Source organism: uncultured Aliiroseovarius sp. (assembly GCF_947492455.1).
Classification (GTDB): Bacteria; Pseudomonadota; Alphaproteobacteria; order Rhodobacterales; family Rhodobacteraceae; genus Aliiroseovarius.
In genome coordinates this window covers 567579-623348 of record NZ_CANLNB010000004.1, presented here as the reverse complement: position 1 = coordinate 623348, position 55770 = coordinate 567579, and the positions used below count along the sequence as shown (strand labels likewise).

55 protein-coding genes and 1 tRNA gene (2 of these 56 running past the window's edge) are annotated in these 55770 nt (G+C 60.8%); 34 read left to right on the top strand and 22 right to left on the bottom strand.

Annotation, left to right across the window (positions count from 1 at the left end; all coding sequences use genetic code 11):
* The 3 genes in view from hisA to Q0677_RS12885 are tightly spaced (at most 3 nt apart) and all read left to right on the top strand, a layout consistent with a single transcriptional unit that may run on beyond the window.
* Nucleotides 1-164: the 3' portion of a 1-(5-phosphoribosyl)-5-[(5-phosphoribosylamino)methylideneamino]imidazole-4-carboxamide isomerase gene (hisA, locus tag Q0677_RS12895; RefSeq protein ID WP_298910433.1), read on the top strand. 559 nt of this gene lie to the left of the window's left edge; only the last 164 of its 723 coding nucleotides appear in the window; the start codon falls outside the window, past its left edge; the stop codon is at nt 162-164.
* Between the two features lie 3 nt (nt 165-167).
* On the top strand, nt 168-965 hold the full coding sequence (gene hisF / locus Q0677_RS12890; protein WP_298910431.1) for an imidazole glycerol phosphate synthase subunit HisF: 798 nt from the start codon (nt 168-170) through the stop codon (nt 963-965).
* Nucleotides 962-1276, top strand: a complete 315-nt coding sequence (locus Q0677_RS12885; RefSeq protein WP_298910428.1) for a phosphoribosyl-ATP diphosphatase — start codon at nt 962-964, stop codon at nt 1274-1276. Before hisF ends, Q0677_RS12885 begins: the two co-directional genes overlap by 4 nt.
* Before the next feature lie 64 nt (nt 1277-1340).
* Here Q0677_RS12885 and Q0677_RS12880 read toward each other — a convergent pair whose 3' ends face one another.
* From Q0677_RS12880 to rlmB, 3 genes are all read right to left on the bottom strand, one after another.
* On the bottom strand, nt 1341-1793 hold the full coding sequence (locus Q0677_RS12880; protein ID WP_298910426.1) for a CoA-binding protein: 453 nt from the start codon (nt 1791-1793) through the stop codon (nt 1341-1343).
* Between the two features lie 207 nt (nt 1794-2000).
* The gene (locus tag Q0677_RS12875) at nt 2001-2474 is read right to left on the bottom strand and encodes a YHS domain-containing (seleno)protein (RefSeq protein ID WP_298910423.1); all 474 of its coding nucleotides are present in this window, start codon (nt 2472-2474) and stop codon (nt 2001-2003) included.
* A gap of 74 nt (nt 2475-2548) precedes the next feature.
* Entirely contained in the window at nt 2549-3331 is a 783-nt protein-coding gene (gene rlmB, locus Q0677_RS12870) for a 23S rRNA (guanosine(2251)-2'-O)-methyltransferase RlmB (RefSeq protein WP_298910420.1), read from the bottom strand.
* 149 nt (nt 3332-3480) lie between these two features.
* On the opposite strand from rlmB, the gene Q0677_RS12865 reads away from it, so the two are divergent.
* A tRNA-Tyr gene (locus Q0677_RS12865) sits at nt 3481-3564 on the top strand.
* Nucleotides 3565-3654: 90 nt separating this feature from the next.
* Here Q0677_RS12865 and Q0677_RS12860 read toward each other — a convergent pair.
* Both Q0677_RS12860 and hpaR read right to left on the bottom strand, forming a co-directional pair.
* Nucleotides 3655-4770: an aminodeoxychorismate synthase component I gene (locus Q0677_RS12860; RefSeq protein WP_298910417.1), complete on the bottom strand. Its 1116-nt coding sequence runs from the start codon at nt 4768-4770 to the stop codon at nt 3655-3657.
* Nucleotides 4771-4874: 104 nt separating this feature from the next.
* Nucleotides 4875-5327 (bottom strand): homoprotocatechuate degradation operon regulator HpaR, encoded by a 453-nt coding sequence (gene hpaR, locus Q0677_RS12855; protein ID WP_298910414.1) that lies wholly within the window; start codon nt 5325-5327, stop codon nt 4875-4877.
* Between the two features lie 104 nt (nt 5328-5431).
* On the opposite strand from hpaR, the gene hpaE reads away from it, so the two are divergent.
* The 7 genes from hpaE to modC are packed head-to-tail and all read left to right on the top strand — an operon-like array spanning nt 5432 to nt 12103.
* Complete coding sequence (gene hpaE, locus Q0677_RS12850; protein ID WP_298910412.1) at nt 5432-6940, top strand: 5-carboxymethyl-2-hydroxymuconate semialdehyde dehydrogenase; 1509 nt, start codon at nt 5432-5434, stop codon at nt 6938-6940.
* A 13-nt stretch (nt 6941-6953) separates the two neighbouring features.
* Nucleotides 6954-7805 carry a 3,4-dihydroxyphenylacetate 2,3-dioxygenase gene (hpaD, locus tag Q0677_RS12845; RefSeq protein ID WP_298910409.1) on the top strand — a complete coding sequence of 284 codons (852 nt, stop codon included), beginning with the start codon at nt 6954-6956 and terminating at the stop codon, nt 7803-7805.
* Nucleotides 7806-7820: 15 nt separating this feature from the next.
* On the top strand, nt 7821-8678 hold the full coding sequence (locus Q0677_RS12840) for a fumarylacetoacetate hydrolase family protein (RefSeq protein WP_298910406.1): 858 nt from the start codon (nt 7821-7823) through the stop codon (nt 8676-8678).
* Entirely contained in the window at nt 8675-9475 is an 801-nt protein-coding gene (hpaH, locus tag Q0677_RS12835) for a 2-oxo-hept-4-ene-1,7-dioate hydratase (RefSeq protein ID WP_298910404.1), read from the top strand. The genes Q0677_RS12840 and hpaH overlap by 4 nt, the downstream gene beginning before the upstream one ends.
* A gap of 59 nt (nt 9476-9534) precedes the next feature.
* Nucleotides 9535-10317, top strand: coding sequence for a molybdate ABC transporter substrate-binding protein (gene modA, locus Q0677_RS12830; RefSeq protein WP_298910401.1), 783 nt, complete (start codon nt 9535-9537; stop codon nt 10315-10317).
* Complete coding sequence (modB, locus tag Q0677_RS12825) at nt 10314-11006, top strand: molybdate ABC transporter permease subunit (protein ID WP_298910398.1); 693 nt, start codon at nt 10314-10316, stop codon at nt 11004-11006. The genes modA and modB overlap by 4 nt, the downstream gene beginning before the upstream one ends.
* On the top strand, nt 11003-12103 hold the full coding sequence (gene modC / locus Q0677_RS12820; RefSeq protein ID WP_298910395.1) for a molybdenum ABC transporter ATP-binding protein: 1101 nt from the start codon (nt 11003-11005) through the stop codon (nt 12101-12103). Before modB ends, modC begins: the two co-directional genes overlap by 4 nt.
* 63 nt (nt 12104-12166) lie before the next feature.
* Here the strand turns inward: modC and Q0677_RS12815 are convergent, their stop codons facing one another.
* The 3 genes from Q0677_RS12815 to Q0677_RS12805 form a co-directional block, all read right to left on the bottom strand.
* Complete coding sequence (locus tag Q0677_RS12815) at nt 12167-13468, bottom strand: FAD-binding oxidoreductase (RefSeq protein ID WP_298910393.1); 1302 nt, start codon at nt 13466-13468, stop codon at nt 12167-12169.
* Between the two features lie 69 nt (nt 13469-13537).
* The gene (locus tag Q0677_RS12810; RefSeq protein WP_298910390.1) at nt 13538-14932 is read right to left on the bottom strand and encodes an aspartate aminotransferase family protein; all 1395 of its coding nucleotides are present in this window, start codon (nt 14930-14932) and stop codon (nt 13538-13540) included.
* Between the two features lie 138 nt (nt 14933-15070).
* Complete coding sequence (locus tag Q0677_RS12805; RefSeq protein ID WP_298910388.1) at nt 15071-15724, bottom strand: GntR family transcriptional regulator; 654 nt, start codon at nt 15722-15724, stop codon at nt 15071-15073.
* Between the two features lie 161 nt (nt 15725-15885).
* Here Q0677_RS12805 and Q0677_RS12800 point away from each other — a divergent pair, with 161 nt between their 5' ends.
* The 6 genes from Q0677_RS12800 (at nt 15886) to Q0677_RS12775 (ending at nt 22553) form a co-directional block, all read left to right on the top strand.
* Nucleotides 15886-16971 carry a polyamine ABC transporter substrate-binding protein gene (locus Q0677_RS12800; protein ID WP_298910386.1) on the top strand — a complete coding sequence of 362 codons (1086 nt, stop codon included), beginning with the start codon at nt 15886-15888 and terminating at the stop codon, nt 16969-16971.
* Between the two features lie 69 nt (nt 16972-17040).
* Nucleotides 17041-18189, top strand: a complete 1149-nt coding sequence (locus Q0677_RS12795) for an ABC transporter ATP-binding protein (protein WP_298910384.1) — start codon at nt 17041-17043, stop codon at nt 18187-18189.
* Entirely contained in the window at nt 18186-19076 is an 891-nt protein-coding gene (locus Q0677_RS12790; protein ID WP_298910382.1) for an ABC transporter permease subunit, read from the top strand. The genes Q0677_RS12795 and Q0677_RS12790 overlap by 4 nt, the downstream gene beginning before the upstream one ends.
* The gene (locus Q0677_RS12785; RefSeq protein ID WP_298910379.1) at nt 19073-19882 is read left to right on the top strand and encodes an ABC transporter permease; all 810 of its coding nucleotides are present in this window, start codon (nt 19073-19075) and stop codon (nt 19880-19882) included. Before Q0677_RS12790 ends, Q0677_RS12785 begins: the two co-directional genes overlap by 4 nt.
* Nucleotides 19882-21228: a glutamine synthetase family protein gene (locus tag Q0677_RS12780; RefSeq protein ID WP_298910377.1), complete on the top strand. Its 1347-nt coding sequence runs from the start codon at nt 19882-19884 to the stop codon at nt 21226-21228. Before Q0677_RS12785 ends, Q0677_RS12780 begins: the two co-directional genes overlap by 1 nt.
* Nucleotides 21228-22553: an FAD-binding oxidoreductase gene (locus tag Q0677_RS12775; RefSeq protein WP_298910375.1), complete on the top strand. Its 1326-nt coding sequence runs from the start codon at nt 21228-21230 to the stop codon at nt 22551-22553. The genes Q0677_RS12780 and Q0677_RS12775 overlap by 1 nt, the downstream gene beginning before the upstream one ends.
* Nucleotides 22554-22661: 108 nt before the next feature.
* Here Q0677_RS12775 and Q0677_RS12770 read toward each other — a convergent pair whose 3' ends face one another.
* Nucleotides 22662-24188, bottom strand: a complete 1527-nt coding sequence (locus tag Q0677_RS12770) for a malonyl-CoA synthase (RefSeq protein WP_298910372.1) — start codon at nt 24186-24188, stop codon at nt 22662-22664.
* Between the two features lie 27 nt (nt 24189-24215).
* A complete protein-coding gene (locus Q0677_RS12765) occupies nt 24216-25643 on the bottom strand; it encodes an amidase (RefSeq protein WP_298910369.1) in 1428 nt (475 codons plus the stop codon).
* Nucleotides 25644-25741: 98 nt separating this feature from the next.
* On the opposite strand from Q0677_RS12765, the gene Q0677_RS12760 reads away from it, so the two are divergent.
* The gene (locus Q0677_RS12760) at nt 25742-26293 is read left to right on the top strand and encodes a flavodoxin family protein (protein WP_298910367.1); all 552 of its coding nucleotides are present in this window, start codon (nt 25742-25744) and stop codon (nt 26291-26293) included.
* Between the two features lie 62 nt (nt 26294-26355).
* Here Q0677_RS12760 and Q0677_RS12755 read toward each other — a convergent pair whose 3' ends face one another.
* Together Q0677_RS12755 and Q0677_RS12750 are read right to left on the bottom strand one after the other, a co-directional pair.
* Nucleotides 26356-26658, bottom strand: a complete 303-nt coding sequence (locus Q0677_RS12755; RefSeq protein ID WP_298910365.1) for a DUF1992 domain-containing protein — start codon at nt 26656-26658, stop codon at nt 26356-26358.
* Between the two features lie 83 nt (nt 26659-26741).
* Entirely contained in the window at nt 26742-28298 is a 1557-nt protein-coding gene (locus Q0677_RS12750) for a bifunctional metallophosphatase/5'-nucleotidase (protein WP_298910361.1), read from the bottom strand.
* A 185-nt stretch (nt 28299-28483) separates the two neighbouring features.
* On the opposite strand from Q0677_RS12750, the gene Q0677_RS12745 reads away from it, so the two are divergent.
* From Q0677_RS12745 to arsC, 3 genes are read left to right on the top strand one after another with little or no spacing between them, the layout of a single operon-like run.
* Complete coding sequence (locus Q0677_RS12745) at nt 28484-28822, top strand: DUF952 domain-containing protein (protein WP_133486025.1); 339 nt, start codon at nt 28484-28486, stop codon at nt 28820-28822.
* A complete protein-coding gene (locus Q0677_RS12740; RefSeq protein WP_298910359.1) occupies nt 28819-29883 on the top strand; it encodes a quinone-dependent dihydroorotate dehydrogenase in 1065 nt (354 codons plus the stop codon). The genes Q0677_RS12745 and Q0677_RS12740 overlap by 4 nt, the downstream gene beginning before the upstream one ends.
* On the top strand, nt 29880-30221 hold the full coding sequence (gene arsC, locus Q0677_RS12735) for an arsenate reductase (glutaredoxin) (protein WP_298910357.1): 342 nt from the start codon (nt 29880-29882) through the stop codon (nt 30219-30221). Before Q0677_RS12740 ends, arsC begins: the two co-directional genes overlap by 4 nt.
* A gap of 4 nt (nt 30222-30225) precedes the next feature.
* Here the strand turns inward: arsC and Q0677_RS12730 are convergent, their stop codons facing one another.
* Genes Q0677_RS12730 through Q0677_RS12720 form a run of 3 tightly spaced genes read right to left on the bottom strand, consistent with a single transcriptional unit; the run spans nt 30226 to nt 32548 of the window.
* Nucleotides 30226-31536, bottom strand: a complete 1311-nt coding sequence (locus Q0677_RS12730; RefSeq protein WP_298910355.1) for an MATE family efflux transporter — start codon at nt 31534-31536, stop codon at nt 30226-30228.
* Nucleotides 31533-32048, bottom strand: coding sequence for a PaaI family thioesterase (locus tag Q0677_RS12725; RefSeq protein ID WP_282181384.1), 516 nt, complete (start codon nt 32046-32048; stop codon nt 31533-31535). Before Q0677_RS12725 ends, Q0677_RS12730 begins: the two co-directional genes overlap by 4 nt.
* On the bottom strand, nt 32045-32548 hold the full coding sequence (locus Q0677_RS12720) for a PaaI family thioesterase (protein ID WP_282181385.1): 504 nt from the start codon (nt 32546-32548) through the stop codon (nt 32045-32047). Before Q0677_RS12720 ends, Q0677_RS12725 begins: the two co-directional genes overlap by 4 nt.
* 103 nt (nt 32549-32651) lie before the next feature.
* Between Q0677_RS12720 and Q0677_RS12715 the strand changes: the two genes are divergently transcribed.
* From Q0677_RS12715 to Q0677_RS12685, 7 genes are all read left to right on the top strand, one after another.
* Complete coding sequence (locus tag Q0677_RS12715) at nt 32652-33776, top strand: putative manganese transporter (protein ID WP_298910348.1); 1125 nt, start codon at nt 32652-32654, stop codon at nt 33774-33776.
* A gap of 101 nt (nt 33777-33877) precedes the next feature.
* Nucleotides 33878-34246 carry a MerR family DNA-binding transcriptional regulator gene (locus tag Q0677_RS12710; protein WP_298910345.1) on the top strand — a complete coding sequence of 123 codons (369 nt, stop codon included), beginning with the start codon at nt 33878-33880 and terminating at the stop codon, nt 34244-34246.
* Nucleotides 34247-34512: 266 nt separating this feature from the next.
* Entirely contained in the window at nt 34513-34902 is a 390-nt protein-coding gene (locus Q0677_RS12705) for a MerR family DNA-binding transcriptional regulator (RefSeq protein ID WP_133486011.1), read from the top strand.
* A 19-nt stretch (nt 34903-34921) separates the two neighbouring features.
* On the top strand, nt 34922-36697 hold the full coding sequence (locus tag Q0677_RS12700) for an acyl-CoA dehydrogenase C-terminal domain-containing protein (protein ID WP_298910335.1): 1776 nt from the start codon (nt 34922-34924) through the stop codon (nt 36695-36697).
* Between the two features lie 88 nt (nt 36698-36785).
* Entirely contained in the window at nt 36786-37421 is a 636-nt protein-coding gene (locus tag Q0677_RS12695; protein ID WP_298910333.1) for a glutathione S-transferase family protein, read from the top strand.
* 17 nt (nt 37422-37438) lie between these two features.
* Nucleotides 37439-38644 (top strand): acetyl-CoA C-acetyltransferase, encoded by a 1206-nt coding sequence (locus Q0677_RS12690; protein WP_298910330.1) that lies wholly within the window; start codon nt 37439-37441, stop codon nt 38642-38644.
* Nucleotides 38645-38656: 12 nt separating this feature from the next.
* On the top strand, nt 38657-40861 hold the full coding sequence (locus Q0677_RS12685) for a 3-hydroxyacyl-CoA dehydrogenase NAD-binding domain-containing protein (protein WP_298910327.1): 2205 nt from the start codon (nt 38657-38659) through the stop codon (nt 40859-40861).
* 65 nt (nt 40862-40926) lie between these two features.
* Here the strand turns inward: Q0677_RS12685 and Q0677_RS12680 are convergent, their stop codons facing one another.
* On the bottom strand, nt 40927-41832 hold the full coding sequence (locus Q0677_RS12680) for a DMT family transporter (RefSeq protein WP_298910326.1): 906 nt from the start codon (nt 41830-41832) through the stop codon (nt 40927-40929).
* Between the two features lie 114 nt (nt 41833-41946).
* Between Q0677_RS12680 and Q0677_RS12675 the strand changes: the two genes are divergently transcribed.
* Together Q0677_RS12675 and Q0677_RS12670 are read left to right on the top strand one after the other, a co-directional pair.
* Entirely contained in the window at nt 41947-43587 is a 1641-nt protein-coding gene (locus Q0677_RS12675) for a long-chain-fatty-acid--CoA ligase (protein ID WP_298910323.1), read from the top strand.
* Between the two features lie 78 nt (nt 43588-43665).
* On the top strand, nt 43666-44682 hold the full coding sequence (locus Q0677_RS12670; RefSeq protein WP_298910320.1) for a hypothetical protein: 1017 nt from the start codon (nt 43666-43668) through the stop codon (nt 44680-44682).
* A gap of 55 nt (nt 44683-44737) precedes the next feature.
* Here Q0677_RS12670 and upp read toward each other — a convergent pair whose 3' ends face one another.
* Genes upp through Q0677_RS12650 form a run of 4 tightly spaced genes read right to left on the bottom strand, consistent with a single transcriptional unit; the run spans nt 44738 to nt 47955 of the window.
* Nucleotides 44738-45370, bottom strand: a complete 633-nt coding sequence (gene upp / locus Q0677_RS12665) for a uracil phosphoribosyltransferase (RefSeq protein WP_133485996.1) — start codon at nt 45368-45370, stop codon at nt 44738-44740.
* Nucleotides 45363-46355, bottom strand: coding sequence for an adenosine deaminase (locus tag Q0677_RS12660; RefSeq protein WP_298910316.1), 993 nt, complete (start codon nt 46353-46355; stop codon nt 45363-45365). The genes upp and Q0677_RS12660 overlap by 8 nt, the downstream gene beginning before the upstream one ends.
* The gene (locus Q0677_RS12655; RefSeq protein ID WP_298910313.1) at nt 46352-47566 is read right to left on the bottom strand and encodes a phosphopentomutase; all 1215 of its coding nucleotides are present in this window, start codon (nt 47564-47566) and stop codon (nt 46352-46354) included. The genes Q0677_RS12660 and Q0677_RS12655 overlap by 4 nt, the downstream gene beginning before the upstream one ends.
* Entirely contained in the window at nt 47563-47955 is a 393-nt protein-coding gene (locus Q0677_RS12650) for a cytidine deaminase (protein WP_142853621.1), read from the bottom strand. Before Q0677_RS12650 ends, Q0677_RS12655 begins: the two co-directional genes overlap by 4 nt.
* A 214-nt stretch (nt 47956-48169) precedes the next feature.
* Between Q0677_RS12650 and Q0677_RS12645 the strand changes: the two genes are divergently transcribed.
* Both Q0677_RS12645 and Q0677_RS12640 read left to right on the top strand, forming a co-directional pair.
* Complete coding sequence (locus Q0677_RS12645) at nt 48170-50443, top strand: NADP-dependent malic enzyme (protein WP_298910311.1); 2274 nt, start codon at nt 48170-48172, stop codon at nt 50441-50443.
* Nucleotides 50444-50669: 226 nt separating this feature from the next.
* Nucleotides 50670-52553 carry a propionyl-CoA synthetase gene (locus Q0677_RS12640; RefSeq protein ID WP_298910310.1) on the top strand — a complete coding sequence of 628 codons (1884 nt, stop codon included), beginning with the start codon at nt 50670-50672 and terminating at the stop codon, nt 52551-52553.
* Nucleotides 52554-52600: 47 nt separating this feature from the next.
* Here the strand turns inward: Q0677_RS12640 and Q0677_RS12635 are convergent, their stop codons facing one another.
* Nucleotides 52601-53362, bottom strand: coding sequence for an NAD kinase (locus tag Q0677_RS12635; RefSeq protein WP_298910308.1), 762 nt, complete (start codon nt 53360-53362; stop codon nt 52601-52603).
* Between the two features lie 166 nt (nt 53363-53528).
* Here Q0677_RS12635 and glyA point away from each other — a divergent pair, with 166 nt between their 5' ends.
* Nucleotides 53529-54821, top strand: a complete 1293-nt coding sequence (glyA, locus tag Q0677_RS12630; protein ID WP_298910306.1) for a serine hydroxymethyltransferase — start codon at nt 53529-53531, stop codon at nt 54819-54821.
* 66 nt (nt 54822-54887) lie between these two features.
* Here glyA and Q0677_RS12625 read toward each other — a convergent pair whose 3' ends face one another.
* Nucleotides 54888-55250 carry a hypothetical protein gene (locus Q0677_RS12625; protein ID WP_282181400.1) on the bottom strand — a complete coding sequence of 121 codons (363 nt, stop codon included), beginning with the start codon at nt 55248-55250 and terminating at the stop codon, nt 54888-54890.
* Nucleotides 55251-55378: 128 nt separating this feature from the next.
* On the opposite strand from Q0677_RS12625, the gene Q0677_RS12620 reads away from it, so the two are divergent.
* Nucleotides 55379-55770: the 5' portion of an alpha/beta fold hydrolase gene (locus Q0677_RS12620; protein WP_298910300.1), read on the top strand. 367 nt of this gene lie beyond the right edge of the window; only the first 392 of its 759 coding nucleotides appear in the window; it begins with the start codon at nt 55379-55381; the stop codon falls past the right edge of the window.

The window sequence follows — 55770 nt, the reverse complement described above, 5'->3', positions numbered from 1 at the left end:
GCGCGGTCTCGATCCCCGTCATCGCATCGGGCGGCGTTAGCTCGCTAGACGACCTGCGCGCACTAAAGTCCTGCGGCGCGTCCCTGAACGGCGCCATCTCAGGTCGTGCGCTTTATGACGGCGCGATTGATTTGAAAGAGGCGTTGGACGTCCTGAAAGGCTGATACATGCTGAAAACTCGCATCATCCCCTGTCTCGACGTGGCCGAGGGCCGCACGGTGAAAGGCGTCAACTTCGTCGACCTGATCGACGCGGGCGACCCGGTGGAACAGGCGCGCGCCTATGACGCTGCCGGTGCCGACGAACTCTGCTTTCTCGATATCAAGGCGACCCACGAAAACCGCGGCACCATGTATGATCTCGCCACCCGCACGGCCGAACAGTGCTTCATGCCGCTGACCATCGGTGGGGGTGTGCGCAGCCCGGAAGACGTGCGCGACCTGCTGCTGGCGGGCGCCGATAAGGTCAGCTTCAATTCGGCCGCTGTGGCCGACCCGGACGTGATCGCCCGCTCTGCTGACCGTTTCGGCAGCCAGTGCATCGTTGTTGCCATCGATGCCAAGACCATCGGCCATGACGCGGACGGCAATCCCAACAAATGGGGCATCTTCACCCATGGCGGCCGCAAGCCGGCACTCGACAAAGACGGCAACCCCATTGATGCGGTCGAGTTTGCCAAACTGATGGAACAAAAAGGCGCGGGCGAGATCCTGTTGACCTCGATGGACCGCGACGGCACCCGCGCGGGCTTTAACCTGCCGCTGACCCGCGCCATTTCGGACGCCGTGCATGTGCCCGTGATCGCCTCGGGTGGTGTAGGCAATCTGGACCACCTTGTCGAAGGCGTGACCGAAGGCGGGGCAAGTGCCGTGCTGGCCGCATCCATCTTCCACTTTGGCGACTACACCATCCGCGAGGCCAAGGAACACATGGCCGCCGCTGGCATTCCGATGAGGTTGACATGAGCATCCTGACCCAACTCGCCGCTACGATCGAGGCGCGCAAGTCCGCAGACCCCGACAGCAGCTGGACGGCCAAACTGCTGGCCAAAGGTCCGGAGAAATGCGCCGAGAAATTCGGGGAAGAGGCGATCGAAGCCATCATCGCCGCCGCCAAGAACGACCGCGAGAATCTGACCGCCGAGGCCGCCGACGTGCTCTATCACCTGCTCGTCATGCTCGCCGCGCGCGACGTGGCGCTGGAGGACGTGCTGGCCGAGCTTGAACGCCGCGAAGGCACCTCGGGCATCGCAGAAAAAGCGGCCCGTCAGCCGTAAGCTCTTATTTTCTTGCCAAAAATATCCTGGGATGAATGCGCGTAGCGCAGAGGGGCAACGCCCCTTACCCCACCAACTCCGTCAGCGCGTCCGTCCCGATCAGGCGCGGATACTCGATGGCCGGACAACGATCCTCGACCACCTCGATCCCGCGCGCTTCCGCCTTGGCCCGTGCGGCAGCGTTGAAAATCTCCAACTGCATCCAAACCGTGCGCAGGTTCGGCAGATGCGCCAGCGCTTCGTCCACAAGAGGTTCAATTGTCTCGGACCGGCGGAAAAGGTCGATCATGTCGGTCTCTTCCGGCAGTTCGGCAATCGACCCGACAACCGTTTCACCAAACATCTCTTGCCCTGCCAAGCCGGGGTTCACGCCGATTACGCGATAGCCTTTCTCGGACAGAAAGCGGGCTACGCGGTAAGAGGCACGCTCGGGCTTGTGCGACAGGCCCACAAGGCCGATCACGCGGGTCGAGGTCAGGATAGTGCGAATGCGGGTGTCTATATCAGTCTGCGTCATATGCCCCAACTAAGCACCGCGCAGTTCTATTCCAAGCCCGTAAAAGAAAAAGCGCCCGAGGGGAGTATTTCCTCGGGCGCAGTTGGTGGAACGAGGGACAGTGAATGAGGTTTCAGGCGTTCCACAGCCTGGCCTCTGTTAGTCAGATATGATGGCGGGACGGAATTGGAAGGGTTGGTAAAACACTTGTGATCCACCCGTCAGACATCAGCCCTCAAGAATACCCGGCCAGTTCGCATTCCCTTTCGCGATATTGCCCGGAATGTCCTGCGACCACAGCTCGCGCGCACGCAGACTGAAATTCAGGTAAAGCTTGTCGTCATAGACGGTCCAGGCCTCAGGCACGGTGGGGGCGATATAGCCCTTGCTGGCCGCATAGGCGCAGTAGCCACCGAATTGCGGGGCGTATTTGGCGGGATCGGACGCGAACATGTCGCGGGTCTCGGCGCTGGAAAACAACACCGTGGCACCTTCATAGTCCAACGAGAATTCGGCCACGCCCGGCGTCGGAGCGCCCTTGGTGAAAAACGCCACAGGGTCATGCCCGTCCCACGCGATGCCATCTTCGGCATAGACGGGCGGGTTGGCGGCAAAGGCCGGGCGGGTCAGAAGCGTCGCCCCAACGGGGACAGCGATCAGACCGGACAGTACGTGACGGCGGGACAGGGACAGTTTCGACATTGGGACCTCCTTTTCGGTTGTCCCTAATCTGCGCTGCCCAGGCGGATATTACAGCCCCACCCACAACAAGGTGATCACCGCGTGAGGCGGGTGGCATAAAGTGCGACCGCCGCAGCGTTCGACACATTGAGCGAGCCAAAATCGCGTGCGAATGGGATCTTCACCAGCGCATCACAGGTCGCCTTGGTCTTTTCGCGCAGCCCCGGCCCTTCGGCCCCCATGACCAGCGCAACCGGGCGATCTGGGCGGGCGGCCAATGCCTCTTCAATGGTCTCGTCGGCTTCGCCATCCATGCCAAGGACGACGAATCCCATATCGCGCAGTTCTTCCATCGCCTCGGCCAGATTGCGCACGCGCAAGTAAGGCTGACGTTCCAGCGCGCCCGAAGCCGTCTTGGCCAGCGCGCCCGTCTCCGGGGCTGCCCCATGTTTCGTGCCAACGACAGCACTGGCGCCGAACACCTCGGCCGAGCGCAGGATCGCGCCGACATTGTGCGGGTCGGTCACACGGTCGAGCATGACCACGACGGGCATCTTACCTTCGCCGCCAATAACACGGCTGGCGAAATCACCCCAATTCAAGGGTTTCACTTCAAGCGCTGCGCCCTGGTGAACCGAATTGGGATCAATCGGGGCTGGAAACTTGCGCGGGTCCGCCATCTCGGGCGTCATGCCAGACGCCTCGATCGCATCCGCCAGCTTGTCCGCCGCGTTCTTCGTCACGATCAACCGCAGCCGCTCGCGGTCCGGGTTCATCAGCGCATCACGCACCGCATGCAGCCCGAAAAGCCACACGGTTTCAGCCGCAGCCTGACGCTTGTCTTTTTCCTTTTTGACGACCCATTTTGGCTTTTTCATCACGCGATCCGCTGGAAGTTTTTCAAGGCCCGGACAATGCGCCAAGCCTTTCTGAGAGACAAGTGCATTTGGGTGATTTTTCGTATTGACGCGGCCCGCTGCCCGCGATACCTAGCCCCACGTTCAGCGCAGATAGCGCAGGAAAAAGTGGGCGACAGGCCGCAAGGTGTGGCAGGGGACTGTAACTCCCTCGAGGCGACTCACGCTTGGTTCGATTCCAAGGTCGCCCACCATTTTCCAAACCTCCCGAAAAACAGATGACGTGAAGTTTGGCTTCGGAACGAAGGGCTTAGGCCCTCGAGACGTCTGCTTTTGACGTACGTTTAGTGCTCCAATCGCGACGCAAACCGCGCCTTCCACAGCGCCTCTTCGTATTCCGAGGCTGCAGTGCTGTCGTAGACCAGCCCACCCCCAACATTGAGTGTCGCGTCCTGTCCATCCAGCAAAAGCGTGCGGATGGCGACGTTGAATTCCGAGCGCCCATCGGGGGCCATCCAGCCGATCGAGCCGCAATAGATGTCGCGCGGGTTGGGTTCCAGCTCGGCGATGATTTCCATCGCGCGCAGTTTGGGGGCACCGGTGATCGACCCGCAGGGGAAGAGTGCGCTCAGGATGTCGGACAAGCGCGTGCCCGCCTCCATCTGGCCGCGTATCAGCGACACCATTTGGTGCACGGTCTCGTAGCTTTCGACTGTGAACAGCTCGGGCACGTGGACGCTGCCCGCCTCGCAAATACGCGAGATGTCATTGCGCAGAAGGTCCACGATCATCAGGTTCTCGGCCTGATTTTTCTCATCCGTTTTCAGAAACACCGCGCGGGCGGCGTCCTCGACAGGGTCGGAACTGCGGGGTTGGGTGCCTTTCATCGGGCGGGTCTCGATCATCCCGTCGGCATCCGTGCGGAAGAACAGTTCGGGCGAGCGGGACAGGATGGCGGGCAAGCCTTCTGCCTGCACCAGCGCACCATATTGCACCGGCTGCAACCGGGTCAGCGCGTGATAGAGCGCCTGCGCGTCGCCCTGCGCCTCACCCCGGATCGGGAAGGTCAGGTTCACCTGATAGGTGTCACCTGCGCAGATATAATCATGCACGGCCTGAAACCCGCGCGCGTAGGTTTCGGCATCCCAATCGGGCGTCAGATCGGACAGCGCAGCATCGCCGGGCTCTAGCGCAGGTGCGGGGCTGGGACCATCATAGAGACCAAACATCAGAAGCGGCAGGCGGCGGTTTGGTTTCAGCAGAGCCTCAAGACGCGGTTCCAGCGCGTAGCCCAATTCGTAACTGGCAAATCCTGCCAACCACGCCCCGCTTTTCTGCGCCTGATCCAGACGGTCCAGCGCGGCCGGCACATCTTCCAATGACCACGCCACGATCTGATCCTGCGGGGCCGTGAACAGCCCAGCATCCCCATCCGGTCCATGATCAAATCTGATGTCCACCTGCAAAGCCTCCGCTTTGAAACCGTGTTAGCGCGCTACCCGCCTGATCTGCGGGCGAAAGGCGGCGTTTGCAAGCCCTTATGCGCCAGAACAGCGCGCGCGCGTTACAGCTTTGCAGATTGCAGCTTTTCCAGAAGATCCAGAAGCTGTTTGACCTCGTCCTCGCCCATATGCGTCTCGATCCGGGCGGCGATGTCATTGGCCAGATGCAGGTTGTCGCGCACGATGGCGCGCCCCTTTTCAGTGATCGTGACCAGCGTGCGGCGCTTGTCCTTAGCGTCAGATTGACGCGAGATCAGGCCGTCCGCCTCCATCCCCCGTAAGATCCGCGTCAGGCTGGGCAAAAGCAGGCAGGCCTCTTTTGCGATGGTGCTTTGCTCGATCTCGCCCAGTTCGTCCAGTGTACGCAGGATGCGCCATTTCTGTTCGGTCAGGCCAAGTTCACCCAGCATGTCGCGAATCGGCTGCATCACGACCTCGCGCGCCCGAAGAAGCGAGATGGGCAGCGAGCGCGAGGTGCTGGGAAAGCCGGAACGGGTCGAATTATTCTTGGTCATGAGGGCTTTATAGCAAGGGGCAGGAAATGAACAAAGCAACTATTTGACAGCGCCCACCTCATTAGTTAACATCGCAATTAATAATTGGACTGAATGAGGGCGACATGTCGGATCTGGACAGCAATCTTACGAAACTCTCGGGCTATCTTGAACGGTTCCGTGCGGGTGGAATCAAGAACCGCATCGCGGGCGAGGATCGGGACGGCGCGGCTGGCGTGTTCCAATCGACCAGCCCAGTCGACAAGTCGGTGATCTGCGATGTGGCCCACGGCACGGCGGATGACATCGACGCCGCCGCCAATGCGGCTCATGACGCCTTTGCAGCCTGGCGCGACATGCCCGCGACCGAGCGTCGCCGCATCCTTCTGAACGTCGCCGACGCCATCGAGGCCCGTGCCGAAGAGATTTCGCTGTGCGAATGCTGGGACACCGGCCAGACATTGCGCTTCATGTCAAAAGCCGCCCTGCGTGGGGCCGAGAACTTCCGCTATTTCGCGGATCAGGTCGTTCAGGCCCGTGACGGCCAACACCTGAAGTCACCCACCCTAATGAACGTCACCAGCCGGACGCCGATTGGCCCGGTGGGCGTCATCACCCCGTGGAACACGCCTTTCATGCTGTCCACGTGGAAGATCGCCCCCGCGTTGGCCGCAGGCTGCACCGTGGTGCACAAACCCGCCGAAGACAGCCCCCTGACCGCCCGTCTGCTGGTCGAAATCGCCGAAGAAGCCGGCCTGCCCAAGGGTGTGTTGAACACCGTGAACGGCTTTGGCCCTGACGCTGGCAAAGCACTGTGCGAGCACCCGAAAATCAAGGCGATTGCCTTTGTCGGTGAAAGCCGCACAGGCAGCATGATCGTCAAGCAGGGCGCGGACACCCACAAACGTAACCACTTGGAACTGGGCGGGAAAAACCCGGTGATCGTCTTTGACGATGCCGATCTGAACCGCGCTCTGGATGCAGTGATCTTCATGATCTACTCGATCAATGGTGAACGCTGCACGTCGTCCTCGCGCCTGTTGGTGCAGGACACCATCAAGGAAGAATTCGAAGCCAAGCTGGTCGAGCGTGTGAACAACATCAAGGTCGGCCACCCGCTGGACCCCGCGACCGAGATCGGTCCGCTGGTGACCGAGACGCACTATAACAAAGTGACCTCGTATTTCGACATCGCCAAGGAAGATGGCGCGACTGTTGCCGCTGGTGGCGTGAAGGTCGGTGACGAGGGATACTTCGTGCGCCCGACGCTCTTCACCAACGCCACCAACGACATGCGCATCGCGCGCGAGGAAATCTTCGGCCCGGTCCTGACCTCGATCCCCTTCTCGACCGAGGACGAGGCGCTGTCGATTGCCAATGACACGGACTATGGCCTGACGGGCTATGTCTGGACCAACGACCTGACCCGCGCGCTACGCTTCACAGACAAGCTGGAAGCGGGCATGATCTGGGTGAACTCGGAAAACGTTCGCCATCTGCCGACCCCGTTTGGTGGGGTGAAGGCCTCGGGCATCGGGCGTGACGGCGGCGACTGGTCGTTCGAATTCTACATGGAGCAAAAACACGTCGGTTTCGCCACGGGCCAACATAAAATCATGCGCCTGGGCGCGTAAGGGAGGAATACAAATGGGAGAGATCGTACTCGCCGCAAAGATGACCCACGTGCCGACGCTGTTGATGTCGGAACAGGAAGGCCCGATCAAAGGCAAGCGCCAGCCAGCCATCGACGGTCACCGCGAAATCGCACGCCGCGCCAAGGAGCTGGGCGTTACCACCGTCATCATCTGCGACACACACTGGGTGATCAACGCGGGCTTCCACATCAACGCGAATGCCAAGTTCGAGGGCCTCTTCACCTCGAACGAATTCCCACAGTTCATTCAGGATCTGCCCTACTCCTACGAAGGCAATCCCGAGATGGGCGACGCCATCGCCAAGATCGCGACGGACAAGGGCGCTTATACCCTTTGCCATCATCTGGACAGCCTTGAGCTGGAATACGGCACTCTGGTTCCGATGCGGTTCATGAGCCGCGAGCATGACATGAAGGTGGTCTCGGTCGCCGCATGGGCCACAGTGCACGACCACGACGAAAGCCGCATCATCGGCGAGGCGATCCGCGAAGCGGTGGAAGCCTCGGACGAAAAGGTTCTGTTGGTCGCATCTGGCTCGCTCAGCCACAAAATTTGGGCCAACAAAGACTATGCCGCCAATAATGGCACCTTTACCATCAGCTCGGAATTCAACCGTCAGATGGATTTGCACGTCCTGGAAATGTGGAAGAACGGCGATCACGCCACCTTCCTGAAGATGCTGGGAGAATACGCAGAGTTCTGCTGTGGCGAAGGCTCAATGCACGATACGGCAATGCTGTATGGCGCGCTCGGTTGGGACAAGTACGACGCAAAATGCGAGGTCGTGACCGAGTACTTCCCGTCCTCCGGCACGGGCCAGACAAACGTCATCTTCCCGGTCTGATCAAAGGACTATTCGATGAAACTCGCTACGTTCTCTGCCGAAGGCGAAACCTTCTTCGGCGCGATCACTGATGCCGGTGACGCTATCGCCCTGAATGCGGAATTTCCGCACTACGCCACGCTGTACGAGGCGATTGCGGATGGGGCTATGACGGACCTGTTGGCAGCGGCCGAGGGCCGCGCTGCCACGCATTCGACCTTCGACTACGAGATGGTAATGCCAGATGCCCGCCGCATCCTCTGCGTGGGCGTGAACTTCCCGGATCGCAATGCAGAATACAAAGACGGCAGCGCGCAGCCGAAATACATGTCGCTGTTCCCGCGCTTTGCCAGCGGGTTTACCGGCCACGGCCGCCCGCTGATCCGCCCGCCAGAGAACCACACGCTGGACTATGAAGGCGAGGTGGTGATCGTGATCGGCAAGGAAGGACGTCGGATTAGTCAGGACGATGCCTATGACCACATTGCCGCGCTGACCCTGTGCAACGAAGGCACGATCCGCGACTGGGTGCGTCACGCGAAATTCAACGTGACGCAAGGCAAGAACTGGGACCGTTCGGGCGCGATTGGCCCGTGGCTGGTGCCCTTCACCGACGCCGCCCAGTTGGATGACGCGCGCATCCAGACCCACGTGAACGGAGAGCTACGCCAAGACGACACCCTGAACCGCATGATGTTCCCGATCCGCGAGGAGATCGCCTATATCTCGACCTTCATGACGCTGCAGCCCGGCGACGTGATCGTCACCGGCACCCCCACCGGCGCAGGCGCGCGGTTCGATCCGCCAAAATACCTTGTGCCCGGCGACGTGGTCGAGGTCTCGGTCGAGGGGATCGGCACGCTGACGAACACGGTCGAGGACGAAGTGGTATGACGCCCGAAGATCACGCCCGTGCCGCCGCCGATTTGTTGCAGGCCGAAAAGACCCGCGACCAGATCGGGCTGTTGACCAAGCGCCACCCCGAGATGGGGATGGACGATGCCTATCAGGTGCAAAACGCGATTTACCGCGCCAAGCTGGACGCGGGGCGCAAGGTCATCGGCTGGAAAATCGGGCTGACCTCGAAAGCGATGCAATACGCATTGAACATCGACATTCCCGACAGCGGCATCCTGTTCGACGACATGCTGTTTCGGAACGGCGCGACGGTGCCTGCGGGCCGGTTCATCCAGCCCCGGATTGAGGCCGAGATCGCGTTTGTGATGAAGGATGCCATTGGCGGCGCGGATGTCACCCGCGAAGACGTGATCGCCGCCACTGACTATGTCGCGCCATCAATCGAGATCCTCGACACCCGCATTCAGCGGATAGATCCTGAAACGGGTGCTGCTCGCACGGTCTTTGACACAATCTCAGACAACGCCGCCAATGCCGGGATCGTACTTGGCGCTGAGCGCCACGCGGTCGACGCCTTCGACCTGCGCTGGGTTGGCGCCATCACCTCGCGCAATGGCGAGGTCGAGGAAACCGGCCTTGGTGCAGGCGTGTTGAACGACCCGGTGGAGAGCGTCGTCTGGTTGGCACGACGTATGGCGCAATATGGCCAAAGCATCGAACCCGGCCAGATTATCCTGTCCGGCAGCTTCATCCGCCCCGTTGAATGCCCCTCAGGCACCGCTATTCACGCCGATTTCGGACCGTTTGGCAGCGTAGACATCCACTTCGCCTGACCGCTGCGACCGCAAAACCCCTTGCTGACGGGCCGCGCATCCCGTTATCTCGACCCGAGATGTTTTTGTGCGCCCGTCGATATACCCTCGCCGCCCTGATATTGGGCGCATCCGGCCTGCCCTCTTTCGCCGACAAGATCACTGTCTTTGCCGCTGCCAGTCTGGGCGGTGCGCTGGACGAGGTGGCCGAGGCGTTCGAAGGCGATACCGGGCACGAAGTGGCTTTGTCCTTCGCGGGGTCCTCGGTTTTGGCCCGCCAGATCACCTTGGGCGCACCTGCCGATGTGTTTCTGTCTGCGAATGCGGATTGGATGGATGCGGTTGAGGCGGCCGGGTTGTTGGCCGATGGTATGCGCCGGGACTTCGCCGGGAATGCGTTGGTGCTGATCGCGCCTGCAGAACTAGCTGCGCCGACGAAGCTGCCAGTGACGCCCGAAGAATTCGCAGCGGCCCTGAATGGCGGCAGGTTGTCGATGGCGCTGGTCGACGCGATCCCTGCAGGGCAATACGGCAAGGCCGCCTTGTCGCATCTAGGCCTGTGGGATGCAGCTGAATCCCACGTCATACAGACCGATAATGTCCGTGCTGCCTTGGCGCTGGTTGCCTTGGGCGAGGCGCGATTGGGCGTGGTCTATGCAACGGATGCGCAGGCTGAACCAAAGGTGCGCCTCGTCGCACCATTTCCTGCCGAGACGCATCCTCAGATCACCTATCCTGCCGCCGCCATCGCGTCCGGCGACGTGACCACCGCAACGGCCTTTCTGGACTATCTGACCAGCGGGGCCGGGCAAGCCATCCTGCAAAACCACGGTTTTCTGCCTGCCCCCGAGGTGCCCGAATGAGCTGGCTTGGACCAGAGGAATGGCAGGCGGTTGCGCTGTCCCTGAAAGTCGCTGGCTGGGCCACTGCCCTGTCCCTGCCCGTCGCCATCTGGATCGCGCATCTTCTGGCCCGCAAGGACTTTCCCGGCAAGCAGGTGGTGAACGGGCTTGTCCACCTGCCCCTGATCCTGCCGCCCGTCGTCACCGGTTACCTGCTGCTTCTGACCTTCGGCGGCACCGCGCCGCTGGGCGCGGCCCTCGCCAAGCTCGGCCTACCACTGGCCTTCCGCTGGACCGGCGCGGCGCTTGCTGCGGCAATCATGGGCTTTCCCCTGATGGTCCGCGCCATTCGCCTGTCGATCGAGGCTGTGGACCCGAAGCTGGAAGCCGCCGCCGCCACGCTGGGCGCCAACCGCTGGTCCGTCTTCATCACCGTCACCCTGCCCCTCGCCCTGCCCGGCATCATCGCGGGCGCGATCCTTGGATTTGCCAAAGCGATGGGCGAGTTCGGGGCGACCATTACCTTCGTGTCGAATATCCCCGGCGAGACGCGCACCGTCCCATCCGCCATCTACAGCTTTCTGCAAGTGCCGGGCGACGAGAGCGCCGCACTTCGGTTGGTTGTGATCTCGATCATCATCGCCATGGGCGCATTGGTGGCGTCCGAGGTGCTGGCCCGTCGTGTCGCCAAACGGATGGAGGACGCATGACCCAGCCAGCCCTCTCCATCACCCTGCGCGCAAATCGTCCCGGTTTCGATCTGGACGTGGATGTCACTGCGCCTGCGGGCCTGACCGTACTGTTCGGCGCGTCAGGATCGGGCAAGACCAGCGTGGTGGACGCGGTGGCGGGTCTGACCCAAGACGTGTCGGGGCGGATCGCGGTTGGGGACCAAGTGTTGTTGGACACGACCCAAGGCACCTGCCTGCCGACGCACGAACGCCGCATCGGCTATGTCTTTCAGGACGCCCGCCTGTTTCCGCATCTGACCGTCAGGCGCAATCTGGACTACGCCCGTCGTGTCACCCGCCAACCTGCGGACCCTGCCCGTTTCAATCATGTCGTCGAGATGCTGGGCATCGGCCACCTTCTGGACCGCCGCACCCCGCGCCTATCGGGCGGCGAAAAGCAGAGGGTTGCCATCGGGCGGGCGCTTCTGTCGCGCCCGCAGCTGATCCTCGCCGACGAACCGCTGGCCGCGCTGGACGATCCCCGCAAAGAGGAAATCCTGCCCTATTTCGAGCGTCTACGCGACGAGGGCGAGGTGCCGATCCTCTATGTTACCCACTCAACCAGCGAGGTTGCGCGGCTGGCGACCACAGTCGTGGCGCTGGAAAACGGGCGAGTGATCCGACAGGGCAGCGCGATCGAGGTTCTCGGTGATCCCAGCTTCAGCCCCGGTGACGTGCGCTCGGTTGGGGCAGTAATCGAAGCCCGCGTGGCCACACATCACGACGACGGGCTGACCGAGTTGAACGCAGGCAGCATCCCACTGTTCCTGCCCCGCATCGCTCGCGATCCCGGCACATCAGTGCGGGTCCGCATCGCCGCTCAGGACGTGATCCTGTCACGCGGACGGCCCGAGGGGATCTCGGCCCTGAACTGCCTGCTCGGCGTGGTGCAGGGGGTGCAGGAAGGGGCGGGTCCGGGGGCGATCTTGTCGCTGGATACTGCTGCGGGAAGGGTTCTGGCGCGGATCACCAAACGCTCGCTTGCGGCAATGGATTTGTCCGTCGGAACAGAGCTTTATGCGATTGTGAAAACCGTGGCCGTTGCCCCCAGCGATGTGGGCGGGCCGAAGGGGTAATCCAGCCCGAAACGCAATTTCGGGCACGCGTCCGCCCGCCCCATGGCGGGCGCTTGGAACCCTCTAAAGCTTATCGCGCAAACTGAACCACAGCATCGCCGCCACTAACAGCGGCCAGCGCAGCGCCACACCACCTGGGAAGCGTTGGGTCGGAACCTGCGCCATCAAGTCAAACCGCTCGGCCTGACCCGAGATCGCTTCGGCCACCATCTTGCCGCCCAGCGTCGCCATCGCCACGCCATGCCCGGAGTAACCGGACGCAGACAGCACATTCCCCTGCAGCCGTTCAAAATGCGGCATGCGGTTCATGGTGATGCCCAGCGTGCCGCCCCACGCATAGTCGATCTTTGTGTCTTTGAGCTGCGGATAGATTTCCAGCATCGGCTTGGACACCAGCTTGCGAATGTCCTTCGGGAACTTGTAGCCATAGCTCTCGGCGCCGCCGAACAGCATGCGATTGTCATCGGAAAGGCGGAAATAGTTGATCACGAACTTGCTGTCGGCCACGGCGTGCCCGTCACGGATCAGCGACTTGGCGAAATCATCGCTTAACGGCTCGGTCGCCAGTATGTAGTTGTTGATTGGCATGACCCGCGCAGCGACATGCCCCTGCGTGTTGCCCAGATAGCCATTGCAGGCCCAGACCAGATGGCTGGCGCGGATCTTGGCGGCATCGGTCGAAACGGTTACCGTACCGCCCTCTTTCACATCGGTCACGCGGCTGGTCTCAAAAATCCGAGCACCCGCAGCCACCGCCGCTCGCGCCATGCCGAAGGCCAGACGCAGCGGATGCGTGTGCCCTGCCCCCATGTCGAGAGAGCCGCCGTGATAGGCGGGCGAGCCGCACAATTCGCGCATCTCATCCCGATCCACAGTGCGGATCAGGTCATAGCCATACTCTTCGTTCAGCTTGCGCACATAGGCGTGATCCTCGGGCACATAGCGGGCGCGGTGCATGGCGTGGATGATGCCGTCGGTGAACCCCGCATCGGGGGCGTGTTTGGCAACCATGTCGCGTACCAGCTGCACACTCTCGGATGCCATGTCCCACAGCTTACGGGCGTCGTCCTTGCCCACCATTTTCTCGAGCTCGTCCTGATCCAGACGCTGACCCATACCAACCTGACCGCCATTGCGCCCCGAGGCGCCGAAGCCCACGCGCTGCGCTTCCAGCAGCACGACGTCATAGCCACGTTCCGCCAGATGCAGGGCCGCTGATAGGCCAGTGAACCCGCCACCGATGACGCAGACATCACACGACACATCGCCCTGAGCAGCCGGAAACGGGCCGGGCGCGTCGGCGGTGGCGGCGTACCAGGATTGGGGATACTCCCCATGGCGGTCATTTGCGGTCAGCAGGTCCATGGAACCCTCGGATCTTACAGGTATGGGATATCGAATAGGGCGAGCCTGTGACCCGCCCCTGAAACTGGGTTACCCAGCGACCAGAAGGCCTTTTTCTTTCACGATCTCATAGGCTTCGCCCAACGCTTTGCGGGCGCGGGTGATCAGCGTATCGATCTCGTCCGTGGTGATGACCAGCGGGGGGGCGATCACCATGCGGTCACCGACGTGGCGCATGATCAGGTTGTTGGCGAAGCAGCGCTCGCGGGTGATCAGGCCAACAGTGCCAGCGTCCGAAGCAAAGGGCGCGCGTGCCTCTTTGTCAGGCGTCAGCGCCAGCGAGGCCATCAGGCCGACGATCTTGGTTTCGCCCACCATCGGGTGGTCCGCCAGTTCGTGCCATTTCTCGGCCAGATAAGGGGCGGCGACGTCGCGCACGTGGTCAACGATGCCTTCCTCTTCCATGATGCGCAGGTTCTCCAGTGCGACCGCACAGGCCACCGGGTGGCCGGAATAGGTGTAGCCGTGGTTGAACTCGGTGCCTGCCAGCACTTCAGCGACCTTATCCGACACCAGCGACGCCCCGATCGGCGCATAGCCCGAGCTGAGACCCTTTGCGACCGTCATGATATCCGGTTTCAGGTCATAGGTCTGGCTGCCGAACCAGTTGCCGGTGCGACCAAAGCCGGTGATGACCTCGTCCACGATCAGCAGGATGTCGTATTTCTGGCAAATCCGCTGGATTTCCGGCCAGTAGGTGTCGGGGGCGACGATCACGCCACCAGCACCTTGGATCGGTTCGCCAATGAAGGCCGCAACCTTGTCTGCGCCGACCTCTTTGATTTTGGCTTCCAGCTCTTGTGCGCGCGCCAGACCGAATTCTTCCGGCGTCATGTCGCCGCCTTCGGCGTACCAGTTGGGCTGCTCGATGAACTCGATGCCGGGGATCGGCAGGCTGCCCTGACCGTGCATGCCCTTCATGCCGCCCAGCGAGGTGCCGCCGATGGTCGACCCGTGATAGGCATTCCAGCGCGAGATGATCACGTCACGCTCGGGCTGACCTTTTTCGGCCCAATAGGTGCGGACCATGCGGATATTGGTGTCATTCGCGTCCGAGCCGCCATTGGCATAGAACACGTGGTTCAGATCGCCCGGTGCCAGTTCGGCCAGCTTCTGGGCCAGCGCAATGGCGGGCACGTGGGTGGTCTGGAAGAACGTGTTGTAATAGGGCAGCTCGCGCATCTGGCGGGCGGCGACCTCGGCAATGCTTTCATTGCCATAGCCGATGTTCACGCACCACAGGCCGGCCATGCCGTCCAAAATCTCTTCGCCTTCGCTGTCTTTCAGAAACACGCCCTTGGCCGAGGTGATGACCCGCGCGCCTTTCTGGCCCAACTCACCGTCATTGGTGAAGGGGTGCATGTGGTGGGCCGCGTCGATGGCCTGAAGCTCGGCGGTGGGCAGATGGTTGGTGATCTTGTTCATCCTGGATCTCCTAGAAAACGTGGTCGGGTCGCGCCCAAGGACAGGAGAATCACCCACCCTTTGGAACGCGCCAAAAGCTGAGTTCACAATATGATCAAAAATTAAGCTGTCAACGCATGACCTGCGATCTGATCAAATTCAGGCCGACAAAAGCGTCTCGCGGACCTGAGCGATTCCCTGCTCGATGTCTCCGCGAATAGCCGCGGCGACCCCCTCACCGTCACCCGCGCGCATGGCGGCCATGGCTTCTGCATGTTTGTCGGGAAGGTTCGCCGTGCCATAGCGACCGAGCACCACCCGCAACGAAGGGCCAGCGCGAAGCCACAGCATGTTGGCGATGGAGGACAGGACCTCGGATCCGGCAAGATCATAGAGGTAGGCATGGAAGCGATAGTTGTGTTCCAGATACCCGCGTACATCACCTTTATCGATGGCCGCATTCAACTGATCATCATAAGACGTCAGCCGCGCAAGCTCTTCTTCACCAATGTTTTCTGTGGCTTTTCGCGCCAGTTCGGGTTCGACTGACAGACGTGCATAGGCGATGTCGTTCCACTGCGACATGTCGGGCTGCGGCACCGAAACACGGCGGTTTCCCTTGAACTCCAACGCCCCTTCCGAGGTCAACCTGCGGATCGCCTCGCGTACTGGGGTCATGCCCACATCCAATGTCGAGACCAAGCCCTGAATGGTCACGGGCTGGCCTGGTGCCAGTTCCCCAAACAGAATCATTTCCCGCAATTTACGGTAAACACGCTGATGATCTGGCAGTTTGGCTTGGTGTTCAGACAAGTTTGCCCCCGTTGTTAGTAATTTTTTGCCTATTCTGGCTGCGAAGATAACCTTTGAAAGCAACCTACTATGACTTACGCAATTTTACCATATTGCGTGAATCGCATTTTTTTGATCAAATGTCGCAAACGGGCGTCATGCCCCAAACAGGGAGAGAGTGTATGAAGAAATCTTGGCTACTGATGAGCGCAGCCTTTGTGATGGGGGCAACCGCCGCCACTGCGGAAGAAGTGCGCGTCTATAACTGGTCGGACTATATCGACGAAGAACTGCTGACAAAATTCGAGGAAGAGACCGGGATCGACCTGATCTATGACGTGTTCGACTCGAACGAGGTTCTGGAAACCAAAATGCTGGCCGGTGGGTCGGGCTATGACGTTGTGGTTCCTTCGGGCACCTTCCTGCAGCGCCAGATCGTTGCAGGTGCATTCCAGCCGCTGGACCTGTCGAAGCTGTCCAACCACGGCAACATGTGGGACGTAATTGCCGAGCGCACCGCCGCCTATGACCCGGGCAACGCGTATTCGATCAACTACATGTGGGGCACCACCGGCGCTGGCGTAAACGTCGGCAAGGTCAAAGAAGTGCTGGGCGAAGACGCTCCGATCGACAGCCTTGCGCTAATCATGGATCCGGCCAACATGGAAAAACTGGCTGCGTGCGGCGTGCACATTCTGGACGCCCCTTCGGAAATCATACCGGCCGCGCTGGCCTATCTGGGCGAAAATCCTGACAGCCACGACCCCGAGGTGATCGCCAAGGCCGAGCCGATCCTGACCGCAATTGCCCCCTATGTGCAGAAATTCCACAGCTCGGAATACATCAACGCACTGGCAAACGGCGACATCTGTGTAGCTGTCGGCTGGTCGGGCGACGTTCTGCAGGCGCGTGACCGCGCAGCAGAAGCTGATAATGGTGTCGAGATCGCGTATAACGCCTTCAAAGAGGGCTCGCTGATGTGGTTCGACCAAATGGCAATCCCGGCGGATGCTCCGAACCCGGAAGCTGCGCACACGTTCCTGAACTTCATCATGGACGAGCACAACATGGCGGCGGCGTCGAACTATGTTTACTACGCCAACGGCAACGAAGCATCACAAGCACATCTGGAAGAGGACGTGATCGGTGATCCGGCGATCTATCCGACCGAGGAAGCGCTGGGTACGCTTTATACCACCACGCCTTATCCGGCGAAAGTCCAGCGCGTCGTGACGCGTCTGTGGACCAAAATCAAGTCGGGCACCTAAGCCCACTCTCCCGCTCCCCCTGGTCTCATCGCAGTCAGGGGGAGCACCTTTAATCCCCCGAGGTTCATCATGTCCGACGCCGCTCTTGCCACGGCCCCTGCCGAGTTTGCCCCCTGGGAAGATGCCCAGGCCACCCCGTTGATCCGCTTCCAGAACGTCACCAAGCGCTTTGGTGACTTCACCGCGATCGACAACCTGACCATTGATATTTACGAGCGCGAGTTCTTTGCGCTGCTGGGCCCGTCAGGCTGCGGCAAGACGACGATGATGCGGATGCTGGGTGGGTTTGAAACCCAGACCGAGGGCACCATTCTGATCGACGGTCAAGACGTGGCTCCAATCCCGCCGAACAAGCGCGCGGTGAACATGATGTTCCAAAGCTATGCGCTGTTCCCGCATCTGTCGGTCGCCGAAAACATCGCCTTTGGCCTAAAACGCGACAAGATGCCGAAAGATCAGATCGCCGCCCGAGTGGACGAGATGCTGAACCTTGTGCAGCTGGGCAAGTTTGCAAGCCGCAAGCCGCACCAGATCTCGGGTGGGCAGCGACAGCGTGTGGCGCTGGCCCGATCCTTGGCGAAGGCGCCGAAGCTTTTGCTGCTGGACGAACCGCTGGGCGCGCTGGATAAAAAGCTGCGTCAGGACACGCAGTTCGAACTGATGGACATTCAGGAACAGACCGGCACAACTTTCGTGATCGTGACCCACGATCAGGAAGAAGCCATGACGGTTGCCAGCCGCATCGCAGTCATGGACCACGGCAAGATCATTCAGGTCGATACGCCTGCGAAGATTTATGAAGAGCCCGGATCCGTCTATGTGGCTGACTTCATCGGTGACGTGAACCTGATCGAAGGGAATGTCACCACCTCGGGCGATGACCACGCGACGATCAGCTGGGCCGAGGGTCAACAGGATCTGATCGGCATCGCTCATGACGCAATTCCCGCAGGCACCCGCGCCACGCTGGCGATCCGTCCCGAGAAGGTGAACATCGCGACCGAACGCCCCGCCGACATGACCAACATCATCCACGGCAAAGTGCATGACATCGCCTATCTGGGCAACATGTCGACTTATGTGATCCAGACGCCCACCGGGCAGTTGATCAAGGCGCAGGCCGCCAACACCCGCCGCATTCGCCGCCGCGCGATCACGTGGGATCAGGACGTGTGGCTTAGCTTCACCGACACCGCTGGTGTGGTGCTGACATCATGAAACGCTTTGGCCTGATTTCTGTCCCCTATCTGTGGCTTCTAGCCCTGTTTCTGGTGCCGTTCCTGATCGTGCTGAAAATCAGCCTGTCGGACACGGCACTGGCCATCCCGCCCTACACGCCCACGTTGGACATGTCCGAAGGCTGGGCCGGGTTCACGGCATGGCTGTCAGAACTGGACATGGAGAACTTCACGTGGCTCACCCAAGACGACCTCTATTGGAAAGCCTATCTGTCCAGCCTAAAAATCGCGACGATGTCGACGATCCTTGCGTTGCTGGTGGGCTTCCCCATCGCCTATGGGATGAGCCGTGCGCCGGATGAATGGCGCCCCACCCTGATGATGATGATCATTCTGCCCTTCTGGACCTCGTTCCTGATCCGCGTCTACGCGTGGAAAGCGATCCTGAGTCAGGAAGGTCTTCTGAACCAACTTTTGATGAGCATCGGCATCATTGGCGAACCTCTGACCATTCTGAACACCAACACCGCCGTCTATATCGGCATCGTCTATACATATCTGCCCTTTATGGTGCTGCCGATCTACTCGGCGCTGGAGCGTCTGGACGAAAGCCTGCTGGAGGCCGCCGAAGACCTTGGCTGCTCGCGCATGACTGCGTTCTGGCTGGTCACATTGCCGTTGGCAAAGCAAGGCATCATTGCTGGCAGTTTCTTGGTCTTCATCCCTGCAATGGGCGAATTCGTTATCCCGTCGCTATTGGGCGGATCGAAGACGCTGATGATCGGTAAGGTTCTGTGGGAAGAGTTCTTCTCGAACCGTGACTGGCCGGTCGCCTCGGCTGTGGCCATCGTGCTTCTGCTGATCCTGATCATCCCCATCGTGCTGTTCCAGCGCAACGAGGAAAAACAAAGGGAGGCCGGCAAATGAGACGTCTAAGCTGGTTCAATACCGTATCGCTAACCCTCGGGTTTGCCTTCCTTTACATCCCGATGCTGATCCTGATCGTCTATTCGTTCAACGGCGGCAAACTGGTGACCGTGTGGGCGGGCTTCTCGACCAAATGGTATGGCGAGCTGTTCCGGAACGAAGCCTTCCTTGATGCCGCATGGGTCACGCTGAAAGTGGCGGTGATGTCCTCGACCGCGGCAACCGTTCTGGGCACCATGGCCGCCTATGTCATGGTCCGCGCAGGCCGTTTCCGTGGACGCACCCTGTTTTCCGGCATGATCTACGCACCGCTGGTGATGCCCGAAGTGATCACCGGTCTGTCTCTGCTACTGCTGTTCATCGCCATCGGCTTGGACCGCGGCGTGCTGACCATCGTCTTGGCGCACACGACATTTTCGATGTGTTACGTCTCGGTCGTGGTGTCGTCGCGCCTTGTGACCTTTGACCAGTCGCTGGAAGAGGCCGCGTTGGACCTTGGCTGTACCGGGTTCGAGGCCTTCCGCCTTGTCACCCTGCCGATCATCGCGCCTGCCGTGATCTCGGGCTGGCTGTTGGCCTTCACCCTGTCGCTGGATGACCTTGTGATCGCCAGCTTCACCTCGGGCCCAAGCTCGACCACGCTGCCGATCAAGATCTTCTCGGCGGTCCGTCTGGGCGTCAGCCCCGAGATCAACGCATTGTCCACGATCATGATTACCCTTGTGGCGGTCGGCGTGATTGGGGCATCCCTAACCTCAAAACGCGCCATCGCAAAACGCGCGAAGGACGAACAAGAGGCCATCTGATGAGCGACTTTCTGGAAGAATACGCAACCTATTGCAAAACCCATGGACGTCCCGACCGGGTCGAGCTGATGCTGTGTGACGCCAATGCGGTTTTGCGGGGCAAATGGCTGCCGGGTGACGACGAAAAGAAACTGACCGAGGGCGGCGTGCGTCTGCCCCTGTCGACCTACGCGCCCAACATCATGGGCGAAGAGGTCGAGGCCACCGGTCTGGGCATCGTTGTCGGAGATCCCGACGGTCGCATCGTGCCGGTTCCGGGGTCTCTGAAGCCGGTTCCGTGGGCCAAGGGCAACGTGGCGCAGGTACAGGTCGAGATGATTGACCCGGACACCGGTGAGATTTCGGAGCTGTCCTCGCGCCAGCAACTGGTGCGTATGGTGGATCGTCTGCACGCGGCGGGTCTGCACCCGGTGCTGGCGACTGAACTTGAGTTCTACCTGTTCAAACCCCGCGCCGAACAAGACGCGGCCCCAACCCCGCCGGATCGCAGCCCGGATGCGCAGAACTATGACCTTGAGGTACTGGAGCGCACGCAAGACATTCTGGATGACATCCTGAAAGCGTCCGAGTTGCAGGGGTTGGCCACAGACACGCTGATCGCCGAATACGGCCCCGGCCAGTTCGAGATCAACTTCCACCACACCGATGACGTGATGTGGGCGGCAGACACGGCGCTGCTGTTCAAACGGCTGGTCCGTGGTGTCGCCCGCGCGCACGGGATGGAGGCCACGTTCATGGCCAAGCCCTATGCCGACTTCCCCGGCAACGGGATGCATGTGCACGCCTCGGTCGTGGATCGCGACGGCAAAAACGTGTTCGATGACGGCACGGACGGACCGTCCGAGGCACTGAAACACGCGGTTGGCGGGGCGCTCGACACGATGCGGGATCTGCAGGCCATTTTCGCCCCACACCTGAACTCCTACCGCCGCTTCAAACCGATGAGCTTCGCGCCCTCGGCCCCGGATTGGGGCTTCGACAACCGCGCCGCCGGTGTACGTCTGCCCGAAACCAAAGGCCCAGCCGCCCGTCTGGAGCACCGTATCGCTGGCGCTGACGTAAATCCCTATCTGGCGATCACCGCGATCCTTGGCGGCATGCTTCACGGGCTGAACACCAAACCCGCCCTGCCATTGCCGCTGGATGATGCGGGCGCGGAACCCGCTGAACGGCTATCAGCAGACTGGTTCCAAACGGTCGAGCGGTTCGCCGCCTCGGACGTGGCAGTCGAGATCTTCGGCCAGCGCTATGTCGATGTCTATGCCGCCATGCGCCGGGACGAGATCGCGCAGCTCACCCATGAAATCACCCATGTGGAGTATCGCACCTATCTTGGTCGTCTCTGATGCCCCATCGCATCTACGAGGACTACGCCTATTCTGACGACGCCCGTGCAGAATGCATTTGGCCGCGCCCCGAGGGCGATTGGCCCGCGCTTGAAGGCGATCACAGGGTCGAAGTCGCTGTGGTCGGCGGCGGATTCACCGGACTATCCGCGGCCCTTCACCTTGCCGAAGCCGGAGCCGAGGTGCTGGTTCTCGACGCAAAAACCCCCGGCTGGGGCGCGTCCGGTCGCAATGGCGGCTTCTGCACCATCGGCGGTGACAAACTGGGGCTGAGCGGCATCCGAAAACGCTTTGGCGATGATGCAACGCGCGCTTATTTCTCGGCCCAGAAAGCCGCGGTCGAGCTGGTGGCTGATCTTCTCGACCGTCACAAGATCGACGCCGACACCCACTCGGACGGCGAACTCCTTTTGGCCCACACCCCCCGTGCGATGAATGATCTGCGCGCCGAGCAAGCCGAATGGGCAAACCTAGGTCACCCCGCCGAACTGATCCCGGCAGCCGACCTAAAATCCCGCGGCATGAACGGCGCGTTTCACGGCGGGCTGATCCTGCCCTTGGGCTTCGCGCTCAATCCCGGGCGCTATATCAGCGGCTTGGCACGCGCCGCTGAAACCGCCGGGGCCACCCTATCGGCCCACAGCCCGGTCACCCAAATCGAGCACACGGCCACCCACCACATCTTAACCACGCCCACCGCCCGGATCACCGCGAAAAAGCTCATCATCGCGACCAATGGCTATTCCTCTGATGGCGTGCCCGACTGGCTGACCGGGCGCTATCTGCCGGTGCAGTCCAACATCCTCGTGACCTGCAAACTCACCCAAGACGAGATCGCAGCACAAGGCTGGAGCACCGACCTCATGGCCTATGACAGCCGCAACCTGCTGCACTATTTCCGGCTGCTGCCTGACGGGCGGTTCCTGTTCGGCGCGCGCGGCAATGTCGGCGCCAGCGCCGAAGGCCAAGCTGCGATGCGCGCGCGGATGAAACAACATCTCGCCGCCATGTTCCCTGCGTGGCGCGATGTCGAGACCCCGCATTTCTGGTCCGGCCTCATCAGCCTCTCGCAAGACCTGCTGCCCTATGCCGGACCGATCGGTGACAGCACCACCGCCTGGGCTGGCCTGAACTTCCACGGCAACGGCGTCGCGATGGGCACATGGACCGGTGCACGGCTCGCTGACATGGCGCTTGGCCGCATTACAAAGCTGCCCGTGCACACACGCCCCCTGCCCCGCTTCCCGTTCCCAGCCATCAGACGCAGCTACCTACACGCGGCCTTCGTGGGCTACCGGCTTAAAGACGGCGCGCCTCCGCGCTGACCCACTCATTTTCTTGTCATAAGTACCTCGGGGGAGCATGAATTTCCGCAGGAAAATCATGCGGGGGCAGAGCCCCTGACAGGCTCACGAAGTGAGCCACCGAACGCCTTACCCCTTCATCAGATCCGCATAGGTGTCGCGCATCACGTTCTTTTGCACCTTGCCCATCGTGTTGCGTGGCAGTTCATCCACCACGACCACCCGCTTCGGCTGCTTAAACTTGGCAAGGCTCTCGGCCACACCCGCTTTCACCGAGGTTTCGTCCAGCACGGCACCATCCTGCGCCACCACAACGGCCACGACACCCTCGCCAAAATCCTCATGCGGAACGCCAATGACGGCGCTTTCCAGCACGCCCGGCAACTCGTCGATCACACCCTCAATCTCTTTTGGATAGACGTTGAAGCCGCCGGTGATGATCAAATCCTTGCCGCGCCCGACGATGGTCACATAGCCGTCCGGGTCGATCATCGCGAGGTCGCCTGTGATGAACCAGCCATCTTCGCGCAGCTCTTCGGCGGTTTTTTCCGGCATTTGCCAATAGCCCGCAAAGACGTTGTCGCCACGCACTTCCAAGACGCCAATCTCGCCGTCGGGCAGCGTCTCGCCCGAGGTCGGATCACACACTTTCACCTCAACCCCGGGCAGCGGGAAGCCGACCGTCCCCGCACGGCGCTCGCCGTCATAGGGGTTCGACGTGTTCATGTTGGTCTCTGTCATACCATAGCGCTCAAGGATCGCGTGTCCCGTCACCTCGCGCCAGCGGTCGTGGGTCTCGGCCAACAACGGCGCAGAGCCAGAGACGAACAGCCGCATCCACTTGGACGCCTCGGCCAGCCGGGCATCTTTCAAGAGACGCGTATAGAAAGTCGGCACGCCCATCAGTGCAGTCGCATTCGGCATCGCCTTAATGATGGCTTCGGTGTCAAAGCCGGGCAGGAACACAGCTGATCCGCCCGCCATCAGCGTCACATTGGTCGCCACGAACAGCCCATGTGTATGGAAAATCGGCAACGCGTGGATCAGCACATCCTTATCCGTAAACCGCCAGTAATCACGCAGCGTTTCGCTGTTCGAGGCCAGCGCACGATGGGTCAGCATTGCGCCCTTCGACCGCCCCGTCGTGCCCGAAGTATAGAGGATCGCGGCAAGGTCCAGCGCCTTACGCGGGACGGCTTCAAACCCCGGCTCTTGTGCATCACGGGCGGGCACCAAAGTTCCCGTTTCACCCGCGCCAAGCGTCAGCACATGCGCCACCTGCGCATCCTTTGCCACGGGCGTCAGCGCATCCAGCTTGCCCGGCTCACAGACGAACACGCGGGGGGCCGCGTCGCCCAGGAAATAGGCGACCTCGTCCGGCGTGTAGGCCGTGTTTAATGGCAGAAACACACCGCCGGCCAGCACCGTGCCCACGTAAAGCTCCAACATCGCGGGTTCTTTCGGGGCCTGCACGGCAACACGATCCCCCGGTTCTACGCCCAGCGCCACAAGCGCGGCCGCCATACGCTCGGCATTGGCCCAAAAGTCGCCATAGGTGGTCACTTTACCCGTACGTCCATCTGTCAGGAAGGTCGCGTCATGGCGCCCATCTGAGGCGCGCGAGATGGCATGGGCAAGGTGGTTCTGGTCGTACATGTGGGCTCTCCTAATCTCGCGATTGGCTTAGCTTTTGGGCGTGACCGGGTCAATCGGACCAAGGGGCCCACCCATCACCATTTCAACGGCGCGGGCTGCGGCAAGCAGCTTGGCCTCGCCGCGCGGAGGACCGATCAACTGAAGCCCCACCGGCATCCCATCATCCGACAGCCCCACTGGGATCGAGATCGCCGGCGCCCCGGCGACAGTTGCAAGGAATGTAAACCGCAGCCAATCCATATAGCCGGTCAAGGTTTGCCCGCCGACTTCGCTAACCCATTCCTCGGTCTGGACATGGGGCATGTTGCCGACCACGGGGCATGCAAGCACGTCGTAGCGCTCCAAGAAGGTCCGCATGTTGTCATAGATAAGCGAGCGGGATAGCTGCGCTTTGGCAATGTCTTCGGCGGTCAGGGACAGGCCGAAGGACAGGTTCTCGGCCAAAGTCGGCTTGAAATGTTGCGTCAGGCTTTTTGGGGCCTTGATGAAGTTTGCCGCCCACATGCCGCCGCGGATGACGTGATAGGTGCGTTCAAGATCGGTCAGATCCGGGCAAGCTTCCTCGACCGTGGCGCCTGCCCCCTCGATCGCTGCCATGACACGGGCCAGATAGCGGGCCATATCCGCGTCGACCGGGGCATATCCCCCGAGGTCTGGCGCAAAGCCGATGCGCAGCTTGGTGTCGGCGCGTTTGACCGCCTCTTGATAGGGCGTGTCCGGCGCGGGGAAAGACAGCGGCGCGCGCGGCTCAAAGCCAGCCATCGCATCCAGAAACAGCGCGCAATCCGTGACCGACCGCGCCATAGGCCCTTGCACACCTTCGCCGATGAACCCGGTGACAGAGGCCGACGCGCAAAGCCCCATGCTGGGACGCAAACCCACGATCCCGCAATACGCGGCGGGTGTGCGCAGGCTTCCACCATGGTCCGACCCGTGGCCCAGCCACAGCGATCCCGTGGCCAGTGACACTGCCGCCCCACCCGACGAGCCACCGGCGTTCATCTGGGTGTTCCACGGGTTCAAGGTCGCCCCGAACACATCGTTAAACGTGTTGGCACCCGCCCCGAACTCGGGCGTGTTGGTTTTACCCATGACCACACCGCCGCGCGCCTCAAGCCGCGTGACGATCGGATCGCTCTCTTTCGGGATATTGTCGGCCAGCGCCTTGGTCCCAAAGGTCGTACGCACGCCCGCCACAGGGGTCAGATCCTTGATGCCGATGGGCAGCCCCGCCAGCCAACCCGGATGATCCGCGTCACCCTGCAACGTCTTTGCCGCTTCCCGGGCCCGATCTGTGCAGATCACAGGCACCGCGTTCACGGCTGGCTCGACCTGCGCCAAACGCGCCTCGGACGCGGCGATCAGGTCCTCCGATGACAGCTCGTCCATGCGCAGCAGGGCCACGACCTCATGCGCTTCCAGTTTGCAAATCTCGGGTCCTGTGAATGTGGTCATGTGAAACTCCTCCGCTGGATTAGATGACCACAGGCAAAGCGCTGAGGAAAGACATGATTTCGCTTGGACTACCCGCCATTTCGCCGCAGAGTGGCGGCATGACGACGCCAAGTATTTGCATCCCCTATTTCTCCGGCTTCGGCCATACAAAGCGCATCGCCGAAACCATCGCCGAGGCCATTGGCGATGCGGCCCATCTGCTAGACGTGGAGACGCTGACCGATGCGGATTGGCAGGCGCTGGATCAAGCCGACGCGATCATCTTCGGCGCGCCCACCTATATGGGATCAGCCGCCGCACGGTTCAGCCTGTTTCTGGAACAAATCGATACACGATGGGAACACAGCCTGTGGCGTGACAAGATCGCTGCGGGCTTCACCACCGCCATCCACCCATCAGGAGACAAGCTGGCCGCGCTACAACGCCTGTCGATCTTTGCAGCCCAAATGGGCATGATCTGGGTCGGCCCCACAGATATCGGCGCGCCGGTGAAACCTGATCGCGCCGGCCTGAACAGGGACGGCAGCTGGCTGGGCCTGATGGTGACAGAACAACTGGGCGCTGACGAAGACCTGCTGCCCGAGGATCTGGACACCGCGCGCCGCTTCGGCCTGCGCGTCCTCGCGGCCACCGAACGCTGGACCCGATAGACCTCTTTTTCTTGTCACAAGTATTCTGGGGTGAATGCGCGCAGCGCAGAGGGGCAAAGCCCCTATCTTCCTTTTCGGGCCAACTCGATCCGAGCTTCCATCATCGACATCTCTTTCATGATGTCGCGCCTGCGGGTGCGGTCCCCAGTCTCGGCCAATTCTGCCCGCAGCTTGCGCAGCTCGCGCGACAGGCTGACAAACTCCGGAACCGCGCCGTTTTCACGGATCAAACGGTTGATCAGCGCGTTTTCGGGGTCGTCGTCCTTGGGCAGCGGCTTGCCCGCGCCCTCCAGATTGTCGAAATCCCCGGCCTCTTCCGCGGCGCGGATCTTTTGATTGATAAGGTCAATGAGCGGGTGGTCCATAGGCGCATTATACGCCGCACCCCGCCAACAAAAAAGCCCCCGCAGATCTCATCAGCGGGGGCTTTGGTCAGGTCAAAGAGACCTTATTTCTGTGTAATGCGCCCATCCAGCATCGGCTTCACGGGGCCCATCTTGGCCATGTACTCGGCGGTTACATCCGCCAGGTCGGGGCCAAAGTCATAGGCGTTCTGCGCGTCGCGGAACATGCCGAAACCATCCCCACCGTTGCGAATGAAATTATTGGAAACCAGCCCATAAGTCGCCGCAGGATCAATTGGTGCTCCGCCCACTATCACGTCCGAAATCCGGCTGCCCGGCTCTTTAGACAAATCAAACGCATAGGTCATGCCCGCGACCTGCATGAAGCGGCCCGCGCCTTCTTCGTGCTGGCTGACGGCGTTCTCCAAAGCCTCAAGAACAACGGCACCGCTGACTTGGAACGTCGACAAAGTGTTCTGGAATGGTAGCACGGTCAGGACTTCGCCCATGGTCACATCGCCTGCATCGATTGACGCGCGGATACCGCCGCCGTTCATCATCGCGATCTGAATACCTTGGTCCTTCACGCGATCCAGCATGGCGTCGGCAATGATGTTGCCCATGGTGCATTCCATCGCGCGGCACGAGCTACGTTCTCCGTCGATGGCTTCGGCTGCGTTTGCAACCACACGGTTGCGGATTTCATCGAGCGGTGCCGCCGCTTCCGCGATGCGTGCCTTGGTGGCTTCGTGCTCGTGCACGCCGCCATCCATGATCAGCGGCTCGCCCTTGGCTTCGGTGATGTTGCCGTCGTCATCGAAGGTCACGTTCAACTCACCCAGGAACTTACCATATGCATAGGCCGAGACGATCGCCGTCGAACCAACCATGGTCGGATAAGGCCCTTCCGCGCGCTCGTTGGTGTTCGACAACAGCGTATTGGTGTGGCCGCCCACGATGATGTCGACGCCCGTGGTTTCAGCAGCAACTTTCTGGTCCACGCCATAGCCCGAGTGGCTGAGTACGATGATCTTGTTCACGCCCATTTCGGTCAGCTTGTCGACCTCGCCCTGCACCGCTTGAACCGGATCGGTGAAAATCACGTTCGGCCCCGGCGAGGCCAGCTCGTCCGTGTCTTGCGGTGTCAGGCCGATCAAGCCCAGCTTCTCGCCGCCACGTTCGATCACAGTGGATTTCGCCAGCTTGTCATGCAGCAGCGGTTCACCCGAGACATCAGCGTTCGACATCAGCACCGGGAAGTTCACAGCATCCATGAAGCCGCGCAGCACTTCGGGGCCATCGTCAAACTCGTGGTTGCCCACGGTCATCGCGTCATAGCCCATCTGGTTCATCATCTCGGCCGCCAGTGCACCCTTGTAGTAGGTATAGAACAGCGTGCCCTGGAACTGGTCGCCACCATCCACAAGGATCGAATTATTGGTGCGCGAACGGGCTTCTTCGATTGCGGTTTGCAGGCGGGCGGAACCACCAAAACACTTGCCTTCGGTGTTGTCCTCGGCCGAGCATCCGCTGTCATACTTGCTGATCGGTTCAAAGCGGGCGTGGAAGTCGTTGGTGTGCAGAACGGTCAACGAATAATCCGCCATCGCGGTACCGGTGGTCAGCGCAAGGGCTGCCGCCGTGGTCAAAAATCTGGTCATGACTAAATCTCCCTAAGGTCTTGTTGTTTTGGCATGAGCGTGGCGTGAGTCGGCCCAACTTGTCAAAACTCTCGTGTTTAGGTGGCAAGTTGACGTAACAAGAAGATGACGTGCGCACCCCGGGCAAACGCAGCAATTTACCAACACCGCTTGACGCACAAGGGTCAACGCGGCACATGAGAGCCATGCAGATTTACAAGATACTTCAGGCTGCTGAATGGCAAGCCTTCAAGATGGCCGGAAAGACCACTGGCGCTCCGATTGATGTGCATGACGGGTTCATCCATTTCTCGACCGCCGCACAGGTGCGCGAAACCGCTGCCAAACACTTCGCCGAAGACGAGGGACTGGTACTGGTCGCGTTCGAGGCCGACGCGATGGGCGCATTGCTGAAATGGGAGCCCTCGCGCGGGGGTGCCCTGTTCCCGCATCTCTATCGCGAGCTCATGCTGTCCGAAGTCCTATGGAACTGCGACCTTCCGCTTGGCCCGGATGGCCATGAATTCCCCGAGGATTTGGCATGAACGTGATCGAGAAACTGGCGCTGAAGGCGCTGCATAAGGTGGACCCCGAACGCTCGCATACGCTGGCGTTAATGGCGATGAAGGCGGGCGTGGTGCCGATGCCCGGGATTGTGACCTCGGACCGGTTGAAGACCACTTTCTGCGGGATGGAGATGACCAACCCGGTCGGTTTAGCCGCGGGCTATGACAAGAATGCCACCGTTGTAGATGCGCTGACCCAAGCGGGATTTGGCTTTGTGGAAGTGGGTGCTGTCACCCCGCGTCCGCAACCGGGCAACCCCAAGCCGCGCCTGTTTCGCCTGACCGAAGATCAGGCCGTCATCAACCGCTTCGGCTTCAACAATGAAGGGATGGAGGCCGCCGCCGCCCGCCTAACCCGCCGTTCACGCCGTCGCCCGGTGCCTGTGGGGCTGAACCTTGGTGCAAACAAGGACAGCGACGACCGTGCCGCCGACTATGTGAAGGTTTTCAATTGCTGCGGGCCGTTCGTGGATTTCGTAACGGTCAATGTCAGCTCGCCCAACACCGAAAAGCTGCGCGACCTGCAGGGCGCGGATGCGCTGCGCGGTCTGTTGCAGGGTGTGCTGGATGCGCGCAAGGATCATGACAAATACACGCCGATTTTCCTGAAGATCGCGCCGGATTTGACAGATGCAGAGCTGGCCGAAGTGGCCGGTGTCGCGCAGGAGGTGAGCGTAGACGCGGTGATCGCCACCAACACCACTTTGTCGCGCGAAGGTTTGAAAAGTGTACATAAAGACGAAGCAGGAGGTCTTTCAGGCCCGCCTTTGTTCGAAAAGTCCACGCGCGTGTTGGCGCGCCTGTCGCAACTGACGGATGGGCAGATGCCGTTGATCGGCGTCGGCGGCATCGCCTCGGCCGAGGATGCCTATCAAAAGATCCTTGCAGGTGCGTCGGTTGTGCAACTGTATTCCTCGCTGGCTTACAAGGGCATCAGCCTTGTGGAAGAGATCGCGCGCGGGATTGATGAGCGGTTGGAACGTGACGGGTTTGCCTGCGTTGCCGATGCCGTTGGAACCGGACGCGAGGCCTGGCTATGACCGAGATTTGGCACAACCCCCGCTGCTCGAAATCGCGCCAGACGCTGGCATTGGTGGAAGAGCGGGGCGAAGACGTCACCGTGCGCCGGTATCTGGATGATGCACCGAGTGAGGCCGAACTGCGGGCCGTTCTGACTGCGTTGAACGCATCGCCGATCGACATCATGCGCAAGGGTGAGAAGGTCTTTAAGGAGCTTGGCCTATCTGCGGACACGCCCGAAGACGAGCTGATCGCCGCGATGCTGGCCAATCCGATCCTGATCGAACGCCCCATCGTCTTGAAAGACGGCAAAGCACGGATCGGACGTCCGCCGGAAAGCGTGCTCGAGATCCTCTGACGACTTACGCCGCAGACCGCTCCAACGCCGGATAGCGCAGGGCCAAACTCGCCCCGCGTGCCACGAAGGAAATCAGCAAAGCGGCCCACAGCCCGTGATTGCCCAGACTTGGCATCAGGGCATAGACCGCCGCGAAATAAATCGCCGCAGACAGGATCATCATGTTGCGCATGTCGGCGGTTCGCGTGGCGCCGATGAAGATGCCGTCCAGCATCCACGCAGGCCAGCCCAGAAGCGGGGCGAGCACCATATAGGGCAGAAAATCCCGCGCGACCTGACGCACATCCTGCGCTGTGGTCATTACGTCGATGCCCCAGCCCCCAACCACGACGAAGCTCAGCCCCAAGGCGCAGGAAATCCCTGCGCCCCACAGGCTGGTCAAGACGGATGCGCGCCTGACGCCGAAACGGTCACGCGCGCCCAGCGCTTGGCCTACGAAGGCCTCGGCCCCGAAGGCGAACCCGTCCATTGCGTAGGCCGTCACGTGCAGGAACTGCATCAGTACCTGATTGGCAGCGAGTTCCGTGTCCGACAGGCCCGAGCCATAGAAGGTGAAGCTGGTGAAGATCGCCATGATGAACAGCGAGCGCAGCAGGATGTCACTGTTCACCACGGCCATGTTTTTTAAGGTCGGCCCGTCGAGCACCCGCGCACGGTCGCGCCACGCCGGGTTGCGGAACATGTCGCGGCACAGCCACATGCCCAGCGCCGCGCCCGAGAATTCGGCCAGCAGCGTGGCAATCGCAACGCCCTCGACCCCCAAGTCCAGCCCAAGCACAAACCACAAGTCCAGCCCAATATTCACGCCGTTCATGACGACTTGCAGAACCAGCACAGACCGCGCGCGTTCCAGCGCGATCAGCCAGCCCGTGAAGGCGTAGACCGAGATCGCAAAGGGGGCGCCCCAGATCCGGATGGAGAGATAGTCGCGCGCCAGCGTCTCGACCTCGCCCGAGGCCGGGGCCACCTGAAACGCCGCCCAGAACAGCGGGCCTTGCAGGGCGATCAGCGCGACACCTGCGGCGACCGCGATCAAAAGGGCGCGGGTCAGCATCGCGGCGACCTCGCCCTGTCGCCCTGCTCCGTGCGCTTGCGCGGTCAGGCCGGTTGTGCCCATCCGCAGGAAACCGAAGACCCAGAAGAAAGTGGACAAGATGACCGCGCCAAGACCGACCGCACCGATGGGGACTGCGTCGCCCAACTGGCCGATCACACCGGTATCCACCAGCCCCAGAATGGGCACGGTCACGTTGGACAGGACAATCGGCCCGGCCACCGCCAGAACGCGCCGATGGGTCAGCGCGGGGCCGGTCACGAGCCGGGCATCAGGAAGTGGCCGGTTGCCTGCGCATAAAGCTTGTCGCGCTTATCCTGCCATGCCTCCACATGCACAGACGCATAGCGCCGTCCCTGCCGCACAACCCGCGCGCGGGCATAGGCATCACGCGGCAGACCCGAGCGCAGATAGTCGATCGAGAAATCAATCGTCTTGGGCAGATAAGGCATGTTGTCTGGGCCGAGCGTCGAGGGATCCAGCACGCCGGTCTCCATATCTTCCCACAGGGTGGACCAGCTAAGTTGGATCACGGCGGCGGTTTCCAGAAACGCTGCGGTCACGCCACCGTGGATCGCGGGCAGCATCGGGTTGCCGATCAGCTTCTCATCAAACGGCAGGATGGCGGTCAGCTCGTCCCCGTGGCGTTCAACCTGAATGCCAAGGAACTGCACATAGGGCACACCATCGACCAACCCAGACAGGGCCGCGTCACGGCGCTGCTTTACGACCTCGACCGGCTCGGGGCGCTTGTGGTTCGGGGGCAAGTTCATGCGTCACCTCCTTCGCTGACATCATCTGTGATGTCATTTGAAATCTCGGTCGAGCGGCGTTTTGGATCTCCGTCAGCAGTAAACGCGCCCGAGGCCGTCGCAACCGGGCGCCCCTCGTCTTCGTCCAACGCCACAGCACGTACAAACGCAACGGAACGTGTGACGTGATAGCAGGTGGCCTTGGCGGTGATCTTCTGGCCCGGCGTCGCGGGGCGCATGTAATCAATACGCAGATCAATCGTTGCGGTGATCGCCGGCGCCTTCGGGTGGCTCATCACGGCCGAGCCGCAACACGTATCCAACAGCGCCGACACCGCGCCCCCGTGGATCACACCGGTACGCGGATCCCCGATCAGCTTCTCATCATAAGGCATGGACATGATGGCTTCGCCGTCTTCCAGCTTTTCCAGCACCATCCCCAGCGCCTTGCAATGCGGAATGGCCTCGGTGAACTTCCGCGCGAGTTCGGCCTTCTGTTCGGCCGTCATGCCTTTCATCATTGGCAATATCCTTTTGCTTTCACGCCTTTTATTGGCCCTTGCAATTCACGCGTCCAGCCCCTAGTTTCGCAATTAAGAATTATTCTCAATTAAAAGTGCCAACATGACCGACGCCACGACCATTGCCACGCCCTTCGGTGTACGACGCCCCAAGCGCCTTTTGGTGCTGGCCATCATGGCCGCGCTGGCCATTGCGCCCGGCCATCTGGGTGAACTGACGCGCGAGCTAATGACGGATGCCTATGTGCAGGTCTCGGTATTTGTTGCCGCTACGTTACTTCTGTTCTACGGGGCCGAGCGGCTGTTCAAGTTCGATATTGGCGAGGTTCTATCGAACGCCAAGGGCGCGCAAGTGCCGCTGGCCGCGATGCTCGGGGCGACGCCCGGGTGCGGCGGCGCTGTGGTCGTGGTCGCAGCCTATAGCTCGGGCCATGTCGGGTTTGGTGCAGTGGTTGCCACACTGACCGCAACCATGGGCGATGCCGCCTTCCTGCTGTTGGCCACCCGCCCGGATGCAGCCATCGTCTTACTGCCCCTGTCCTTTGCCATCGGCATCTTATCGGGCTGGATCGTGGATCGCTTCCACACGGTCGAATACCGCGCCTCGACATTGGCCAGCTGCGAGCTGGCCCCCCTTATCGGCAAAACCCGTCCTCAGGATGTGGCTTATCTGGTGCTGGCCATTCCGGGCCTCTACGTAGGTGCGTCGCAGTTGGCGCAGGTCGAAGTAGACACAATCTTTGGCCTACCCATCATGTGGATCGCGCTTGTTGGCACCTTTCTTGGCCTGACGATCTGGGCCACATCAAAAGTGTCAGCCATGACAAACGCCAAAGACAGCCCTCTGACCCGCATGGCCGAAGAAACAAGCTTTATCTCGGTCTGGGTGATCGGCGCGTATCTGGCCTATGACTATGTGGCCGAGTTTGGAGGACTGGATCTGGAGCTTCTGTTCCAGTCGATCGGACCGCTTCTGCCTCTGATGGGCGTGTTGGTCGGTTTGATCCCCGGCTGTGGCCCGCAGGTTCTGGTCACGACGCTGTATCTGAACGGCATCATTCCTTTCGCCGCGCTGATGGGCAACGCCGTGTCAAATGATGGCGACGCGCTGTTCCCGGCGATTGCGCTGAACCCGAAGGCCGCGATCTATGCGACGCTCTATTCGACGATCCCCGCCACGATGATTGCCTATGTGTTCTATATCTTCGCACCGGGCTTTATGAACTGACGCAACGACCTTTGCAGCGACGTCAACCGCGTGCTTCTACTGAATTGCACCACTCCGCTCAGTCCTTTACGGTGGACCGAAGTGAAGCCGAGGGGAGCGCTATGTCTGACGACCGCCTGACATTTAAAGAAATGTGCGCAAAGTTCGATGTTACCCCGCGCACCCTGCGCTATTACGAGTATATCGAGCTTCTGAGCCCCGAAAAGGAAGGCCGGTCGCGCTTTTATACCCCGCGCGAAGTGGCCCGGATGACTCTGATTCTACGGGGGCGGCGCTTTGGGTTTTCGCTGGAAGAACTGCGCCAGTGGCTTTTGATCTACGATGAAAAAGGCACCGATGCGCAGAACCGCGCGTGGGTCGAGCTGGCGGATCGTCAGCTGTCTGCGCTGCGCGCGCAGTATGAAGAACTGTCCGAAAGCATCACCGACCTTCAGAAACTACGCGATGACGTGGCCGATGGGCTGGGCTGAGATTTGAGCGGCGATTCGAAGGCCCAGATCAGGCCTTCACTGCCCTTAGGTCACCTTCGACTCCAAATCTCTGAAAAAAACATCTGCCCCTAGGGAAACTGATTTTCGGTTGAAAATCAGCCCCTTGCTTATCCCCAGTAAAATCAGGCTTTACGCCACGACAAGAAAAGACGCGACGTCACGTTACATTTACGTAAACGTCAACATATATTGTAAACGGAACTGGTCAGATCAGTGGCCAGTGTCGGAAAAGTATGGAGTATCGAATGACCGACGATCTTATGACCATCCGCCAGATGTGCGATGCGTTCGACGTCACCGCACGGACGCTGCGGTTTTACGAGGCTAAAGAACTGCTTTCCCCGATCCGGGAAGGTCAGAAGCGCCTGTTCACCAAACGTGACCGTGCGCGCCTGAAACTGATCCTGCGCGGCAAGCGCTTTGGCTTTGCACTGGAAGAGATCCGCCAACTCCTGGATCTGTATGACATGGGCGACCAGCAACAAACGCAGCTGACTCGTACCGTCGAAGTGGCCAAAGGGCATCTTGAAGACCTCAAGCGTCAGCGCGAGGAACTGGACGAAGCCATCAACGATCTGACCGAACAACTGGAATGGGGCCAAGCGAAAATCGCCTCGTTCGACGACAACAGCTGACCGGAAAAGGACGCCTGACATGCCCAGCTATACTGCGCCCACCCAAGACATGGCCTTTCTTCTGCACGATGTGCTGAAGGCCGAGCAATCGGACATTCCCGGATACGGGGACCTTGAACGCGACTTCACCAGCGCGGTTCTGGAAGAAGCCGGAAAACTGGCGGGCGAAGTACTGGCCCCATTGAACACCGTTGGCGATCAGGAAGGCTGCCGTCTTGAGAACGGCGTCGTCTACACCCCCACCGGGTTCAAGGACGCGTTCGAGCAGATGAAAGAAGGCGGTTGGACCGGGCTGGACATGCCGGAAGAATTCGGCGGCCAGAACATGCCGGTGCTTCTGGGTACGGCCGTGGGCGAGCTGTTTTCGTCCGCCAACCAAGCCTTCACCATGTATCAGGGCCTGACCCACGGCGCGGCCTCGGCCATTCTGGCGCATGGCACGGACGAGCAGAAAGCGACCTATCTGCCCAAGATGGTCAGCTGCGAATGGACCGGCACCATGAACCTGACGGAACCGCATTGCGGCACCGATCTGGGCCTGATGCGCACCAAGGCGGAACCGCAGGACGACGGGTCGTACAAGGTTTCTGGCCAGAAAATCTTTATCTCGGCCGGTGACCACGACATGTCGGACAACGTCATCCACCTTGTGCTGGCGAAAATCCCCGGCGGGCCAGAGGGCATCAAAGGCGTATCGCTGTTCATCGTGCCCAAGTTCAACGTGAACGAAGACGGCTCGGTCGGATCGCGCAACGGGGTGTCCGTTGGCAACATCGAGAAGAAGATGGGCATCCACGGCAACTCGACCTGCGTCATGAACTATGACGAGGCAACAGGGTATCTGCTGGGCGATATGCACAAAGGCATGCGCGCCATGTTCACCATGATGAACGAGGCCCGTCTGGGCGTGGCAATGCAAGGTTTGGCACAGGCCGAGGCCGCGTATCAGAACGCCGTCATCTATGCCAAGGACCGCCTTCAGGGTCGTGACGTGACCGGCGTGAATAACCCGGACGGCCCCGCCGATCCGCTGATCGTGCACCCGGATATCCGCCGCTCGCTCATGGATCAGAAAAGCTTCGTCGAAGGCGCGCGTGCGTTCCTTCTGTGGGGCGCGCAGCTGATCGATCAGGCGCATCGCTCGGAAGACAAAGACGCAGACGGGCTGATCAGCTTGATGACCCCGGTTCTGAAAGGCTTCCTGACCGATCAGGGCTTTGACATGACCGTGTTGGCCCAGCAGATCTATGGTGGCCACGGCTATATCGAAGAACATGGGATGAGCCAGTTCACCCGCGACGCCCGCATCACCCAGATCTATGAAGGTGCCAACGGCGTTCAGGCGCTGGACCTTGTGGGCCGCAAGCTGGCCGCCGATGGTGGCAAGCCGATCATGGCCTTCTTCGAGATGATCAAGTCCTACTGCAAGGAACAGGGCGACGACGAGGCGATGAAGGATTTCATCGAGCCGCTGAAGACCGCCTCGAAGCACCTTCAGTCCTCGGCCATGTTCTTCATGCAAAACGGCATGAAAAACCCGAACCACGCGCTGGCTGGATCCTATGACTTCATGCACCTGTTCGGTCATGTCTGCCTTGGCTTCATGTGGGCCCGGCAGGCGCGCGCCGCACTTGACGCACTGTCACGTGGTGAAGGCGACGCGACGTTCTATGAGACCAAGCTGACCACCGCGCGCTACTATATGGCACGCCGCCTGCCCGCCACCTCGATGCATCTTGCACGGATCGAAAGCGGTGCGGACACGGTGATGGCGCTGGAGGCAGAGCAGTTCTGACCTTGGCCCGCTGACACATTCCTGTGCGCCCTTGCAGCATCTCGCGCGGGGCGCACGGTTCACACAATAACGCGCCGGGGAGGACGCCATGACCATCAAACTTTACTGCTTCGGAGAAAGCGGAAACGCCTATAAGGCCGCTTTGGCACTGGAATTGTCCGGGCTGGAGTGGGAGCCGGTCTTTGTCGACTTCTTTGGCGGCGAAACCCGCAGCCCGGAATACCGCGAGATCAACCCGATGGGTGAAGTTCCGGTGATGGTGGATGGTGACGTGACCTTGTCGCAATCCGGGGCCATTCAGGACTATGTCACCTCGAAATCCGGCAAACTCGGTGGCACCAGCGCTGCCGAACGCCGCGAGATTCTGCGCTGGCAGTTCTGGGACAATCACAAAATGTCCTCGATGGCTGGCATGACCCGTTTCCTGATGAACTTCCTGCCCGAAGACAAACGCCCGGCCGAGGTGATTGCCTTCAACCAAGGCCGCTTGAAAGGTGCCTACAAAACGCTGGAAGCCGAATTGTCGACCCGCGACTGGCTGGTTGGCGACGGGATCACGATCGCTGACATCTCGTGCTGTGGATACCTGTTCTACCCTGAACCCTTCGGCTTTGACCGCGCCGAATGGCCCGCAATTGACGCTTGGCTGACCCGGATTTCGGAAACGCCCGGCTGGAAACACCCCTATGACCTGATGCCCGGATCGCCTGCCGACCGCGCATGATTTCGAAAGGATCAATGATGAACGACGCCTATATTTATGACGCCGTGCGCACCCCGCGCGGCAAGGGCAAGAAAGACGGAACCCTGCACGAAGTGACTTCGGTACGCCTGTCGTCTGTTGCGCTTAACGCGCTGAAAGAGCGCAACAATCTGGACGGTCACGCCGTCGAGGATGTGATCTGGGGCAACGTGACCCAGGTGGGCGAGCAAGGTGCCTGTCTGGCGCGCTCTGCCGTGCTGTATTCTGATCTGGACGAGCGTATCCCCGGTGTCTCGATCAACCGTTTCTGCGCCTCGGGCCTGGAAGCCGTGAACATGGCTGCCAACCAAGTGCGTGGCGGCGCAGGTGACGCTTATATCGCCGGTGGCGTTGAAAGCATGAGCCGCGTGCCCATGGGTATGGACGGGGGCGCGATTGCTGCCGACCCGCATCTGGCGATGAAAGCCTATTTTGTGCCGCAAGGTATCTCGGCCGACATCATTGCGAGCGAATACGGGTTCACGCGCGACGACTGCGACGCTTATGCGGTTGAAAGCCAGAAACGCGCCGCAGCAGCGCGTGCAGATGGGCGTTTCAAGTCGATCATCCCCGTCACCGACCAAAACGGTCTGACCGTGATGGCCGAGGACGAGATGATCCGCGAAACCACCATGCAGACGCTAGGTGGCCTGAACCCCTCGTTCAAAGCGATGGGCGAGGCAATGCCGGGCTTCGACGCCGTGGCCTTGCTGAAATACCCACATCTGGAAAAGATCAACCACGTCCACCACGCAGGTAACTCGTCCGGTATCGCAGACGGGTCCGCAGCAATCCTGATCGGCAACAAAGAGTTCGGCGAACGTCACGGCATCAAGCCCCGCGCGCGCATCAAGGCGACCTCGAAAGTTGGCACCGATCCGACGATCATGCTGACCGGTCCGGTTCCCGCGACCGAACGCGTCCTAGCCTCGGCAGGCATGTCGATCAGCGACATCGACCTGTTCGAAGTCAACGAAGCCTTTGCATCCGTCGTTCTGCGCTTCATCCAAGCCTTTGACGCCGACACCAACAAGGTGAACGTCAATGGCGGCGCGATCGCCATGGGCCACCCGCTGGGCGGCACTGGTGCGATGATCCTTGGCGCCCTGCTGGATGAAATGGAGCGCTCGGACAAGGAAACCGGTCTGGCCACGCTCTGCATCGGCTCGGGCATGGGTGCCGCCACCATTCTGGAACGCGTGTAAGGAGACGTAAACATGGCTGATTTCAACTATTCCGTTGACGCCGATGGCGTCGCCACCATCACCTGGGACGTTCCCGGCAAATCCATGAACGTGCTGTCCTATGCCGCGCTGGAAGAACTCAACGCGCATGTCGACACGGTTCTGTCGGATGACAATGTGAAGGGCGCGATCATCACCTCGGCGAAGAAGGATTTCGCCGGTGGGATGGACCTGAACGTGATCGCTCAGATGAAATCCGACGCGGGCGACAACCCGGCGCAGGGTCTGTTTGACGGCATCATGACGATGCACGGCGCGCTGCGTAAGATCGAGCGTGCGGGCATGGACCCCAAGACCAATAAGGGCGGCAAACCGATTGTCGCCGCCCTGCCCGGCATCGCGCTTGGCATCGGTCTGGAGATCCCACTGGCTTGTCACCGCATCATCGCGGCCGACAATCCGAAGGCCAAGATCGGCCTGCCGGAAATCCTTGTGGGCATCTTCCCCGGCGCAGGCGGCACGACCCGTCTGGTGCGCAAGATGGGCGCGATGGCGGCAGCCCCCTTCCTGCTGGAAGGCAAGACCGTGGCCCCGGCCAAAGCCAAGGCCGCTGGCCTGATTGACGAGGTTGTTCCGGCAGACGAGCTGCAAGCCCGCGCGAAAGAGTGGGTTCTGAACGCCACCGATGCCGACATCGTGAAACCATGGGACGCGAAGGGTTACAAAATGCCCGGCGGCGCGCCCTATCACCCGGCTGGTTTCCAGACCTTCGTTGGCGCGGCTGCAATGATCCACGGCAAGACCAATGGCGTCTATCCTGCGGCAAATGCCCTGCTGGCGGCGGTCTATGAAGGCGCCATGGTGCCCTTCGACGACGCGCTGCGCGTGGAATGCCGCTGGTTCGTCAACGTGCTGATGAACCCGTCGTCCTCGGCCATGATCCGCTCTCTGTTCATCAACAAACAGGCGCTGGAAAAAGGCGCTGTGCGTCCGAAAGACGTCGATGATCAGTCGGTCAAGAAGGTCGGCGTGTTGGGCGCAGGCATGATGGGGGCTGGCATTGCGCTGGTGTCGGCAATGGCTGGCATGGAAGTCGTTCTGATCGACCAAACTCAGGAAGCCGCAGATCGCGGCAAAGCCTATTCCGAGGGCTATCTGGACAAGGGCATCGCCCGCAAGAAGGCCACGCCCGAGAAGAAAGAGGCCGTTCTTTCGGCCATCACCGCGACAACTGACCTGGAGGCACTCAAAGGTGCCGACCTGATCATCGAAGCGGTCTTTGAAGACGTGGGCGTGAAGGCCGAGATGACCAAAAAGGTCGAGGCCGTGGTTGGCCCCGATTGCATCTACGCCACCAACACCTCGACCCTGCCGATCACCGAGCTGGCAAAGGCATCTGAGCGCCCGGATCAGTTCATCGGCATCCACTTCTTCTCGCCTGTTGAGCGGATGATGCTGGTCGAGATCATCAAAGGCAAAGAAACCGGTCCGCGGGCCGTGGCCAAGGCGCTGGACTATGTGCGCCAGATCCGCAAGACGCCGATCGTGGTCAACGACGCGCGTTTCTTCTACTGCAACCGCTGCATCATTCCCTACATCAACGAAGGGATGCGCATGGTTGGCGAGGGCGTCAGCCCCGCGCTGGTCGAAGGCGCCGCACGCCTGCTGGGCTTCCCAGTCGGTCCTCTGCAACTAGTTGATGAGACCTCGATCGAGCTGGGCGTAAAAATCGCCAAGGCCACCAAAGCTGCGATGGGCGACGCCTATCCGGACGATGCGGTGGACGAGATCATCTTCTGGATGGCCGGTGAAGGCCGCATGGGTCGCAAGGCAAACGCGGGCTTCTATGACTACGACGAGAAGGGCAAGCGCACTGGTCTGTGGGAAGGTCTTGGCGACAAGTTCCCGCTTGCAGACGATCAGCCTGACCTGACCGAAGTGAAGCATCGCCTGATGATGAGCCAGGTTCTGGAAGCTGTCCGTGCGCTGGAAGAAGGCGTGCTGGAAGACATCCGCGAAGGTGATGTGGGCGCGATCCTGGCGTGGGGCTTTGCCCCGTGGTCGGGCGGTCCGTTCAGCTGGCTGGACATGATCGGCGCGGGCAGTGCGGTCGAGATCTGCGATGGCCTGACCGAAGCACACGGCGCGCGCTTCACCACGCCTGCCCTACTGCGGGATCTGGCGGACAAGGGCGAGACATTCTATGGCCGCTTCGATAGCGCCCAAGACGCGGCCTGATCCAAACCTTCTAAACACCAAAGCGGCCCGGAAATTCCGGGCCGTTTCTTTGTCAAACTGTCCAGTTAGCTTTTGCGCGACCGCAGAGTGATCACGATGCCGGACACCACGATCAGCACCATGCCCAAAAACGCGCTCGGCCCCAATCGGTCGCCATAAAGGACAAAGCTCCACGCCGCCGCGAATCCCAGAAGAGAGTATTCATAGATCGCCACCTGCGCCGGATCGCCCAGTTGATAGCCGCGGAACAGCAGCCCAACCCCCAGAATAGACCCGAAGGCCTGCAAGAAGGTGATGAACAGCGCCCAGCCGCTGGGCCAGACAGCACCGCGCAGAATGAAGCCATCCGCGCCAGATGGCACCTCGTGCGGCCAAACCGTCATGATGACGGTTCCAATCGCGCCGAACACGCCCAAACACAGGAAGAAGGCCGCAAGCATGGACAGGGCTGATTCCCCCTCGCACCATTGGCGCGTTGCAATGGCGCCCAACGCATAGAAGAACCCTGCCGCCATTGGCACGACGACTGCGGGGCGGATGCCCTCACTGAAGGGATCCAGCACGATCACCACACCAACGAATCCCACAAGGGCAGCCCCCATCCGCGTGAACCCGATGGGTTTTCCAAAGAACATGGCCGAGATCAGCATCACCCAGATCGGGGCGGTAAACAGGCCCGAGGCCACCTGCCCCACGGGCAAAAATCCCAGCCCACCAAAGTAAAACAGCATGGCAAGGGCCGCCAGACCGCCCCGCACCATCACAGCCCAAGCCCGAATTGGGCGCAGCCGCACGCGGTCCGACAGGGACATCAGCGCAAACAACCCAAAGGCCATCACGGTGCGCATCAGGTGGAACTGCCACAACCCAAGCTCGGGCGCGATCTGGCGGACGAGGTTGTCGAAAAAGCCCAAGAAGAACATCGCAGCAAAGATAAATCCTGCCGCTGCCAAGGGTCTGTCCGCCGCCATGTCGTTTTCCTTACCTGAAAAGCCTCTAAGGGCCATTGACCACAGGGGGCACAGTGGGGTCCACTCGGAAAACGACACAAGTTAAGAAAACGCATCGCTTTGGGAGGAGTGAGAATGGGTTGGATGGCAGACGAACGCGGGTTGGACAAATGTGCGGCAAACTTTGTGCCGTTGACCCCGCTTTCACATCTTCAGCGTGCCGCGAAAGTGTTTCCCAATCGCGAGGCCGTGATTGATGGCAATCGTCGCTTCACCTACAGCGAATACCATGATCGCGTCAGCCGCTTGGCCTCGGCGCTTGCCGCGCGCGGAATCCAGCCCGGTGATGTGGTGGGCACGCTTTTGCACAACACGCTGGCCCATGTGGAAGCCAGCTTTGGTATCCCGGCCTGCGGGGCGGTTCTGAACACCATCAATACGCGGCTTGATGTAGACACAGTCGCCTACATTTTCGGTCACGGCGCGGCCAAGGCCGTTCTGGTCGACAGTGAGTTGGTGCCCTTGGCCGAAGCCGCCTGTAAGCTGATGTCCGAAGACGGTGTCGCGCAGCCCGAGATCATCGAAGTCGCCGCGCCGGACGCCGGACACCCCGCCTCGGGGCGCTATCTGGAATACGAAGATCTACTGGCCAGCGGAGACCCGGCGTTCGACTGGATCATGCCGCAGGACGAATGGGAAAGCCTTGCGCTGAACTATACATCCGGCACCACCGGGCGCCCTAAGGGCGTGGTCTATCACCACCGTGGTGCCTATCTGATGACAATGGGCACGCCGATCAGCTGGAACATGCAGCTCTACCCGCGCTATCTGACCATCGTCCCGCTGTTCCACTGCAACAACTGGAACCACACCTGGATGATGCCGGTGCTGGGAGGAACAGTCGTGTGCTGTCGCGCGATCACCGCCAAAGCCGTGTATGATGCCATCGCGGACGAGGGCGTGACCCATTTCGGCGGCGCACCAATCGTCTTGAACATGATCGTGAACGCGCCCGAGGAACACCGCCGCAGCTTCGATCACGTGGTCGAGGTCTTCACCGCAGGCGCCCCGCCCGCCGCTGCCACCTTGGCCGCGATTGAACCGTTGGGCTTCAATGTTACGCAAGTGTACGGCCTGACCGAAACCTATGGCCATGTGACCGAATGCCTGTGGAACGGCCCCGAATGGGACGATCTTCCGCAAGACGAACGCGCGGCGATCAAGGCCCGTACAGGCGTCGCCTTCCCGCAGATGGAGGACATCACCGTGTTGGACGAGACCATGGCGCAAGTGCCGTGGGATGGCGAAACCACGGGCGAGATCATGATCCGTGGCAACTCGATCATGAAAGGTTATCTAAAGAACCCCGAGGCCACGGCCGAAGCGTTTGAAGGCGGCTATTTCCATTCGGGCGATGTCGCCTATCAAACGCCGGATGGGTACATCAAGATCACCGACCGCTCGAAAGACATCATCATCTCGGGCGGCGAAAACGTCAGCTCGGTCGAGGTTGAGGGCGTGTTGATGCACCACCCCGCCGTCAGCCTCTGCGCCGTGGTTGCCAAGCCGGATGACAAATGGGGCGAAATTCCTTGCGCCTATGTCGAGCTGAAAGAGGGCTCGGACGCCAGCGAAGAAGAGCTGATCGCCTTTGCCCGTGAACGTTTGGCCGGGTTTAAAACGCCGAAACGGATTGAGTTCTGCGAACTTCCCAAAACCTCGACGGGAAAAATCCAGAAGTTCCAGCTGCGTGACTGGGCGCGGTCCGAAGACTAAGGCGGTTCCGATTGCCGGACGGTGCGGTTGGCGCTATTCTGCGTCCAATTAAGAACGAGCAGAAAGCACCGTCCGAACATGACGGCCCTGACCAAATATGACCGGCTTGAGGCCACGGCCCTTTGGCGCCCTGAGGAAGGGGCGCAAAGGGTGGATGTACTATTGTCCCTTGGCGATGCCACGCTGACGATCTCGGACATGCGCGAGAACGTGTTGAACCATTGGTCCCTGCCCGCGATCCAGCGCGTCAATCCCGGCGAGCGTCCAGCCATTTTCCGTCCCGGCGACGACGCCACGGAAGAGCTGGAAACCGAAGATGACGAGATGATCTGCGCGCTGGAAAAGGTGCGCAAGCTGATCGAGCGCCGTCGCCCGCATCCCGGTCGGTTGCGTCACTGGGTGACGGCGGGTGTTCTGGTGTCCTTGCTGCTGCTTGCGGTCTTCTGGCTGCCCAGTGCGCTGCGCAGCTATACGGTCTCCGTTGTGCCAGAGCCAACACGCGCCGCGATTGGGCAGCAGATCCTGACACGGATCGGGCGGATCACCGGGCAGGAATGTCGCGGACGCGAAGGGCGCGCGGTGTTAACCCGACTGGCCCGGAACACGACCGGCAATCCAAACCTGCGGGTGGTGGTTTTGTCCTCTGGCGTTCAGAGCAGCAAGCATTTGCCCGGAAATATCACGCTTCTAAACCGCGCCCTAATTGAAGATTTCGAACATCCGGACGTGCTGGCAGGCTTTCTTTTGGCCGAGGAACTGCGTCGCGATAGCACAGATCCGATAATCCCGCTGCTCAACCATGTTGGACTGCGCGGAACGGTGCAGCTGCTGACCACCGGCTATCTGCCCGAGGCCGCAATTGATGAATATGCCGAAGATCTTCTGGTCGCGCCACAATCCGAGGTGCAGACGACGGCGCTTCTGGACCGGTTCAAGGCGCAGGGCGTCAGCGCGACGCCTTATGCCTATGCACTGGACCTGACGGGTGAGACAACGCTGGACCTGATCGAGGCCGACCCAGTGCCCGAGGCCCTCGCCAACCCCCTTCTGTCGGATGACGACTGGGTCAGACTGCAGGGCGTCTGCGGCGAATAGAAAACGCCCGCCTGACAACCAGACGGGCGCGTTTCATGACGTAGGCCGTATCGCTTTACTTGGTACCGAACATCCGGTCGCCCGCGTCCCCCAGACCCGGCACGATATAGCCCTTTTCGTTCAGCTTCTCATCCAACGAGGCCGTGATGATCGGCACATCCGGATGCGCCTCTTTCATCCGTGCAACACCTTCTGGGGCCGCCAGCAGGCACAGGAAGCGGATGTTCTTCGCGCCGGATTTTTTCAGCATATCAATCGCCGCAACCGAGCTGTTGCCGGTGGCCAGCATCGGGTCCACTGCGATCACCAGACGCTCGTCCATATGCTCGGGCACCTTGAAGTAATACTCCACCGGCTCCAGCGTTTCCTCATCACGGTACAGGCCAACAAAGCCAACGCGGGCCGAGGGGATCAGCTCCAGCACCCCATCCAGAAGGCCGTTGCCTGCACGCAGGATCGACACAAGTGCCAGCTTGCGTCCCGCTAGCGTCGGTGCCTCCATGTCCTGCATCGGCGTGGTGATGGTTTTGGTGGTCATCGGCAGTTCGCGCGTGATCTCGTAGGCCAGAAGCTGGCTGATCTCGCGCAGAAGCTGGCGGAACAGGCTGGTGGGCGTGGCTTCATCCCGCATCAAGGTCAGCTTGTGCTGGATCAGGGGGTGATCAACAACGGTCAGGTGATCATACATCTTGCGTCTCCAATTCTTTGCGGATGCGGGTGCGGGTGGCCTCGTCGCAGAAAGCCGCGTCAATGGCAACCAGGTTCAGGTCGCGAAAGTCCTCTTCCGTCCAGCCGAACTGGCGCGACAGGTCTTCATATTCCTTGTTCATGTCCGTGCGGAAGAACGGGGGATCGTCGGTCGATACGGTCACATTCACCCCGCGCTCGCGCAACTTGGCGATCGGGTGGGCGGAAAGGTTCGGGTAGACGCCCAGAAACACGTTCGAACCGGGGCAGACTTCCAGCGTTACGCCGTCTTCGGCCAACCGATCCACCAGCGCCAAATCCTCGATTGCGCGCACGCCGTGGCCGATGCGTTCCACTTTCAGATCATCCAAAGCGGCGCGGACTTCCTCGGGACCATTCCACTCGCCCGCATGGGTGGTCAGGCGCAGCCCTGCCTCGCGTGCCATGTCATAGGCATAGGCAAAGTCGCCTTGGCTGCCGGACTTTTCGTCACCGCCCATGCCAAAGCCAGTCAGAAAACCACCAGCCGTTTCCTGCGCGCAAAGCGCGGTTTCGCGGGCGAATTCCGGGCCGAAATGGCGAATGCAGGTGGCAATCCCGCGCAGGGTGATGCCCATGTCGCGCTCGGCCTCGTCGGCGGCGTCCTGAATGGCGGCAAGATAATCCTTCCACGCTGCCACATCTCGCCCACCGCAGAAATCCGGCGACAGGAACGTTTCGGCATAGACCACGCCCTTTTCGGCGCAGGCTTCCAGCACGGCCTTGGTCAGGCGGCGGAACTCCTCGGGGCCCGTCAGGACCGAGGTCGCGGCCTCGTACACTTCAAGAAAATGCCAGAAATCGCGATAGGCATAGCCGCCGTCTTCGGTGAAGATCCCCGACAAATCGACGGATTTTTCCTTGGCCAAGGACCGGATAAACGCGGGCGGCGCAGCGCCTTCGATATGCAGGTGCAGCTCGACCTTTTTCAGTTCATTGAAACTCACAGAAACGACCCTCCTGCCCCGCGCGTGTCCAGCCCAAGATGGGCCGCGACCGAGGCGCCAATGTCAGAAAACCCAACCAGCCCGATCTCGCGCGTGCCCAATCCAGCGGCAACGACCGGCACACGTTCCCGGGTATGATCGGTGCCGACCCAGCTGGGGTCGTTGCCGTGATCGGCGGTGAACAAAACCAAGTCGCCCTCGCGCATTTTCTCAAGGATTCGCGGCATTTGGCTGTCGAACCACTCCAACGCACGGGCATAGCCCGAGATATCGCGGCGATGGCCATAGATCGCGTCGAACTCGACAAAATTCGCGAAAACCAGATCACCGTCCTGCGCATCATCGAACGAGGTCACCAAATACTCCATCAGGTCCGCATCCGCCCCTTTCTGGACAGAGGTGATCCCGCGATGCGCAAAGATATCCCCAATTTTTCCAATGGCATGCACCTTACCGCCCGCATCCGTCACCCAGTCACACAGGGTCGGCTTTGGCGGGGTCATCGCATAGTCGCGACGGTTGGTCGTGCGGGTGAACCCTTCGGCTTCCGAGCCGACAAAGGGGCGCGCAATGACGCGGCCGACGCGCATGTCGTGCACCATCGGCGCAACCGCCTGACACAGCGCATAGAGACGCTCCAGTCCGAAATGTTCTTCATGCGCGGCGATCTGCACGACGCTATCGGCTGAAGTATAAACGATCGGGCGCCCCGTACGGATGTGCTCGGCCCCCAGTTCATCCAGTACGGCTGTGCCCGAGGCATGCTTGTCGCCCAGAATGCCATCTATATCCGCCGCTTTGCAGATTGCTGCGGTCAGGTCTGCGGGGAAGGTCGGCGTGGTGTCGGGGAAATACCCCCAGTCCCACGGAAGCGGCACGCCCGCGATTTCCCAATGCCCGGTGGGGGTGTCCTTGCCCGGAGAGACTTCCTGCGCTGCACCCCACAACCCGGCGGGCGTGGCATCCAAACCCGGCGTGCCGTCACCCGAGGCCAACCGGACCGCCGCGCCCAGTCCCAGCGCATCCAGATGAGGCAGGGAAAGCGGGCCCGAGCGCCCCTCTTCTGCGCGGCCGTCGGCACAGGCTTGTGCAATGTGGGCCAGCGTGTTCGCCCCGGTGTCCGGCACGGTTTTGCCATTGAAGAACTTATGTGCATCCGGGGCACCGCCGCAGCCGACGCTGTCCAGCACGATCAGAAAGGCGCGGGTCATGTGTTCTCCATATGCGCGGCGCCGAACGCACCGGGCAAAAGTTCAGCCATGGTCATGGTCAGGCTTTCGCCCCCCATCGTCATCATGGTGATTTTCACGTCAGGGCCCGAGAACTCGGCCAGTTTCTGACGGCATCCGCCACAGGGCGTCACTGGCAAGGGGGCGTCTGCGATTACCAATGCCTCGGCAATCTCGCGCTCGCCCGCTGCGCACATGGCCGCAATGGCGCCAGCCTCGGCGCAGGTGCCTTCGGGATAGGCGATGTTCTCGACATTGCAACCAACATGCACCACGCCCGCGCTTGTGCGCAGCGCGGCGCCGACTTTGAAGTTCGAATACGGGGCATGCGCATTTTCGCGCACGGCTTTGGCAGCTTCCAACAGCGACATGGTCCGCTCCTGCAAAAAATTCTATCCAGCAACCCTGAACCTCTGCATACGCGGATGCAAGTGCAATCGATGCTGAAGGGGGCTGGCTGCAAGGATATGCCATGCTATTGTACACACAGCAGACTTGATTGCCCTTGCGTCACTGGTGTATCGGAGTGTCGGAGGGAAGGTAGTTTAAGGTTAAACTATCGACGCAAAGCCTGAGGAGGCCTCGATGTCAGAAGACAGCTATCTGCGCAAACGCGCGCTGGATTATCACGAATTTCCACAGCCCGGAAAGCTTGAAATCCGCGCAACCAAGCCGATGGCGAACGGGCGCGACCTGAGTCTGGCCTACTCTCCTGGCGTGGCAGAAGCCTGCGTCGAGATCTCGAAAGATCCTTCTGTCGCAAGCCGTTACACGTCACGCGGCAATTTGGTCGCGGTTGTCTCGAACGGATCGGCTGTGTTGGGGCTGGGAAATATCGGCGCGCTCGCCTCGAAGCCCGTGATGGAGGGCAAGGCGGTTCTATTCAAGAAGTTCGCCAACATCGACTGTTTCGACATCGAGCTAAACGAATCTGATCCCGAAAAGTTGGCCGAGATCGTCTGCGCGATGGAGCCAAGCTTTGGCGCAATTAACCTTGAAGACATCAAAGCACCCGATTGTTTCATCGTTGAACAAATCTGCCGTGAGCGGATGAACATTCCCGTATTCCACGACGATCAGCACGGAACCGCCATCGTGGTTGGCGCTGCGGCGACCAATGCGCTGAAAGTCGCAGGCAAGTCTTTCGAGGACATCAAGGTCGTCTCGACCGGCGGCGGGGCGGCCGGCATCGCCTGCCTGAACATGCTTCTGAAGCTGGGTGTAAAGCGCGAGAATGTGTGGCTCTGCGACATCGAAGGTCTGGTCTATGAAGGCCGCGAGAAAGAGATGACGCCGCAAAAAGCGGACTATGCGCAAGGTGATAGCCCCGCAAGTCTGGACGACGTGATCGAAGGTGCAGATCTATTCCTAGGCCTCTCTGGCCCCGGCGTTCTGAAGCCCGAGATGGTGGCCAAGATGGCCGAACGCCCAATCGTGTTCGCCCTTGCCAACCCTACCCCCGAAATCATGCCGGACGAGGTGCGCAAAGTCGCGCCGAACGCCATCATCGCCACGGGCCGCTCGGATTTCCCCAATCAGGTCAACAACGTACTCTGCTTCCCGTTCATCTTCCGCGGCGCGCTGGACGTCGGCGCGACCGAGATCAACGACGCCATGCAGCTGGGCTGCATCGAAGGCATCGCAGCCCTTGCGCGCGCCACGACGTCTGCCGAGGCCGCTGCCGCTTATAAAGGCGAGCAGCTGACTTTTGGCGAGGACTACCTGATCCCCAAACCGTTCGATCCGCGCCTGATGGGCGTGGTCGCCAGTGCAGTTGCCAAGGCCGCGATGGACAGCGGCGTGGCCACGCGCCCAGTCGCGGATCTGGATGCTTACAAAGCGAAACTGGACGGCTCGGTCTTCAAATCTGCGCTGATCATGCGTCCGGTATTCGAGGCAGCCGGCACCGCCGAGCGCCGCATTGTCTTTGCCGAGGGCGAGGATGAACGCGTCCTGCGTGCCGCCAACGCGATGATAGAAGAAACTACCGACGCTCCGATCCTGATCGGCCGTCCCGACGTGATCGCGCGCCGTGCGGAGCGCGCTGGCCTGTCCATCATTCCGGGGCGCGATTTCGAAGTCGTAAACCCCGAACGCGACGACAGGTATCGCGAATACTGGGGCGCCTATCACGAGATCATGGCCCGCAAGGGCGTGACGCCCGATTTGGCCAAGGCTATCCTGCGAACCAACACCACCGCCATCGGCGGCATCATGGTGCATTTGGGACATGCGGACAGCCTGATCGCCGGTACGTTCGGACAGTATCTCTGGCACCTGAACTACATCCAGCAGATTCTGGGCAATCAGGAACTGCATCCGGTCGGCGCGCTTAGCCTGATGATCCTCCAGGACGGCCCGCTGTACATCGCGGACACCCATGTGCACAACACGCCCAGCGCCGAGCAGATCGCAGAAACCGTCTGCGCCGCAGCGCGCCATGTGCGCCGCTTCGGGGTCGAACCAAAAATCGCGGTGTGCTCGTATTCGCAATTTGGCAATCACGGCGGAGACAGTGGTGCGCGCGCGCGTGGCGCACTTGAAATTCTGGACGCGACCCCGCGCGATTTTGCCTATGAGGGCGAAATGCATGTGGATGCTGCCCTCGATCCTGAGGTGCGGAGCCGCCTGTTCCCCTCGGCGCGCTTCGACGGTCCGGCCAACGTCCTAGTCTTTGCCAATGCCGATGCAGCCAGTGCAGTACGCAATACGCTGAAGGTTAAAGGTGGCGGACTTGAGGTTGGACCGATCCTGATGGGAATGGGCAACCGCGCACATATCGTGACGCCCTCGATCACCGCACGCGGACTTCTGAACATGTCTGCCATCGCCGGGACACCGGTTGCACACTACGGCTAAGCGATTCCCAGCGAAACTTTGCAAGGCGAGGTTTGCAATTTTGCAAATCTCGCCTTTTTCAAACTCAGACCCCTCAAAACAATGGGGTTTGCAAAAATTTGCAGGCGAATTTCCACCGTCCTGCAAATTTTTTGCGATATTGTGACGCTACGTCCAACACGGTTCTTGCCCGGATAGGTCGTAGGGGCGTAACACATTCTTCAAGGGAAACTGGAGGATGTGCACTATGGCATACAAAGACGTTTACGCGGCGTGGCAAGCGAACCCAGAACAGTTCTGGATGGACGCAGCCCAAGCCATCAGCTGGGACAAGGCCCCCACCAAGGCGCTCTTTGACGGCAACGCGCCGCTGTACGAATGGTTCTCGGACGGGATGGTCAACACCTGCTATAACGCGGTTGACCGCCACGTTGAAAACGGACGTGCCGATCAGGTCGCCATCATCTATGATAGCCCGATTACCGGTCGTCAGTCGAAAACCACCTATGCCGAACTGAAAGCCCGTGTCGAAAAAGTCGCCGGTGCTTTGGTCGAAAAAGGTGTCACCAAGGGCGACCGCGTCATCATCTATATGCCAATGGTCACCGAGGCCCTAATCGCCATGCTGGCCGTCACGCGTATCGGCGCGGTGCACTCGGTTGTGTTTGGTGGTTTTGCCTCGAACGAACTGGCCGTGCGCATCGACGACGCCAAACCCAAAGCCATCATTGCTGCGTCCTGCGGGTTGGAGCCAGGTCGCGTTGTGGCCTACAAGCCGCTTCTGGATGGCGCCATCGAACTGTCCGAGCACAAGCCCGACTTCACCCTGATCCTTCAGCGCGAAGAACACACCGCCGAGCTGATCGACGGTCGTGATTTCGACTGGGCCAAGGCCGAGGCCGCTGCTGCCCCTGCCGCCTGTGTACCCGTCGAAGGCAACCACCCGGCCTATATCCTTTACACTTCGGGCACCACCGGCCAGCCGAAGGGCGTCATCCGCCACACCGGCGGACATCTTGTGGCCCTGAACTGGACCATGAAGAACCTGTACAACGTCGATCCCGGCGATGTGTTCTGGGCCGCGTCTGACGTGGGTTGGGTCGTGGGCCACTCCTACATCACCTATGGCCCGCTGGTGCACGGCAACACGACCATCGTGTTCGAGGGCAAGCCCGTGGGCACGCCTGACGCAGGCACCTTCTGGCGCGTGATCAGCGAGCACAACGTGAAGTCCTTCTTCACCGCCCCCACCGCCTTCCGCGCCGTGAAGCGCGAAGACCCGAAGGGCGAGTTCGTGAAGAAATACGACCTGTCCTGCCTGAAGCAGGTCTATCTGGCCGGTGAACGCGCGGACCCCGACACCATCGTCTGGGCGCAGGAACAGCTGAACGTCCCCGTGGTGGACCACTGGTGGCAGACCGAAACCGGCTTCGCCATCGCGGCCAACCCGATTGGGATCGAAGAGCTGCCGATCAAACTGGGCTCGCCTTCGGTTCCGATGCCGGGCTTTGACGTGCAGATTCTGGACGAAGGTGGACACCCGATGCCCGCAGGCGCGCTGGGCGCGATTGCGATCAAGCTTCCCCTGCCCCCAGGCACGCTGCCGACCCTGTGGAACGCGGAAGAGCGTTTCAAGTCGAGCTATCTGAACACGTTCCCCGGCTATTACGAAACTGGCGACGCGGGGTACATCGATGAAGACGGCTATGTCTACATCATGGCGCGCACCGATGACGTGATCAACGTTGCCGGCCACCGCCTGTCGACCGGCGGCATGGAAGAGGTTCTAGCCTCGCACCCCGACGTGGCCGAATGTGCCGTGATTGGCGTGACCGACCAGTTGAAAGGCCAACTGCCACTGGGCATGGTCTGCCTGAACGCAGGCACCGATCGCCCGGATGAAGAGATCACCGCAGAATGCGTCAAACTGGTGCGCGAGAAGATCGGCCCGGTTGCCGCCTTCAAGCTGTGCGTGGTTGTGGATCGCCTGCCCAAGACGCGCTCGGGCAAGATCCTGCGCGCGACTATGGTATCGATTGCGGATGGCAAGGAATATAAGATGCCGGCGACCATCGACGATCCGGCCATTCTGGACGAGATCAAGGATGCGCTGGCCTCGCTCGGCTACTAAGCCAGACCTTAAGTAAAGAAACGCCCCCGATTTCGGGGGCGTTTTCGTTAGACGAATTGTTCGCGGATCAGACGTTCTTCCAGCCCGTGGCCGGGGTCGAACAGAATGCGGTGCGCGATATCGCTGCTCGACCGGATCTCGACCGAGACGACATCCGTCACCGACCTGCTATCCGCATCCGCCATCACCGGGCGCTTTTCGTGTTGCAATACGTCAAAGCGCACCACCGCGTTTTTCGGCAACAGCGCCCCACGCCAGCGGCGCGGACGGAAGGCGGCCATCGCGGTCAGCGCCAGCACGTCCGATCCGATGGGTAGAATGGGGCCGTGGGCGGAATAGTTGTAAGCCGTCGATCCCGCAGGCGTACACAGTAGCGCGCCGTCGCAAACCAGCTCGTCCAGACGCACACGCCCATCGACGCTGATTTGAAGCTTGGCGGCCTGAGGACCCGCGCGCAGCAGGCTGACCTCGTTGATCGCCAATGCCTCATATACAGCGCCCTTCGCCGTGACGGCCCGCATCGACAATGGGTTGATCACCTCTTCTTCCGCGACGATCAGACGGTCGATCAGCCCCTCGGGCGCGTATTCGTTCATCAGAAAGCCGACCGTTCCACAGTTCATGCCATAGACCGGCGCCGGAAGGTGCTGAGTGTTGTGAAGCGTATGCAACATGAACCCGTCACCACCCAATGCGACGATGATATCGGCTTCTTCTTCGGCGACATTCCCATAGCGTGCCACCAGTTCATCATGCGCAGCCTGCGCGATGGTCGTATCACTGGCAACGAAGGCGATTTTTCGACTCATGCTGATTGTCCCGATTGGCAGCTTTGTTTCCGAAACAATCACATGTTTCCACAAATCACCAGATAATGCCGCGTCTTTCCGTCGCCGCGTCGCTTTCTGGTCTTTGCGACCGGGAATGTTTCCGATAGGAAATCCGAAATCGGACCTTAATTGAAGGAAAACGCGCATGACTGCCACCCGTGACCAAGGTTTCTTTACCGAATCCCTCGCGACCCGCGACCCCGAGCTGTGGGGCTCGATCACCAATGAGCTGGGCCGTCAGCGCGACGAGATCGAGCTGATCGCATCGGAAAACATCGTTTCCGCCGCCGTGATGGAAGCTCAGGGCTCGGTTCTGACCAACAAATACGCTGAAGGCTACCCGGGTCGTCGCTACTATGGCGGCTGCCAGTATGTCGACGTGGCCGAGAACCTGGCCATCGACCGCGCCAAGGAACTGTTCGGCTGTGAGTTTGCCAACGTTCAGCCCAACTCGGGCTCGCAGGCGAACCAAGGTGTGTTCCAGGCGCTGATCAAGCCGGGCGACACCATTCTGGGCATGGACCTGTCGGCCGGTGGTCACCTGACCCACGGCGCACGTCCGAACCAGTCGGGCAAGTGGTTCAACGCCATTCACTATGGTGTACGCAAGCAAGACAACCTGATCGACTATGACCAGATCCAGGAACTGGCGACCGAGCACAAGCCTGCCCTGATCATCGCTGGTGGTTCGGCCATCCCGCGTCAGATCGACTTTGCCAAATTCCGCGAGATCGCCGATTCGGTTGGCGCCTACCTGATGGTCGACATGGCCCACATCGCAGGCCTGATCGCGGCTGGCGAGCACCCCTCGCCCTTCCCGCACGCTCACGTGGCCACCACCACCACCCACAAAACCCTGCGCGGTCCGCGCGGTGGCATGATCGTCACCAATGACGCGGATATCGCGAAAAAGGTGAACTCGGCCATCTTCCCGGGCATTCAAGGTGGTCCGCTGATGCACGTGATCGCAGGTAAGGCCGCTGCCTTCGGTGAAGCGCTGCGCCCCGAGTTCAAAGAGTACCAGAAGCAAGTCCGTGCAAACGCCGTGGCTCTGGCCGATCAGCTGGTCAAAGGCGGTCTGGACATCGTGACCGGTGGCACCGACACCCACGTTCTGCTGGTCGACCTGCGCCCCAAAGGCGTCACCGGCAACATCGTGGACGCCGCTCTGGGCCGCGCCCACATCACCACCAACAAAAACGGCATCCCGTTTGACCCGGAAAAGCCCACCGTGACCTCGGGCATCCGTCTGGGTACGCCCGCCGGCACCACCCGCGGCTTCGGCGAAGCCGAGTTCCGCGAGATCGCTGACCTGATCATCGAGGTTGTCGACGGTCTGGCCGCCAACGGCCCGGACGGCAACGCCGACGTGGAAGCTTCGGTTCGCGAGAAAGTGGCCGCCCTCTGCGCCCGCTTCCCGCTGTACCCAAACCTGTAATCCCACTGGGAACAGAGTTGAGCTGATTAAGCGCCCTCGGAAACGGGGGCGTTTTTTTGTGTGAGGCTACAAAAATCCGCGCCACATCAAAAAGCCGACAACCAGCGACGCCAAGACCAGCAGGTTGAACAGCAACCCCGCGCTCAGGTTCACTGCGATCCCCTTGCGGCGTTCCCACGGGTCGATGCTCAGCAGATAGCGTTCCAGATCCGCGGCCGCCAAATCCAGCGCGGCTTCGTCCAACTGGCGCAGAAGCCGGGGGTGATCGGCGCGCGCGGTCGCATCGACCAGCATCTGCCCCTTCATGCGCAGATGGCGCGGCAGAAGACGCCCTGCCCGGCGCAGCTTCGCGTCAAATCCCTTGCCGCGCACGTCCAGCCGCTCTTCCAGCAACTGTGCAAGCCGATCTGTCCGCGCTGCAATGTCCAACTCAATCCCCGATAATTACGGTCGCCACTGTCACAACCATAGCTGCAAAAACGGGGGCATCGAAAGACCAAACCGGCGCATCGACAATTCCGGGTTCAATCCAAGCGCCCGTCACGCTATCAGGGCATATGCTTACGATGCAGACATTCGGGGACGATACCTCCCGCCCGCCTATCCTGATCGTGCACGGGCTTTTTGGTTCGGGGCGCAACTGGAACGTCATTGCCAAACGCCTATCAGATGACCGGCGCGTGGTCTCTGTCGACATGCGCAATCACGGCGAAAGCCCTTGGTTTGATACGCAAAGCTATCACGATATGGCGGGCGACCTTGCGCAGGTGATCCGCGAGATCGGCGGTGAGGCCGACGTGATTGGGCATTCCATGGGCGGGAAGGCCTCGATGATCTTGGCGCTGCAGGATGCGGCGCTGGTGAACAAGCTTCTGGTCGCCGACATCGCCCCCATCCCCTATCGCCACAGTCAGCAGTCGATGATCGAGGCGATGTGCACGATTGATCT

Bases quoted from the DNA above. Each gene is read 5' to 3' on its own strand.
- hisF (WP_298910431.1), top strand. From the start codon at position 168: ATGCTGAAAACTCGCATCATCCCCTGTCTCGACGTGGCCGAGGGCCGC.
- Q0677_RS12885 (WP_298910428.1), top strand. From the start codon at position 962: ATGAGCATCCTGACCCAACTCGCCGCTACGATCGAGGCGCGCAAGTCC.
- Q0677_RS12880 (WP_298910426.1), bottom strand. From the start codon at position 1,793: ATGACGCAGACTGATATAGACACCCGCATTCGCACTATCCTGACCTCG.
- Q0677_RS12875 (WP_298910423.1), bottom strand. From the start codon at position 2,474: ATGTCGAAACTGTCCCTGTCCCGCCGTCACGTACTGTCCGGTCTGATC.
- rlmB (WP_298910420.1), bottom strand. From the start codon at position 3,331: ATGAAAAAGCCAAAATGGGTCGTCAAAAAGGAAAAAGACAAGCGTCAG.
- hpaR (WP_298910414.1), bottom strand. From the start codon at position 5,327: ATGACCAAGAATAATTCGACCCGTTCCGGCTTTCCCAGCACCTCGCGC.
- hpaE (WP_298910412.1), top strand. From the start codon at position 5,432: ATGTCGGATCTGGACAGCAATCTTACGAAACTCTCGGGCTATCTTGAA.
- hpaD (WP_298910409.1), top strand. From the start codon at position 6,954: ATGGGAGAGATCGTACTCGCCGCAAAGATGACCCACGTGCCGACGCTG.
- Q0677_RS12840 (WP_298910406.1), top strand. From the start codon at position 7,821: ATGAAACTCGCTACGTTCTCTGCCGAAGGCGAAACCTTCTTCGGCGCG.
- hpaH (WP_298910404.1), top strand. From the start codon at position 8,675: ATGACGCCCGAAGATCACGCCCGTGCCGCCGCCGATTTGTTGCAGGCC.
- modA (WP_298910401.1), top strand. From the start codon at position 9,535: ATGTTTTTGTGCGCCCGTCGATATACCCTCGCCGCCCTGATATTGGGC.
- modB (WP_298910398.1), top strand. From the start codon at position 10,314: ATGAGCTGGCTTGGACCAGAGGAATGGCAGGCGGTTGCGCTGTCCCTG.
- modC (WP_298910395.1), top strand. From the start codon at position 11,003: ATGACCCAGCCAGCCCTCTCCATCACCCTGCGCGCAAATCGTCCCGGT.
- Q0677_RS12815 (WP_298910393.1), bottom strand. From the start codon at position 13,468: ATGGACCTGCTGACCGCAAATGACCGCCATGGGGAGTATCCCCAATCC.
- Q0677_RS12810 (WP_298910390.1), bottom strand. From the start codon at position 14,932: ATGAACAAGATCACCAACCATCTGCCCACCGCCGAGCTTCAGGCCATC.
- Q0677_RS12800 (WP_298910386.1), top strand. From the start codon at position 15,886: ATGAAGAAATCTTGGCTACTGATGAGCGCAGCCTTTGTGATGGGGGCA.
- Q0677_RS12795 (WP_298910384.1), top strand. From the start codon at position 17,041: ATGTCCGACGCCGCTCTTGCCACGGCCCCTGCCGAGTTTGCCCCCTGG.
- Q0677_RS12790 (WP_298910382.1), top strand. From the start codon at position 18,186: ATGAAACGCTTTGGCCTGATTTCTGTCCCCTATCTGTGGCTTCTAGCC.
- Q0677_RS12785 (WP_298910379.1), top strand. From the start codon at position 19,073: ATGAGACGTCTAAGCTGGTTCAATACCGTATCGCTAACCCTCGGGTTT.
- Q0677_RS12780 (WP_298910377.1), top strand. From the start codon at position 19,882: ATGAGCGACTTTCTGGAAGAATACGCAACCTATTGCAAAACCCATGGA.
- Q0677_RS12775 (WP_298910375.1), top strand. From the start codon at position 21,228: ATGCCCCATCGCATCTACGAGGACTACGCCTATTCTGACGACGCCCGT.
- Q0677_RS12770 (WP_298910372.1), bottom strand. From the start codon at position 24,188: ATGTACGACCAGAACCACCTTGCCCATGCCATCTCGCGCGCCTCAGAT.
- Q0677_RS12765 (WP_298910369.1), bottom strand. From the start codon at position 25,643: ATGACCACATTCACAGGACCCGAGATTTGCAAACTGGAAGCGCATGAG.
- Q0677_RS12760 (WP_298910367.1), top strand. From the start codon at position 25,742: ATGACGACGCCAAGTATTTGCATCCCCTATTTCTCCGGCTTCGGCCAT.
- Q0677_RS12755 (WP_298910365.1), bottom strand. From the start codon at position 26,658: ATGGACCACCCGCTCATTGACCTTATCAATCAAAAGATCCGCGCCGCG.
- Q0677_RS12750 (WP_298910361.1), bottom strand. From the start codon at position 28,298: ATGACCAGATTTTTGACCACGGCGGCAGCCCTTGCGCTGACCACCGGT.
- Q0677_RS12745 (WP_133486025.1), top strand. From the start codon at position 28,484: ATGCAGATTTACAAGATACTTCAGGCTGCTGAATGGCAAGCCTTCAAG.
- Q0677_RS12740 (WP_298910359.1), top strand. From the start codon at position 28,819: ATGAACGTGATCGAGAAACTGGCGCTGAAGGCGCTGCATAAGGTGGAC.
- arsC (WP_298910357.1), top strand. From the start codon at position 29,880: ATGACCGAGATTTGGCACAACCCCCGCTGCTCGAAATCGCGCCAGACG.
- Q0677_RS12725 (WP_282181384.1), bottom strand. From the start codon at position 32,048: ATGAACTTGCCCCCGAACCACAAGCGCCCCGAGCCGGTCGAGGTCGTA.
- Q0677_RS12720 (WP_282181385.1), bottom strand. From the start codon at position 32,548: ATGATGAAAGGCATGACGGCCGAACAGAAGGCCGAACTCGCGCGGAAG.
- Q0677_RS12715 (WP_298910348.1), top strand. From the start codon at position 32,652: ATGACCGACGCCACGACCATTGCCACGCCCTTCGGTGTACGACGCCCC.
- Q0677_RS12710 (WP_298910345.1), top strand. From the start codon at position 33,878: ATGTCTGACGACCGCCTGACATTTAAAGAAATGTGCGCAAAGTTCGAT.
- Q0677_RS12705 (WP_133486011.1), top strand. From the start codon at position 34,513: ATGACCGACGATCTTATGACCATCCGCCAGATGTGCGATGCGTTCGAC.
- Q0677_RS12700 (WP_298910335.1), top strand. From the start codon at position 34,922: ATGCCCAGCTATACTGCGCCCACCCAAGACATGGCCTTTCTTCTGCAC.
- Q0677_RS12695 (WP_298910333.1), top strand. From the start codon at position 36,786: ATGACCATCAAACTTTACTGCTTCGGAGAAAGCGGAAACGCCTATAAG.
- Q0677_RS12690 (WP_298910330.1), top strand. From the start codon at position 37,439: ATGAACGACGCCTATATTTATGACGCCGTGCGCACCCCGCGCGGCAAG.
- Q0677_RS12685 (WP_298910327.1), top strand. From the start codon at position 38,657: ATGGCTGATTTCAACTATTCCGTTGACGCCGATGGCGTCGCCACCATC.
- Q0677_RS12680 (WP_298910326.1), bottom strand. From the start codon at position 41,832: ATGGCGGCGGACAGACCCTTGGCAGCGGCAGGATTTATCTTTGCTGCG.
- Q0677_RS12675 (WP_298910323.1), top strand. From the start codon at position 41,947: ATGGGTTGGATGGCAGACGAACGCGGGTTGGACAAATGTGCGGCAAAC.
- Q0677_RS12670 (WP_298910320.1), top strand. From the start codon at position 43,666: ATGACGGCCCTGACCAAATATGACCGGCTTGAGGCCACGGCCCTTTGG.
- upp (WP_133485996.1), bottom strand. From the start codon at position 45,370: ATGTATGATCACCTGACCGTTGTTGATCACCCCCTGATCCAGCACAAG.
- Q0677_RS12655 (WP_298910313.1), bottom strand. From the start codon at position 47,566: ATGACCCGCGCCTTTCTGATCGTGCTGGACAGCGTCGGCTGCGGCGGT.
- Q0677_RS12650 (WP_142853621.1), bottom strand. From the start codon at position 47,955: ATGTCGCTGTTGGAAGCTGCCAAAGCCGTGCGCGAAAATGCGCATGCC.
- Q0677_RS12645 (WP_298910311.1), top strand. From the start codon at position 48,170: ATGTCAGAAGACAGCTATCTGCGCAAACGCGCGCTGGATTATCACGAA.
- Q0677_RS12640 (WP_298910310.1), top strand. From the start codon at position 50,670: ATGGCATACAAAGACGTTTACGCGGCGTGGCAAGCGAACCCAGAACAG.
- Q0677_RS12635 (WP_298910308.1), bottom strand. From the start codon at position 53,362: ATGAGTCGAAAAATCGCCTTCGTTGCCAGTGATACGACCATCGCGCAG.
- glyA (WP_298910306.1), top strand. From the start codon at position 53,529: ATGACTGCCACCCGTGACCAAGGTTTCTTTACCGAATCCCTCGCGACC.